The 57,671-nt window shown below is 67.5% G+C and carries 45 protein-coding genes and 1 pseudogene (1 of these 46 running past the window's edge); 21 read left to right on the plus strand and 25 right to left on the minus strand.

The genetic code is table 11. The features are described from left to right. Together AC1DIP_RS14305 and AC1DIP_RS14310 are read right to left on the minus strand one after the other, a co-directional pair. Positions 1–1,303, minus strand: a pseudogene (locus AC1DIP_RS14305) (HNH endonuclease signature motif containing protein); the annotation flags it as partial. Between the two features lie 87 nt (positions 1,304–1,390). Beyond that, positions 1,391–1,945 carry a helix-turn-helix domain-containing protein gene (locus tag AC1DIP_RS14310; RefSeq protein WP_477734126.1) on the minus strand — a complete coding sequence of 185 codons (555 nt, stop codon included), beginning with the start codon at positions 1,943–1,945 and terminating at the stop codon, positions 1,391–1,393. A gap of 32 nt (positions 1,946–1,977) precedes the next feature. Between AC1DIP_RS14310 and AC1DIP_RS14315 the strand changes: the two genes are divergently transcribed. Beyond that, positions 1,978–2,922 carry a DMT family transporter gene (locus AC1DIP_RS14315; RefSeq protein ID WP_477734127.1) on the plus strand — a complete coding sequence of 315 codons (945 nt, stop codon included), beginning with the start codon at positions 1,978–1,980 and terminating at the stop codon, positions 2,920–2,922. 87 nt (positions 2,923–3,009) lie between these two features. Here AC1DIP_RS14315 and AC1DIP_RS14320 read toward each other — a convergent pair whose 3' ends face one another. The 4 genes from AC1DIP_RS14320 to AC1DIP_RS14335 are packed head-to-tail and all read right to left on the minus strand — an operon-like array spanning position 3,010 to position 8,438. Beyond that, entirely contained in the window at positions 3,010–3,750 is a 741-nt protein-coding gene (locus AC1DIP_RS14320) for a thymidine kinase (protein WP_477734128.1), read from the minus strand. Further along, positions 3,743–4,969 carry an alkaline phosphatase family protein gene (locus AC1DIP_RS14325; protein WP_477734129.1) on the minus strand — a complete coding sequence of 409 codons (1,227 nt, stop codon included), beginning with the start codon at positions 4,967–4,969 and terminating at the stop codon, positions 3,743–3,745. The genes AC1DIP_RS14320 and AC1DIP_RS14325 overlap by 8 nt, the downstream gene beginning before the upstream one ends. Further along, the gene (locus tag AC1DIP_RS14330; protein ID WP_476210603.1) at positions 4,969–5,712 is read right to left on the minus strand and encodes a DUF5998 family protein; all 744 of its coding nucleotides are present in this window, start codon (positions 5,710–5,712) and stop codon (positions 4,969–4,971) included. Before AC1DIP_RS14330 ends, AC1DIP_RS14325 begins: the two co-directional genes overlap by 1 nt. Before the next feature lie 41 nt (positions 5,713–5,753). Continuing rightward, on the minus strand, positions 5,754–8,438 hold the full coding sequence (locus AC1DIP_RS14335) for a bifunctional acetate--CoA ligase family protein/GNAT family N-acetyltransferase (protein ID WP_477734130.1): 2,685 nt from the start codon (positions 8,436–8,438) through the stop codon (positions 5,754–5,756). 76 nt (positions 8,439–8,514) lie between these two features. Between AC1DIP_RS14335 and AC1DIP_RS14340 the strand changes: the two genes are divergently transcribed. Next, entirely contained in the window at positions 8,515–11,037 is a 2,523-nt protein-coding gene (locus tag AC1DIP_RS14340) for a DNA gyrase/topoisomerase IV subunit A (protein ID WP_477734131.1), read from the plus strand. Between the two features lie 19 nt (positions 11,038–11,056). On the opposite strand, the gene AC1DIP_RS14345 is transcribed toward AC1DIP_RS14340, so the two are convergent. Continuing rightward, positions 11,057–11,857: an ABC transporter permease subunit gene (locus AC1DIP_RS14345; protein ID WP_477734132.1), complete on the minus strand. Its 801-nt coding sequence runs from the start codon at positions 11,855–11,857 to the stop codon at positions 11,057–11,059. Next, a complete protein-coding gene (locus AC1DIP_RS14350; RefSeq protein WP_476210595.1) occupies positions 11,847–12,830 on the minus strand; it encodes an ATP-binding cassette domain-containing protein in 984 nt (327 codons plus the stop codon). The genes AC1DIP_RS14345 and AC1DIP_RS14350 overlap by 11 nt, the downstream gene beginning before the upstream one ends. Before the next feature lie 69 nt (positions 12,831–12,899). On the opposite strand from AC1DIP_RS14350, the gene AC1DIP_RS14355 reads away from it, so the two are divergent. Then, positions 12,900–13,418, plus strand: coding sequence for a DinB family protein (locus tag AC1DIP_RS14355; protein WP_476210593.1), 519 nt, complete (start codon positions 12,900–12,902; stop codon positions 13,416–13,418). A gap of 51 nt (positions 13,419–13,469) precedes the next feature. Here AC1DIP_RS14355 and cydD read toward each other — a convergent pair whose 3' ends face one another. Genes cydD through AC1DIP_RS14370 form a run of 3 tightly spaced genes read right to left on the minus strand, consistent with a single transcriptional unit; the run spans position 13,470 to position 19,572 of the window. Continuing rightward, positions 13,470–16,907 (minus strand): thiol reductant ABC exporter subunit CydD, encoded by a 3,438-nt coding sequence (gene cydD, locus AC1DIP_RS14360; RefSeq protein WP_477734133.1) that lies wholly within the window; start codon positions 16,905–16,907, stop codon positions 13,470–13,472. Position 16,908: 1 nt separating this feature from the next. Beyond that, positions 16,909–17,958, minus strand: coding sequence for a cytochrome d ubiquinol oxidase subunit II (gene cydB / locus AC1DIP_RS14365; RefSeq protein WP_477734134.1), 1,050 nt, complete (start codon positions 17,956–17,958; stop codon positions 16,909–16,911). Positions 17,959–17,973: 15 nt separating this feature from the next. Further along, positions 17,974–19,572 carry a cytochrome ubiquinol oxidase subunit I gene (locus AC1DIP_RS14370; RefSeq protein ID WP_476210588.1) on the minus strand — a complete coding sequence of 533 codons (1,599 nt, stop codon included), beginning with the start codon at positions 19,570–19,572 and terminating at the stop codon, positions 17,974–17,976. Between the two features lie 261 nt (positions 19,573–19,833). Here AC1DIP_RS14370 and AC1DIP_RS14375 point away from each other — a divergent pair, with 261 nt between their 5' ends. After that, positions 19,834–20,217 carry a BlaI/MecI/CopY family transcriptional regulator gene (locus tag AC1DIP_RS14375; protein WP_018769682.1) on the plus strand — a complete coding sequence of 128 codons (384 nt, stop codon included), beginning with the start codon at positions 19,834–19,836 and terminating at the stop codon, positions 20,215–20,217. 6 nt (positions 20,218–20,223) lie between these two features. Continuing rightward, positions 20,224–21,216 carry a M56 family metallopeptidase gene (locus tag AC1DIP_RS14380; protein WP_477734135.1) on the plus strand — a complete coding sequence of 331 codons (993 nt, stop codon included), beginning with the start codon at positions 20,224–20,226 and terminating at the stop codon, positions 21,214–21,216. 71 nt (positions 21,217–21,287) lie between these two features. Here the strand turns inward: AC1DIP_RS14380 and AC1DIP_RS14385 are convergent, their stop codons facing one another. Next, positions 21,288–23,396 (minus strand): DNA gyrase subunit B, encoded by a 2,109-nt coding sequence (locus AC1DIP_RS14385; RefSeq protein WP_476210584.1) that lies wholly within the window; start codon positions 23,394–23,396, stop codon positions 21,288–21,290. A 255-nt stretch (positions 23,397–23,651) separates the two neighbouring features. Here AC1DIP_RS14385 and AC1DIP_RS14390 point away from each other — a divergent pair, with 255 nt between their 5' ends. Next, positions 23,652–23,873, plus strand: coding sequence for a DUF7455 domain-containing protein (locus tag AC1DIP_RS14390; protein ID WP_013600696.1), 222 nt, complete (start codon positions 23,652–23,654; stop codon positions 23,871–23,873). A gap of 208 nt (positions 23,874–24,081) precedes the next feature. Here AC1DIP_RS14390 and AC1DIP_RS14395 read toward each other — a convergent pair whose 3' ends face one another. The 4 genes from AC1DIP_RS14395 to AC1DIP_RS14410 all read right to left on the minus strand — a co-directional run bounded on the left by AC1DIP_RS14395 (position 24,082) and on the right by AC1DIP_RS14410 (position 29,524). After that, positions 24,082–25,389 (minus strand): RNA polymerase sigma factor, encoded by a 1,308-nt coding sequence (locus AC1DIP_RS14395; protein ID WP_477734136.1) that lies wholly within the window; start codon positions 25,387–25,389, stop codon positions 24,082–24,084. Between the two features lie 360 nt (positions 25,390–25,749). Next, a complete protein-coding gene (locus AC1DIP_RS14400) occupies positions 25,750–27,063 on the minus strand; it encodes a DUF4192 domain-containing protein (RefSeq protein WP_477734137.1) in 1,314 nt (437 codons plus the stop codon). 123 nt (positions 27,064–27,186) lie between these two features. Then, complete coding sequence (locus AC1DIP_RS14405) at positions 27,187–28,533, minus strand: MFS transporter (RefSeq protein ID WP_476210576.1); 1,347 nt, start codon at positions 28,531–28,533, stop codon at positions 27,187–27,189. Positions 28,534–28,585: 52 nt separating this feature from the next. Next, the gene (locus AC1DIP_RS14410) at positions 28,586–29,524 is read right to left on the minus strand and encodes a proteasome assembly chaperone family protein (protein ID WP_477734138.1); all 939 of its coding nucleotides are present in this window, start codon (positions 29,522–29,524) and stop codon (positions 28,586–28,588) included. A 255-nt stretch (positions 29,525–29,779) separates the two neighbouring features. Here AC1DIP_RS14410 and AC1DIP_RS14415 point away from each other — a divergent pair, with 255 nt between their 5' ends. The 5 genes from AC1DIP_RS14415 (at position 29,780) to AC1DIP_RS14435 (ending at position 35,880) form a co-directional block, all read left to right on the plus strand. Further along, positions 29,780–31,303 (plus strand): leucyl aminopeptidase, encoded by a 1,524-nt coding sequence (locus AC1DIP_RS14415; protein ID WP_477734139.1) that lies wholly within the window; start codon positions 29,780–29,782, stop codon positions 31,301–31,303. Positions 31,304–31,557: 254 nt separating this feature from the next. Further along, positions 31,558–32,940 (plus strand): dihydrolipoyl dehydrogenase, encoded by a 1,383-nt coding sequence (gene lpdA / locus AC1DIP_RS14420; RefSeq protein ID WP_477734140.1) that lies wholly within the window; start codon positions 31,558–31,560, stop codon positions 32,938–32,940. 113 nt (positions 32,941–33,053) lie between these two features. Next, positions 33,054–34,817 (plus strand): 2-oxoglutarate dehydrogenase, E2 component, dihydrolipoamide succinyltransferase, encoded by a 1,764-nt coding sequence (gene sucB, locus AC1DIP_RS14425; RefSeq protein ID WP_477734141.1) that lies wholly within the window; start codon positions 33,054–33,056, stop codon positions 34,815–34,817. 147 nt (positions 34,818–34,964) lie between these two features. Then, entirely contained in the window at positions 34,965–35,318 is a 354-nt protein-coding gene (locus tag AC1DIP_RS14430) for a hypothetical protein (protein WP_141160817.1), read from the plus strand. A 133-nt stretch (positions 35,319–35,451) separates the two neighbouring features. Beyond that, a complete protein-coding gene (locus AC1DIP_RS14435; RefSeq protein WP_018761077.1) occupies positions 35,452–35,880 on the plus strand; it encodes an OsmC family protein in 429 nt (142 codons plus the stop codon). 81 nt (positions 35,881–35,961) lie between these two features. Here AC1DIP_RS14435 and AC1DIP_RS14440 read toward each other — a convergent pair whose 3' ends face one another. Beyond that, on the minus strand, positions 35,962–39,456 hold the full coding sequence (locus tag AC1DIP_RS14440; protein WP_477734142.1) for a S41 family peptidase: 3,495 nt from the start codon (positions 39,454–39,456) through the stop codon (positions 35,962–35,964). 73 nt (positions 39,457–39,529) lie between these two features. On the opposite strand from AC1DIP_RS14440, the gene AC1DIP_RS14445 reads away from it, so the two are divergent. Continuing rightward, positions 39,530–40,441, plus strand: a complete 912-nt coding sequence (locus AC1DIP_RS14445) for a TIGR01777 family oxidoreductase (RefSeq protein WP_477734143.1) — start codon at positions 39,530–39,532, stop codon at positions 40,439–40,441. Positions 40,442–40,502: 61 nt separating this feature from the next. Here the strand turns inward: AC1DIP_RS14445 and AC1DIP_RS14450 are convergent, their stop codons facing one another. Next, positions 40,503–42,113, minus strand: coding sequence for a protein kinase domain-containing protein (locus AC1DIP_RS14450; protein WP_476210566.1), 1,611 nt, complete (start codon positions 42,111–42,113; stop codon positions 40,503–40,505). A gap of 128 nt (positions 42,114–42,241) precedes the next feature. Here AC1DIP_RS14450 and lipB point away from each other — a divergent pair, with 128 nt between their 5' ends. The 5 genes from lipB (at position 42,242) to AC1DIP_RS14475 (ending at position 46,253) form a co-directional block, all read left to right on the plus strand. Beyond that, complete coding sequence (gene lipB, locus AC1DIP_RS14455) at positions 42,242–42,919, plus strand: lipoyl(octanoyl) transferase LipB (protein WP_263422201.1); 678 nt, start codon at positions 42,242–42,244, stop codon at positions 42,917–42,919. Continuing rightward, entirely contained in the window at positions 42,916–43,935 is a 1,020-nt protein-coding gene (gene lipA / locus AC1DIP_RS14460; RefSeq protein WP_476210565.1) for a lipoyl synthase, read from the plus strand. Before lipB ends, lipA begins: the two co-directional genes overlap by 4 nt. An 88-nt stretch (positions 43,936–44,023) precedes the next feature. Continuing rightward, positions 44,024–44,776 carry a DUF4191 domain-containing protein gene (locus AC1DIP_RS14465; RefSeq protein WP_141181254.1) on the plus strand — a complete coding sequence of 251 codons (753 nt, stop codon included), beginning with the start codon at positions 44,024–44,026 and terminating at the stop codon, positions 44,774–44,776. A gap of 123 nt (positions 44,777–44,899) precedes the next feature. After that, positions 44,900–45,250 (plus strand): DUF3817 domain-containing protein, encoded by a 351-nt coding sequence (locus tag AC1DIP_RS14470; RefSeq protein ID WP_476210564.1) that lies wholly within the window; start codon positions 44,900–44,902, stop codon positions 45,248–45,250. A gap of 19 nt (positions 45,251–45,269) precedes the next feature. Continuing rightward, positions 45,270–46,253, plus strand: coding sequence for a DMT family transporter (locus AC1DIP_RS14475; protein WP_477734144.1), 984 nt, complete (start codon positions 45,270–45,272; stop codon positions 46,251–46,253). Between the two features lie 28 nt (positions 46,254–46,281). Here AC1DIP_RS14475 and AC1DIP_RS14480 read toward each other — a convergent pair whose 3' ends face one another. Next, entirely contained in the window at positions 46,282–46,719 is a 438-nt protein-coding gene (locus AC1DIP_RS14480; RefSeq protein WP_476210561.1) for an RDD family protein, read from the minus strand. 284 nt (positions 46,720–47,003) lie between these two features. On the opposite strand from AC1DIP_RS14480, the gene glnA (AC1DIP_RS14485) reads away from it, so the two are divergent. Continuing rightward, complete coding sequence (gene glnA / locus AC1DIP_RS14485; RefSeq protein WP_476210560.1) at positions 47,004–48,428, plus strand: type I glutamate--ammonia ligase; 1,425 nt, start codon at positions 47,004–47,006, stop codon at positions 48,426–48,428. A gap of 273 nt (positions 48,429–48,701) precedes the next feature. Here glnA (AC1DIP_RS14485) and AC1DIP_RS14490 read toward each other — a convergent pair whose 3' ends face one another. The 3 genes from AC1DIP_RS14490 to glnA (AC1DIP_RS14500) are packed head-to-tail and all read right to left on the minus strand — an operon-like array spanning position 48,702 to position 53,589. Next, positions 48,702–49,238 (minus strand): GNAT family N-acetyltransferase, encoded by a 537-nt coding sequence (locus tag AC1DIP_RS14490; RefSeq protein WP_476210559.1) that lies wholly within the window; start codon positions 49,236–49,238, stop codon positions 48,702–48,704. Next, positions 49,228–52,239, minus strand: a complete 3,012-nt coding sequence (locus tag AC1DIP_RS14495; protein WP_477734145.1) for a bifunctional [glutamine synthetase] adenylyltransferase/[glutamine synthetase]-adenylyl-L-tyrosine phosphorylase — start codon at positions 52,237–52,239, stop codon at positions 49,228–49,230. Before AC1DIP_RS14495 ends, AC1DIP_RS14490 begins: the two co-directional genes overlap by 11 nt. A 9-nt stretch (positions 52,240–52,248) precedes the next feature. Then, on the minus strand, positions 52,249–53,589 hold the full coding sequence (gene glnA / locus AC1DIP_RS14500; protein WP_141160830.1) for a type I glutamate--ammonia ligase: 1,341 nt from the start codon (positions 53,587–53,589) through the stop codon (positions 52,249–52,251). 277 nt (positions 53,590–53,866) lie between these two features. On the opposite strand from glnA (AC1DIP_RS14500), the gene panB reads away from it, so the two are divergent. Beyond that, the gene (panB, locus tag AC1DIP_RS14505; RefSeq protein ID WP_476210555.1) at positions 53,867–54,754 is read left to right on the plus strand and encodes a 3-methyl-2-oxobutanoate hydroxymethyltransferase; all 888 of its coding nucleotides are present in this window, start codon (positions 53,867–53,869) and stop codon (positions 54,752–54,754) included. 15 nt (positions 54,755–54,769) lie between these two features. Here panB and AC1DIP_RS14510 read toward each other — a convergent pair whose 3' ends face one another. After that, the gene (locus AC1DIP_RS14510) at positions 54,770–54,934 is read right to left on the minus strand and encodes an SPOR domain-containing protein (protein WP_476210553.1); all 165 of its coding nucleotides are present in this window, start codon (positions 54,932–54,934) and stop codon (positions 54,770–54,772) included. Between the two features lie 119 nt (positions 54,935–55,053). Here AC1DIP_RS14510 and map point away from each other — a divergent pair, with 119 nt between their 5' ends. Together map and ppgK are read left to right on the plus strand one after the other, a co-directional pair. Beyond that, positions 55,054–55,932: a type I methionyl aminopeptidase gene (gene map / locus AC1DIP_RS14515; protein WP_476210552.1), complete on the plus strand. Its 879-nt coding sequence runs from the start codon at positions 55,054–55,056 to the stop codon at positions 55,930–55,932. A 111-nt stretch (positions 55,933–56,043) separates the two neighbouring features. Next, entirely contained in the window at positions 56,044–56,847 is an 804-nt protein-coding gene (gene ppgK / locus AC1DIP_RS14520; protein ID WP_387566295.1) for a polyphosphate--glucose phosphotransferase, read from the plus strand. 52 nt (positions 56,848–56,899) lie between these two features. Here the strand turns inward: ppgK and nrdR are convergent, their stop codons facing one another. Next, positions 56,900–57,403: a transcriptional regulator NrdR gene (nrdR, locus tag AC1DIP_RS14525; protein ID WP_141160835.1), complete on the minus strand. Its 504-nt coding sequence runs from the start codon at positions 57,401–57,403 to the stop codon at positions 56,900–56,902. Between the two features lie 135 nt (positions 57,404–57,538). Then, a protein-coding gene (gene hisD, locus AC1DIP_RS14530; protein WP_477734146.1) for a histidinol dehydrogenase crosses the window boundary here: on the minus strand, positions 57,539–57,671 show its final stretch. The gene runs 1,241 nt beyond the window's last position; only the last 133 of its 1,374 coding nucleotides appear in the window; its start codon lies beyond the right edge, outside the window; the stop codon is at positions 57,539–57,541.

A 57,671-nucleotide genomic window follows, 5' to 3' on the forward strand; every position in this document is an offset into this window, starting at 1 on the left:
GTGGCGGGGGTGGGTTTCCAGCCGGTGGTGTGGCGGAGTTTGTGGTGTTTGGGGCAGGGCTGTCCCAGGTTGCTGATCCCGGTGGTGCCGCCCTTGGCCCAGGCGAGGAGGTGGTCGGCGTCGTTGTCCAGGGAGTTGTTGCTGCACCCAGGGAAAGGGCACTTCCCGTCCGCATCCTCAACCAGGACCGCATCGCCCCCGTCACCCGGTAACTCGTCCGGCCGATCTCCAACGGCGCCCCGTCCCGCGGATCCACCAGCACCCGGTAGAACGCCCCGGCCCCATTTGCGACCAGCTCCCTGGCCATCGACGGCGGGATGGGACCGTACCCGTCCAGCACCGCCGGTTCATCGGTCTTACCCATCAGGGAGAACACCGGAACCGTGACCAGCACCTGCGCCCGGATCGACGGTGGCAAACCCCTGTGGCCCATACCGTCGCCACCGGCAGCCTCGGCAGCACTGCCCGAGACCGCGGTGTCACCGCCAGCCATACCGCTGCCAAGGACCGCACCGGCAAAGGTGTCGGCCCGGAGCTGGGTCAGGGTCCGCGATTCCTCCGCACCCTGCCTGCCCCTGGCGGTCGCGGTGAGCCGGTTCCACCCGGCCAGGGCCTGGTCCGCGGGCAGGTACGCGGACAGCCACGCCATCCCGTCCTGGTCCGGCCGGAACTCCACCCGCCGATCAGCCACCCCCTTGGCATGGCGTTTCTCGATGCTCTCTGCCTGGTGGCGTTCCCGCCACGTCCTGGCCTTGACCCTGAACCGGTGCGCCGGCAACTGCCCCACCGAGCACCCCCGCGCCGGGTCCGGTGCGTCCGGGTCCAGGAAATGGGCTTCCAACGCCGCCGCCCCCGCGGCATCCAGACACGCTGTCTCATCGGCCATCACCACAGCGTGCTGCCAAGGGACGGTCCCGGCCTGCAAAGCCTCCAACGTCCGCGGCAACGTCGACATCACGGCGTGAGAGGTGGCCAGGAACGAACCCGCCGCCCGCGGACCAAGGGCCAGCACACACCCGATCTCCGCCGCGACCGCCATCTCCTGCGCCTGCACCGGAACATCCAGGCCCACAACGGCATAGGCGGTGTCCGCGTACGTCACAGCCGCTTTGGCCTTCACCGCAGCGATCCCGGCCTCGGCCTCACGGGCGCCGGCCAGAATCTCCAGGCACGCATCCGCCAACCCAGCCAACGGATCAGCCGCAGAAAAAGCCTCCGCACCGGCCCCGTCCACTTCCGCATTCAGCACAGCAAGGGCAGCACGGATCTCCCCGAACGCCCTCGCCACCACCGCCTTCCCCATAAACCCATCATGACAAAGGGGTCTGACAATGGGGCTGACTCGGACGCTGGCTGGCACACCTGGTGCCGCGGATTTGGCACGGACAGCTCAGCTGACGACCACACGTACGAAGCTGGCCCGGGTGTCACCAATATTCACGTAGGAGTATTGCTGCGACGTCGGGAAGGCAAGATGTTCACCCGCATGGAGTTCGGCATCACCGCTTTCCTGCTCGACGCGGATCGACCCCTCGGAGAGAAGGAGCATTTCAGACCATCCCGCAGGATCCGGCTCCGCATCGTACCGCTCGCCAGGTTCAAGGGCCCAGGACCACAACTGCGCTTCCTTGGCGGCGGGCACGGATGCCAGCAAAACCGCGATGCTGCCTTCCCGCTCTCCCCGCCACGCAACCTCACTGATGGCTCCAGGGTGCGCAGCCGGGGCAGCCACGAGATCGACGAACTTGACGCCCAAAGCGCCGGCGAGGTGGTCGAGTCCGGTCAGGCTGATGTTGGCCTCCCCCGCTTCGAGCTTGACCACGGTACGGCGGCTCACGCCGGCGCGATCGGCCAGGGCGACCTGGCTGAGTTGTGCCGCAATCCGAAACCGGCGCACGTTCTCGCTGACATGCTTCAGGACTACGGGCGTTTCCTCAGGTTGCATGTGCACTATTGTGCACCATATGGTGGGGCATTATGTTGCACATTGGTCCCCGGAGCCTGCTCTCCCGGCAGGAACTCGCCCTCGTCCTGATAACGGCAGTATGGGGTGGCACGTTCCTCGCCGTCCACATCGCCGTGCAGTACAGCGGACCATGGTTCTTCGTAGGCATGCGGTTCCTGACAGCCGGCATTATCAGCGCGGTCGTCTTTGCGCGTGGCCTGCGCGGCATCAGGCCGCGGGAGATCGTGGCCGGCACTGCCATCGGCCTGATGATCTTCCTCGGCTACGGACTTCAGACTGTCGGCCTTCAAACGATCGGCAGCAGCACCTCGGCATTCATTACAGCCCTCTATGTTCCGCTTGTTCCTGTCCTGCAGTGGATGGTGTTCAAAAGGTCACCGCGGTTTCCCACCTGGCTCGGCGCCGGCCTGGCTTTCGCCGGTCTCGTGCTGCTCGCCGGCCCGGGCAGCGCCGGCTTCACCTTCGGTTCCGGGGAGGTCGCGACAGTCCTCAGCACCCTTCCCATCGCAGCAGAGATCATCCTTATCGGCTGGTTCGCGGGCAAAGTGGACCTCGGCCGGGTCACCGTCCTTCAGTTGCTCGTCGCGGGGGCACTGGGCTTCATGGCGATGCCCATTGCGGGAGAAGGATTCCCCGCATTCTCATGGATCGGGGTGGGAGCGGCCGTCCCCTTGGGGGCTGCGAGCTGCGTCATCCAGTTGACAATGAATTGGGCCCAACGATCGGTGTCGCCAACGAAAGCAACCATCATCTACGCCGGCGAGCCCGTTTGGGCTGCGGTCATCGGGCGGCTGGCGGGTGAACGGCTTCCCCCCATCGCAGTCCTCGGCGCCGGTTTCATTGTGGTCGGTGCCCTCGTGAGCGAACTCAGGCTCCGCAAACGCGGGGACGCTGACAGCGCGCCCGAACCGCCGCACGTCGTCGGCGTGCCAGCCCCGCTGCAGCGCACGGACTAGCCGGTCCCCTGCAGCACCAGTGCCACGCCCTGGTTCACCAGTGCCACGCCCTGGTTCACCAGCCGGCAGGCCCGGGAGCTCCAGGCTTCAGGCCCTGCCGGCCTGTCCGCGGCCCTCGCCAGGTCCGCCGGAGCCGTGCCAGAGGCAGGCATCGACCTCGAACGGCAGCAACTGGTCCTGCTGGGCCATCAAGGACGCTCCGTGCGCCGTCACGCGCCGCATGAAATGCCGGCGGCACAATGTCTCGTAACCCACCACGGGTATGTGCCCGGCCTCCGGGGCAGCAGCGTCCACTACCATGTCCACGTCGCCCACCACCACCTGCGCACCTTCGGTGACCATCACGCCGTCGACCGTCCTGGCATTGTGGGTAGCGCGCCGGCCGCACCAGCACAGCGCCTCCACCTGGAGCACCTGCACCCGGTCGGCGAGCTCGATCAGGCGCTGGGAACCGGGGAACAGCCGGGTGCGGAAATCAGCGGTGATGCCGAACGCGAAGACATCGACGTCGATCTCATCCACCACCTTGGCCAGCTGCTCCACCTGTTCGGGCGTATAGAACTGGGCTTCGTCGCAGATCAGGTAGTCAACCCGCTGGCCGCGGGTGCGGCGCAGCATGACTTCCTCCCAAAAGTCGGTGCTGTCCAGGACCTCCACGGCATCAGTCTCCAAACCGAGGCGGCTCGAGATCCGGGACTCACCGGCGCGGTCGTTCCGGCTGAACCGGACGCCGCCACGGCCGCGGGCCCGGTGGTTGTAGTCCATCTGCAGGGCCAGGGTGGACTTTCCGCAGTCCATGGTGCCGGAGAAAAAGATGAGCTCAGCCACGCCGCCGCGTCCTTCCTTCAGCCGTGAAGCAGAGCAGCGGGACTTCCCGCTCGGCCTTGGTCAGCGAGCCGTGCTGGCCCACTACTTCCATGGCAGTCGGCCGCATGCGCCGTCCGTCGTAAAGCGCGACGGCGTCCCGCGCCGCGATCATGACGTCGCCAATCCTGCCTTGAACAGCGGGCCGGACATCGTTGCCGAAGAGTCCCCCGGCTACGGCTTCACCGCGGGTGAAGGCCCAGATCCGGTCGCCGAACCGCGCTTTCCAGGCCGCCAGCAACCGCTCCGCGCCGCCGTCCGACAGGTGACTTTCCTCGAGGTACAGGTGGACCATCCGTGGTTCCCCTGCCGTGTGGCGGACGCCCTCCACCAGGGCAGGGTCCGTGGAAAAGTCGATCCGCTGCGGTTCGGCCACGTCCAGCATGCCGTGGTCTGCCGTGAGCAGGATGGTGGTGCCGGCGGGAAGGGTGGAGTTGAGCCGCTTGACCGTGGCATCGAGCTCTTCCAGCTGGTGTTCCCACTGCTCGGAGCGGCAGCCGTAGCGGTGGCCGGCCTTGTCCAGGTCGTTGACGTAGAAATACATGAGGGCCGGGCCGGGGGCTGCCATGGCTTCGGCAGCGGCGGCGGTCCGGGCGTGGGCGGTTGTCCCCGGAATGAACCTGCCGCCCCGGAGTGCGGCCCGGGTCATGGGTGAGCCGTCGAACTGGGAGAGGCTGACGGTGCTGACGTCCACCTGGCCGGCGATCCGTTCGAACACGGTAGGGAACGGCTGCCAGGCCGACGGATCGACACCCGGATCCCAGTTCCCCAGCAGGTTGACCACCTTGTCCTGGTCAGGGTCCAGGACGTCGTAGCCCACCATGCCGTGCTGGCCAGCAGGAAGCCCGGTCCCAAAGCTGGACAGGGCAGCAGCGGTGGTGGAAGGGAACGCGGAGTCCAGCCACACCGGGACTTCGCCCTGCCCGGCCTGAAGCACAGAGCGCAGGAACGGGGTGTGCGCGGATTTCTGCTTGAGGAGGTTCCGGCCCAATCCGTCCGCGAGTACCACGCAGACCCGTGAGGCGGCAGGGAATCCGAGGGTATTGGCAAAACCTTCCACTCCAAGGCTTGCCGCTGCACTGGTCAGGACTTCAGCAATGGAACGGTGCCCGTAAGCGGGAGCAGGCGGAAGGTCGGGGGTGCGTCCGGGGGCTTGTACGGCGTGGGGGCGGTCTTCCGGCATCAGCGCTGCTGGTGCCCGCGGCTGAGCCGGTTGCCGAACACCCCGGCACGCGGCCGCGGTGGCATGGACTGGGCATGGGACATGGGGGCCGCGGAACCGGTGTTGACCGCCCGCAGGGCCCTGGCAAACAGTTTGGCGTCCTGCACGGCCTGCAGCCCGTCGGCTTCGGCGCTGATGCGCAGCACGATGTCCTCCTGCGCGATGGTTCCGGTGTAGCCGTGGTCCGCTTCGCACTGCGGATCGCCGCAGCTGGCCGGCCCCATGTCCAGCCGCTGGCCGCCGGACCATGCGATGGACAGGGTCAGTTCCCGTACCGGGTCGGAGGGCTTGTAGTTCTGCGGCTGCGCATACATGTAGCTGAGGACCACCGACCTGATCTGGGCCACGGGAACGGACTCCGTGGAGATCTGGGCGACGATCTGCTCCCCCGCCTCATCCAGCTGCTGGTCGTCCACATGGGTGATGACCAGCATGTCCGCGGTGAGGACCAGGACGGTGATGTGGCGGCGCACTTCTGCCCGGTCGAAGTGGGTTTCCAGGTGCACCAGGTGCGCCACGCAGTCCCGGCCATCCAGCGCGTCATCAACAACATCGGACACCAGGCGCGGGTAGAACCCGGCCTTCTGCAGCGCGTCCTCCAGGCTCTGGCCCTGGACTCCGTGGTTGTGTGAGCTGTGCTGGCGGACTGCCTGGTTTTCATTGCCGGGCGTTTCGGGCGCCGAAGCGGAAGGCTGGAAGCTCATGCCCCCATTTTCACAGATCGTCCGGTCACTTGCTAACCGCCTCAGCCCAGCATGGCCCGGCGCGCGCTGTCCGTGCGCTGCGCAGCGTTGCCGATCCGCACGTCGGCGGCAAGGATCGTGGCACCCGCCGGGCCGCACAGGACAGGGTTGAATTCCACCAGCGCGATCTCCGGATGGTTGTCCTTCATCCACGCCAGCCGGCCGGCGAGGTCCTCGAGGGCCTGAACGTCGACGGCGGGCAGGCCCTGGTAACCGAAGAGTTTCCGGGACGCCCTGGGCGCGCGGATGAAGTCGTGGACGTCCGCCGCAGTGAGCGGTGGCACGCGGTGGGCCCAGTCGTCCAGGAGGTTGACGGCGTCACCGGCAAGGCCAAAGGAGATGACAGGCCCCAGCAACGGGTCCTCGATGGCCCGGAAAGTGCACGCCTGACCCACCGGAGCCATGGCTTGGACTTCGAGGGCCGGATCTCCGTAGGCGGCGAGCGCACGCCGCATCTGCAGGACGTTCAGGCGCAGCGACTCCGCGTCCTCGATTCCAAGCCGCACACCGCCCAAATCCAGCCTGTGCCGGAGGGCGGGCTCGGTGGTCTTGAGCACCACCGGCCAGCCCAGCGAGTCGGCGGCCGCAACGGCCTCGTCGGGGGTGGTGAACGGTGCCGAGGGCAGGACCGAAATGCCGTAGTGGCCCAACAGTGAGGCTGTCGCCGCCGGGTCCAGCTGCTTGAGCTGGTCGCCTGTGACGTCCCGCAGCAGTTCATCGATCTCAGCAGCCGCCTGCCGCGGGTCGCAGCCGGCGGGCTCCACGAAGTGCCCCTGGTCGCGGGCGGCCCATTCCGCGTAGCGGACCACTGCGGCGAGGGCGGCCACCGCGGCGCCGGGGTTGGAGAAGCAGGGGACGGTGCAGCCCTCTGTTCCCACCAGGCCCTCCACGGTGATGGAGGGGTCCAGGATTCCGGTGAAAGCCGCCACCACCGGTTTCCCGGCTGCTGCCGAGCATTCCGCGAGGACTTGGGCCACAGCGTCGACGGTCAGGCCGCGTGCGGGCAGCAGGGCGGCGACAGCGGCGTGCACGGCGTCGGAGGCCAGGGCGTCAAGCAGGGCTTTCCGGAGCAGGGGCAGGGCCACGGACTGGCCGGCGTCAAGGTCGAGTCCGGAAACCACCTGCGCCACTCCCAGTCCATGGGCGGCCGCGCTGTCCGCCACCACGTTGCCCAAGGCCTGGGAGTTGCTGAAGATGGCGACGTCGGGCCCGGCAGGGAGGGACTGGGCTGATACCACCTGGGCCACGTCCACCAGCTGTTCAACGGTTTCGACGCGGATCACCCCGGACTGGCGCAGCATGGCGTCCAGTGCTCCCGCCGGCGCCTGCGTGGTACGGACGGCATGGCCCGGTGGCAGGCGGAGCCCCATGGTGTCGGATTTGGCCACGATGACCGGCTTGGTCCTGGCCAGCCGCCGTGCGATGCGGGAGAACTTGCGCGGGTTGCCGATCGACTCCAGGTAAAGGCCCACGGCGGAGGTGTCAGCGTCGTCCTCCCAGTACTGCATCATGTCGTTGCCGGAGACGTCAGCCCGGTTGCCTGCCGAGAGGAGGCTGGACAGTCCCAGCCTCCGCCGGCTCGAGGCGGCATACAGCGAGACGCCGATGGCCGCCGACTGGCTGAACAGGCCCAGGCTCCCGCGCAGCGGCATCGTGGGGGCCATGGAGGCGTTCAGGGACACATCCGGGTGGGTATTGGCGATGCCCAGCGATGCGGGCCCGATCACCCGCATCCCGTTGGCCCTGGCCTGCCGCACCAGGGCGCGCTGGCGCAGCAGGCCGCGCTCGCCGTCGTCCGTAAAGCCTGCGGAGGCGATCACCACACCCTTGACGCCGGCCGCCGCACACTCCGCCACCACGCCGGCAACCTCCTCGTAGGGCACCGCGATGATGGCCAGCTGGACCGGCTGGGGAACCTCGGAGAGCTTGCCGTAGGACAGCATGCCCGCCAGTTCCAGCGCCTCCGGGTTGATGGCGTACACCGGGCCGTGGAAACCGCCCTCGATGATGTGCTCCAGCAGCTGGTACCCCACGGTCCCCCACCTGCGGCTGGCCCCGATCACGGCAACGGACGACGGCGCCAGCAACTCCCGGACGCTCCTCGCCTCAGCGCGGTGCTCGCGGGATTCCATCACGGCACGGGATTTTTCGGTGGGGTCGACGTTGAACTCAAGGCTGACGACGCCGTCGTCGAAGTGGCGCTTGACGTCGTAGCCGGCGTCGGAGAACACCATCAGCATTTTGCGGTTCTCCGGCAGGACCTCGGCGGTGAACTTCCGGATGCCGTTTTCGTGCGCTGCCGCGGCAAGGTGCTCCAGCAGGATGGAGCCGATACCCCTCCCCTGGTGGGCGTCCGCGATGTTGAACGCGACCTCTGCCTCGGTGGGATCGCTTAGCCGGTCATAGCGGCCGATGCCGATGATTTCGCCGCCGATGGTGATGACGAACGCCACCCGGTCCTTGTAGTCCACTTCGGTGAACCGCTTGAGCTCCTTGGCCGACAACCTGGCCTTGAACGCGAAGAAGCGCATGTAGATTGAATTCTGCGACTGCCCGGTATGGAAGGCTTGGACGGCGTCCGCGTCCGACGGGTGGATGGGCCGCAGATGCGCTGTCCCGCCGTCCCGCAGGACGACATCGGCTTCCCAATGTTCCGGATATTCGCCGTCCCCGGGCTGATCCACCATAGGCTTAGCCTAGCCAAAAACTATCGCAGCACACCCCAAGGCTGCGCAGTAACCGCAGAAGGATTCACCAAACCCCATGGCCCGCCGGCAAAGTTCAAAACCCATCGTGGACGACGACTACACGGAAAACATCGTCGATATCGACGTGACATCCGAAATGCAGGGCTCCTTCCTGGAGTACGCGTACTCGGTGATCTACTCCCGGGCCCTGCCGGATGCGCGGGACGGGCTCAAGCCGGTGCAGCGCCGCATCCTGTACATGATGAGCGACATGGGTTTGCGCCCTGACCGCGGCCACGTCAAGAGCGCCCGCGTGGTGGGCGAGGTCATGGGCAAGCTGCACCCGCACGGCGACGCCGCCATCTACGACGCCATGGTGCGCATGGCACAGGACTTCTCGCTGCGGTTGCCGCTTATTGACGGGCACGGCAACTTCGGCTCGCTCGACGACGGCCCGGCAGCACCGCGGTACACCGAGGCCAGGCTGGCGGCGGCCGCCCTCACGCTCACCAACCACCTGGACGAAGACGTGGTGGACTTCGTCCCCAACTACGACAACCAGCTGACCCAGCCGGACGTCCTGCCCGCCGCGTTCCCCAACCTGCTGGTCAACGGCGCCACTGGCATCGCCGTCGGCATGGCCACCAACATGGCCCCGCACAACCTGGTGGAGGTCATCTCCGCCGCCCGCCACCTGATCGCCAACCCCGACGCCACCCTGGATGACCTCATGCGGTTCGTCCCGGGCCCGGACCTGCCCAGCGGCGGCCGGATCGTGGGCCTGGACGGCATCCGCGACGCGTACGCCACCGGCCGCGGATCCTTCAAGACCCGCGCCAAGGTGGAGATCGAACAGCTCTCCGCACGCCGCACCGGCCTGGTGGTCACTGAACTGCCGTACATGGTGGGCCCGGAAAAGGTCATCGAAAAAATCAAGGACGCCGTCAACGCCAAGAAGCTGACCGGCATCAGCGACATCGTGGACCTGACGGACCGGAAGCACGGGCTGCGGCTGGTCATCGAGTTGAAGAACGGGTTCAACCCGAACGCAGTCCTGCAGCAGCTCTACCGCTACACGCCGATGGAGGACTCCTTCGGCATCAACAACGTGACGCTGGTGGACGGCCAGCCGCAGACGCTGGGCCTGGTGGACCTGCTGTCCGTCTACGTCAACCACCGGATCAATGTGGTCCGCCGCCGGACCGTCTACCGCCTGGGCAAGAAGAAGGACCGCCTGCACCTGGTGGAGGGCCTCCTGATCGCCATCGTGGACATCGACGAGGTCATCCAGATCATCCGGTCCTCGGACGAGGCAGCGGCGGCCCGCGAGCGGCTGATGTCCATCTACGACCTCACCGAGGTCCAGGCCAACTACATCCTGGAACTGCGCCTGCGCCAGCTCACCAAGTACTCCCGGATCGAGCTGGAAAAGGAGCAGGACGAACTCCGCCGGGAGATTGCCGAACTGCAGGCCATCCTGGACTCCGAGGAACTGCTCCGCACCGTGGTCTCCGACGAACTCGGCGCGATTGCCGAGGAACACGGCACCCCGCGACGGACCGTCCTCCTGGAGTCCGAGGCCGTGTCCCCCACGGTCGCAGCTGCCGAGCTTGCCGGAGCCAAAAAGGGCAAGGCCGCGCCGCTGTCCCTGGAAATCGCTGACGACCCCTGCTGGGCAATCCTCACCGCCTCCGGGCAGGTGGCGCGCACCAGCACCCAGGAACCGCTCGCCGAGGCTGGCCCCCGGAGCAGGCACGACGTGTACACCTCGGTGGTCAAGACGTCGGCCCGCGGCGAAATCGCGGCGGTCACCTCGCAGGGCCGGATGCTCAGGCTGCAGGTCATGGACATGCCGGTCCTGCCGCCCGTGGCCGGCCTGCCGAACCTGGCCGGCGGCGTGCCGGCCAAGGAGTTCCTCACCCTGGTGAAGAGTGAGTCCCTGGTGGCGTTCGTGCGGCTGGATGAAGTCCTGGCCATCGGCACCGCCCAGGGCGTGGTGAAGCGCGTCCAGCCGGACTACCCGCTGAACCGGGAAGACTGGGAAGTCATCACCCTGAAGGACAAGGACGTGGTGGTGGGAGTCGCTCCGGCCGGGGCCGATGACACCGAACTGGTGTTCCTCACCCGGGAAGCACAGCTGCTGAAGTTCCCCGCAGCCGTGGTCCGTCCCCAGGGCCGCACCGCCGGCGGCATGGCCGGGATCAAGCTCGCCGCGGGCGACCAGGTGATCTTCTTTGGTGCCGTACAGCCCCAGGATGAGGCCGCCGTCGTGGTCACCATCGCCGGGACCAACGGGGCCCTCCCAGGCACCGCCCCGGGCACGGCCAAGGTCACCGCGTTCTCCGAATACCCGGCCAAGGGGCGCGCTACTGCCGGCGTCCGGTCGCACCGGTTCCTCAAGGGCGAGGACATGCTGCTCCTCGCGTGGGCGGGCCACGGCCCGGCCAAGGCGTCCTCCGCGGCAGGTGTGGCGCGGTCACTGCCGCAGGAACACGGCCGCCGTGACGGCTCGGGCGTCCCGCTCTCCCAGGCCGTGGAGGCAGTGGGCCCGGCCATGGCGTGGATGGATGGCGGCGCAGCCAGGGACACCGCGGAGTAGCGGCGTCGACGTGGCCGGCTCAGCCGGCCACGTCCCGGCGCCGGAATCCGGCGACGGCGAGCGCCACCAGCACCGCGATGGTGACTGCCGATACCGCCACACTGTCCCAGGCGGGGCCGTTGCGGAGGGGGTCGTGGGCGATGTACTGGAAGAACGGCGAGACCTTCTGGATCCGGTCAAAAACGTCCACCATGGGTGCCAGGGCGTTGACGATGTAGGCCAGGACCGCCAGCACGGCAGGGACGCCGCGGCTGAGCGCGGTCCGTCCGGTCGCCGCCGACAACGCCAGCGCCAGCGAGCCGAACACGACGCCCAGGAGCGCCAGGTGCAGCATGGCCCCTGCCACCTTGTCCGCCGGCAGGACCAGGTCCACCAGGTTGCCTTCGAGCACCAGGGACAAACCCATGACGGCCGCCAGGAGGAAGGTGCCCGCCACCAAGGCGAGGAACTTCTCCACCACCACCCGTCCCCGGCCTACGGGGTTGGAGAGCAGCAGGTCCATGGTGTGCCGGTCCTCCTCCCCGCCGATGGCTCCCGCACCGGAGTTGACGGCGTAGATCAGGACTGCGATGGGCCCCATGAAGGACAGCAGTTCCACCTGGATGTATCCGATGGGGGTGGACAGGTCCGCGCTGGAAGTGGCAAAGAGGGAACGGAAGGCCTCCGGCATCTGCGCGATGAAGCCGCTGATGGAGGGCTGGGACTTCACCGAGGGCCAGACGGCCGCGTACATGGCCACGACAAGGGCCAGGGAGACGGCCCAGGCGACCAGCAGCCTGCCCTGGTCCCGGAGTGTTTTCAGCAGGACGCTAGCCAGCATGGTGCGCCACCGTTCCGGCCGCGCGTTCCGTTGGGCCGGCCGCGGCGCCGCCGTCCGCCCGGTCCATCCCGTAATAGCTCAGGAACGTCTCCTCCAGCGGGGCCTCGGAACATTCGAAGTCCTCCACGTCCCGGGCGCTGACCCGTTTCAGCAGGGCGTCCAGGGCCGATTGCGGGGCGTTGCAGCTTAGGGCCCGGCCCTCCACCAGCACATCCCGCACCCCGGGGACGCCGGTGAATTCCGCCGCGGACACGTCCTCGGCGAAGCGGGCGCGTACCCGGTGCAGGGAGCGGGCGGCCAGGTCCTGCAGCCGCTCCACCGCCACCAGCTTGCCGCCGCGCACCACCCCGATCCGGTCCGCGACGCGCTCCACCTCGCCCAGGACGTGGGAGGAGAACAGGGCCGAGCCGCCGTCCGCGGTGTGTTCACGCAGGAGGGAGTGGAAGACCTGCTGGACCAGGGGGTCGATCCCGCTGGTTGGTTCGTCCAGCACCAGCAGCCGCGGCCTGGACATGACCGCCAGGACGACGGCGAGCTTCTGCCGGTTCCCGCGCGACAGCGTGCGGGCCGGTTTGCCCAGGTCCAGTTCCAGCCGGTCCGCCACCTCGGCGGCACGCCCGCCGTCGTCCCGGTGCCGCAGATGGCAGCAGTAGGCCACGTGCTGGTGGCCGGTCAGGCGGTCGTAGAGGGCCGGTTCGCCCGGCACGTAGCCCACCACGCGGTGGACGTCCCGGGATTCGCGCCAGGCATCCAGCCCCAGGACGGACGCCGTGCCGGACGTGGGCCGCAGCATTCCCATCAGCAGCCGGATGGTGGTCGTCTTGCCTGCCCCGTTCGGGCCCAGGTATCCGAAGACCTCGCCCGGTTCAATGGTGAGGGTCACGTCATCGAGCGCTGTGTTGCGGCCGAACCGCTTCGTCAGGCCGGCCAGCTGCACCATGCTTTCCGCGTCCTTGCGCGCTTCCGGACTCATGCGGCCACGCTAGCCGGGACGCTGCCGGCGGCCCAGAGTCTTTTGGCCCGCACAGCTTAGACTGCTCCCATGCCTATCGTGCCTGATGAAAAGGACTGGACCTGGGTCCTGTCACGGCCCTGCCCGGAATGCAATTTCCATGCCTCCACGGCCACGCCCGCCACCGTCCCCGGAAGCATCGAAAGCATGATCCCCCGGTGGCTGGCCGTCCTCCGCCGGCCGGACGCGGCGGAGCGCCCCGACGGGCAGACGTGGTCCGCGGTCGAGTATGCGTGCCACGTGCGGGACGTCTTCACCCTGTTCAACCAGCGGCTGGACCTGATGCTCGCCGAGGACGACGCCCGCTTCGCCGACTGGGACCAGGACCGGACGGCCATCGAGAAGGACTACGCCAACGCCGACCCCGCCGAGGTGGGTCCGGAGCTGGCGGCGGAGGGACACGAGGCCGCCGAGGCCTTCGCCGCCGTTCCCGAAGAGGACTGGGGACGCCGGGGCCTGCGCAGCAACGGCTCCGAGTTCACCATCCTGACGCTCTCGCAGTACTTCCTGCACGACGTGGTCCACCACCTGCACGACGTCGACGGCTGACGGAAGCCCCGCCGGCCCCAAGCTGAGGCGGCGAAGCGCGTCCGGCCCCGCTTAGCGGGAGGGTGCCAGGGACCGCCGGGACTGTCCGGACGGGGCCGAAAGTTCCAGCCGGGCATCACCTTCGTGGATGTCGGCGGGGTTGTGCGTCACCAGCACCACGGTGCGGTCCCGCAGTCCGGTGCGCAGGTCCGCCAGCATAAGGGCCGCAGACTCCGCGTCCAGGTGCGCGGTGGGCTCATCGAGCAGGATCACTTCCGCGCCCGTGAGGAGGGTCCGCGCCACCGCCAGGCGTTGCCGCTCGCCGCCGCTGAGGAAGGCACCGCCGGGACCGATGCGGGTGTCCAGCCCTGCCGGCAGCCGGCCCACCAGCGTGGAAAGTCCGACGGCGGCCAGGACCGCCTCCAGCTCGCGGTCCGCCGCCGGCGCCGCGCCGTCCTGGGATGGCCTTCCCAGCAGCAGGTTTCCCCTGATGGTGGAATCAAACAGGTGGGCCTCCTGGGGGCACCACGCTGCCCGGCCGGTGACCAGGACCTGTCCTGCTGCCGGCGGCAGGAAGCCCAGCAGCACCGACAAAAGGGTGGATTTGCCGGCGCCGGACGGCCCGGTGACCGCCAGCCAGCGCCCGGGTACTGCCACAGCATTGATGCCGGAGAAGACCGGGGGGCCGCCCGGCCATTCCGCGGCCAGGTCCACGAGCTCAACGCCCGGCACCTCCCGGGCCCGGCGGGAAACGGGCTGCAGTCCCTCGCTCGGTACGCTGCCGCCCGCCAGGGCACCCGACTCCCCCACCCGGTGCATGACGGACCGCAGCGCGGGGTACTGGCGCACCGCCGTCGTCATCGCAGCGTAAGGTTCCACTAGGGAAAGCAGCAGGAGGACCACCACGGCCGCAGTCGCCGGTGCCACCTGGCCCGCGAGGACTGCGGGGCCCGCCAGCCACGCAGCGGCCAGCGCTGCCGTCCCGCAGGCCACCGTGCCAACGGCGTGGCCCATCCCGTCCGCCCAGGCGGAGCGCCGCGAAGCTCGGGTGGCGTCCCGGTCCTCCGCCAGCAGCGCCTCAAGCACGCGTGGTGCCACGCCGTTGGCGTGCAGTTCGGCGCGGGCATCGAGGGCAGCGGTGACGCGGCGCAGCACACCCGAGCGCAGGGACTGTTCGGTGGCGGCGGACTTGCGGTCGCCCCATAAGGCCGCGGCGGGCGCCAGCAGCAGGCCGCTGACGGCCGCACCGCCCACGGCGGGAAGGGCGTCGGGCACCAGGACGCCGGTGGCGGCCACGGCCAGGACAGACACCGCCACCGCCGTGACGGGCGGCAGGACCACCCGGGGCAGGAGGTCCCGGACGGTATCGACGTCGTCAATCACCGTCCCCAGCACGTTGCCGCCCTGCAGCAGCCGGCGCAGCGACAGGGCCCGACGGCTCAGCGACTCCCACAGCCGGCCGCGGAGCCGGGTGAGTGCGGCAAACACGGCATCGTGCAGCAGCAGCCGCTCCCAATAGCGGAACACGGCCCGGCCGATGCCGAAGAACCGGACGCCGACGATGGCGGTCAGCAGGTACAGGATGGGCGGTTGTTCACTGGCGCGGATGATGAGCCAGCCGGACAGGCCGGAAAGCGCAACGGCGAAGAGGGCCGCCAGGGTGCCGACGAAGGCCGCGGCCGCAAACTTCCCCCGCACCGGCGCCAGGAGTGCTGCAAGCACTCGGCCGGTGCCGGGGGCCGCCTTTTCCGGGGCACCGGCGGCCGGGTCCGGTGTGACGGGGTTGTACGTGGAAGCGCGGTCCGTGGCCCCCTCGCCTGCCGCGCGGGCTTCTGCGGGGCCGGCGGCGGGGGCGTCCGGCAGCAACGCGGCATCGGCGCCGTCCTGCCGGGCCGCTGCGTGGGTCCGGCCCGCAGGCGCCACCGGTACCAGCAGGTCCGCCAGCTGCCGCGTGCGCTGGTTGTGGGCCACCAGGATCACCGTGACCTGGCCGCGGAGCCGGCGGATGGCGTCCTCCACGATCACGGCCGACGCGTCATCGAGGTGCGCGGTGGGTTCGTCGAGCAGCAGCAGGGTGGCACCGGCCTCGATCCTGGCCAGGCCGCGGGCCAGTGCGACCCGGCGCAGCTCGCCCGGGCTCAGTTCCGCCTGGTGCTTGGAGGCCAGGTGCCCGGCACCGGCACGTGCCAGGCAGCGGCGGGCAGTTACCTCGGCGGCGAAACGGTCCGGGCCGTGGCTGGAGTCAGGCGACAGGTACAGCAGGACCTCGTCCAGGACGGTTCCGGCCACCATGACGGGGTGCTGCGGCACCCAGGCCACCGCGCGGCGGTCAAGCCCGTTGATGGAGCCGCTGACGCTGGTCCCGCCGCCGTGGCCGATGATGCCGGCAAGGACGCCCAGGACGGTGCTCTTGCCGGCGCCGCTGGGGCCGTCCAGTGCCGTGATCCTGTCCTGCGGTGCGGTGAACGTCAGGGGTCCGACGGCGGTTGCGGACCGCCCGGCGTACGTCACGGTGAGTCCGGTGACCTCGAGCGGGGCACCGGGCCTGCCGGCCTTGGCGGCCGGGAGCGGTTCCGGCTCGGGGGCACCGGTCACGGCGGCCGTTTCCGCGAGCGCCACCCGGCCGTCGTCGCTGGCGTGGTGGGCGGTGCCGAGTTCCCGCAGCGGAAGGTAGCAGTCCGGGGCCAGGAGGAGTGCCAGCAGGCCGGCCTCGAGCGCCATGTCGCCATGGACCAGCCGGACGCCGATGAAGACGGCCACCACTGCCACCGAGATGGTCGCGATAAGCTCCAGCGCCAGGGCGGACAGGAAGGCGGTGCGCAGGGTGCCCATGGTGCGGGAGCGGTATTCCTCCGAGATCTCTTCAAGGGCCTTGCGCTGGGCGGTGGCACGTCCCAGCCCCACCAGGACCGGCAGGCCCTTGGCGAGTTCCAGCATGTGGGCCGACAGCCGCGCCAGGGTGGCCTGGGCTTCCGGCACGCTGTCCTCGGTGTAGCGGCCGATCAGCACCATGAACACAGGGATCAGCGGCACCGTCAGCACGATGACGAGGGCGCTGACCCAGTCCGCGAAAAGGATCCGGGCCCCCAGCAGCAGAGGAACGGCGGCGCAGTTGACCAGCGCGGGCAGGAACTGGGTGTAGTAGCTGTCCAGGGCATCCAGGCCGCGGGTGGCGAGGACCGCCAGGCCGCCGTCGCCGGGACCGGATCCGCGCACGCCCGTGCGCAGGGCCCGCTCCAGCAGTTCCGCGCGCAGTTCCTCCTTCACGCCCAGTGCCGCACGGCGGGCCGCGACGGCCTGGCCCCACACGGTCAGGGACCGGAGGACGACGCCGGCGAGTCCGGCGGTCAGTTGGCTCCCCCAGGCCGGGTTCCCGGCGACGAGTCCGGCCAGGACTGAGGCCACCGCCTGGCCGATCAGCACCAGGGACAGGGCCTTGAGCGCCGCCAGGAGTCCCAGCCAGTAGATCGCCGAGCGGGTGGACGGACCGGCGGGAAATGTTGGCCGCACGTCAGCCCTTGGTGGTGAAGGCCCTGGCAGCGACCGCCGGGAGGAAGCTGTGGGCTTCCGGGATGTGCGCTGCGCTCACCCGGCGGCGGAACACCCAGTAGGTCCATGCCTGGTACGCAATGACCAGGGGAAGGCCGAATGCCGCCACGACGCTCATCAGTCCCAGGGTGTAGTCCGAGGAGGATGCGTTGGAGACGGTGAGGTCGAAGGCGCTGTCCAGCGTGGAGGGCAGCACCACGGGGAAGACCGCACCAAAGATGGATGCCGTGCCCAGCACCAGGAAGCCGCCGAGGGCCAGGAACGCCCTGCCTTCAGCACCCTTCCGGGCCAGCAGCCAGGCCGTAACGGCGGCGGCAACGGCCAGGATGACGGCGGCCCAGGTCCAGGGCTTCCCGTCCATGAACTGGATGGCCAGCGCCCACGCGGCGATGGGCAGCAGCAGGACCGGCAGGAGCCGCACAAACCACTGGCGGGCACGGTGCCGGACGTCCCCGTCGGTTTTCAGGGCCAGGAAGGCCAGCGCGTGCAGGAGCGAGAAGCCCACCACTGCCGCGCCGCCAAGGAGGGCGTATCCGCTGAACCAGGCCATGGGGCCGCCTTCGCGGTCACCGTTGGCGTTCAGCGGCAGGCCGGTGGTGGTGAGGGCCAAGGCGGCGCCGACGCCGGATGCGGCGAGGAAGGAACCCAGCGCGATGGCCCAGTCCCAGCGGTTCCGCCAGCTGTCGGTGTCCACTTTGCCGCGGTATTCGAACGCCACCGCGCGGAAGATCAGGGCCAGCAGGACCACCAGGAGCGGGAGGTAGAGCGCGGAGAACAAGGACGCGTACCACAGCGGGAAGGCCGCGAAGGTGGCACCGCCTGCAGTCAGCAGCCACACCTCGTTGCCGTCCCAGACGGGCCCGATGGTGTTCAGGAGCACGCGGCGTTCGGTGTTGTTGCGGGCGAAGAGCTTCATCAGCATCCCGACGCCCAGGTCGAAGCCTTCGAGGAAGAGGTAGCCGGTCCACAGCACCGCAATGGCGATGAACCAGATGGTGGGCAGCAGTTCCATTGTGTGTTTCCTCTGCTAGTAGGCGAAGGCCAGGACGTCGTCGGCGGGTTTGGGGCCGCCGTCGGGGCCCGGGGTTTCATCCTCGTTTTCGTCCGCGGGTGCATGGGCGAGTTCCGGCATCGCGGAGACCACGCCGCCGCGGATGTACTTGACCAGCAGTTTCACTTCCACCACCAGCAGGACGGCGTAGACGGCGGTCAGGGCCACCAGCGAGGCGATCAGTTCACCGGCGGAGACGCCGGGTGATACGGCGGCGGCGGTGAACATGAATACCTGGTCGATGCCGCTCGGATCAGGGTTGGGTGCCACGACGAACGGCTGGCGGCCCATCTCGGTGAAGATCCAGCCGGCGGCGTTGGCACCGAAGGGTGCAAGGATGCCAAACACTGCCAGGCGCATTAGCCACCGGGATTCCGGCACCGTCCCCTTGCGGGTTATCCAGAGTGCCACCAGCGCAGCCAGCGCGGCGAGGCCGCCAAAGCCGATCATCATCCGGAAGCCCCAGTAGGTGACTTCCATGACGGGCACGTACTGGATCTCCTGGCCGGCGCGGTCACCGTAGATCGGGTTGTCCGGGAGGGTGGTTCCGTATTTTTCCTTGTACTCGGGCAGCAGGCTGTTGACGCCCTTCACCTCGGTGGTGAAGTCACCCTTGGCCAGGAAGGAGAGGATGCCGGGGACCTCGATCACTGCCACGACGTCGTCGCAGTTCTTCGAGCCCACGTTGCCGACACTGAGGACGGAGAAGCCGGTGCCGTCGTGGCACGCGGCCTCGGCCGCGGCCATCTTCATGGGCTGCTGCTGGAACATGAGCTTGCCCTGCAGGTCACCGGTGACGGCAGTGCCGGCAAAGGAGATCATGGCCACCACGGCGCCGATGCGCAGGGAGCGGATCCACACCTTGTAGTCGGCCCGGTCGCGGCCGGAGATCCTGGCGTCTTCGCCGGGGATGACCCGGCCGTCGGCACCCACGGTGTCGACGCCGTCGTGCCGTCTCCGCCACAGGTGGTACCAGGCGATGCCCAGGAGGAAGCCGCCGGCCACGGCGAGGGCGCCGAACAGGGTGTGCGGCACGGCAACCAGGGCGGTGTTGTTGGTGAAGACAGCCCAGGCGTCGGTCATGACGGGCCGGCCGTTGATCATTTCCACGCCCACCGGGTGCTGCATCCAGCTGTTGGCGACGATGATGAAGTATGCGGACAGCGCCGATCCGATGACGGCCACCCAGAGGCAGGCAAGGTGGATGGCGGGCTTGAGCTGCTTCCAGCCGAAGATCCACAGGCCCAGGAAGGTGGACTCGACGAAGAAGGCCAGGAGGGCCTCAAGGGCCAGCGGGGCGCCGAAGACGTCCCCGACGAAGCGGCTGTACTCGCTCCAGGCCATGCCAAACTGGAACTCCTGGACGATGCCGGTGGCAACGCCCATGATGAAGTTGATGAGGAAAAGCTTTCCCCAAAATTTGGTCATGCGCAGGTACTCCGGCTTGCCGGTGCGGTGCCAGGCCGTTTGGATCACGGCGACCACCAGGCCCAGCCCGATGGTCAGCGGCACCATCATGAAGTGGTAGACCGTGGTGATGCCGAATTGCCAGCGTGCGATTTCCAAGGCGTCCATGGCAGTCCCTACTGTTAGCCAATGCAGTTTTCTACGCTTCGTAGAACTGTAACTTCTACACAGTGTAGAACATGGTCGATGGCGGACGAAAACCAATCGCCCTCCCCTAGGATCGCCCACCGGGGCGCGGCGCGCCAGATGTTCTACCCGATGTAGAAGGTTCCGCGTTTTCGGGGTAAATTTAGTTGTGTAGTTGAACAACCGCGTGACGTCACCGGGCGCACTACAGCGCACGGTGCGGGGAAATAAAGGAAAAGTGACATGGCTAGTCTTGGTGAACTGGAACGGGCAGTGATGGACCTGCTCTGGGCGGGCCAGGAAGCGGCTACGGCCAATACCCTGAGGGATCAGTTGGCGCGCACGTCGGCGGCACAGGGCGGCCCCGGCCATGAAGGCAAGGAACTGGCTGTCACCACGGTGCTTACCGTACTTTCCCGCCTGGAGAAGAAGGGCTTGGTTGAGCGCGAACGCGGAACCCGCCCGCACCGCTACCAGGCAGTGTCCAGCCGTGCAGACCACACCGCCGAACTCATGCACGAGGTCCTCGGGTCTGCACCGGACCGCGAGGCCGTGCTGGCCCGCTTCATCGGGTCTGTCTCCGAAGGTGAAGCCGAAACGCTGCGCAAACTGCTGGGCCACCTGTAACACACCATGTTCTGGGCCTCATACCTGCTGGCGGTCCTTGCGATAATCCTGGCGTGGCCGGTGCCGATCCTCCTGTCACGGGCCCAGTGGCCGGCCAGGTCGCCCTTCACGGCCATGCTGTTGTGGCAGGCGATCGCACTCGCAGGTGGCCTCTCCATGATCGGCGCCATGCTGGTCTATGGCCTGGAACCTGTCGGAGACAACCTCATCGCGGGGCTGCGCGCCCTTGCCGGCATGGTGCTCTTTAATGCCCCCACCACGGCGCTGGGGTTCTGGCATATCTTCGCCCTGTCCGCGGCAACCTTGCTCACGGCCCACCTGGTCTTCACCCTGCTGCTGACGTACTACAAAATCCAGCGGCAGCGGCGCCGGCACCGCGAACTGCTCGCCATCCTTGCCTCACCGTCCGGCCAGGACGCCGGAACGCTGGTCATCAGCCATGATTCCCCTGTTGCCTATTGCCTTCCGGGGGGCGCCCGCTCGGTCACCGTCCTGTCGGATGGGCTGATGGCTGCCCTTGAACCGGCTGAGCTCCGTGCCGTCCTGATCCATGAGAACGCCCACCTGAGCCAGCGGCACCACCTGCTCCTCTGGGCCTTCGCGGCCTGGCGGCAGGCCCTCCCCTGGCTGCCCACCACCCGGCTTGCGCAGGAGTCGGTGAATTCGCTGATCGAGATGCTGGCCGACGACGTCGCCCTTCGGACAGAAAGCAAAGCGACGCTCATCAAGGCCATCGCCATTGTGGCCAGCGGCTCGGCGGGCAACGCCGGCAGCGGCGACATCCGGCCGTCGTCCCCTACGCTTGCCCTTTCGGGCCTGGAGGCGGCGTCGGGCGGACCTGGCTCGGAGGCTGTCCGGACGGCAGCTTCCCGGGTCAGCCGGCTCCTGACGCCGCAGCGCCAGCTTCCTGCCGCTGTCCGCAGCGCCGTGCTGGCCGGCTGCATCCTGCTGCTGGCGCTGCCCACCGCCCTGCTGGTGGTTCCCGGACTGCTCGGCTGACGCGCCGCCGGCGCGCACTGCCTCCCGGGGGTTGTGCACCCGGTGGTTGAGCCTGTCGCACCAGGTGGTTGTCAGGCGTCGATGCGCTCCCGGTCCAGGCTGGAGGCGCCGGCAATGATGAAGTCCTTGCGCGGTGACACATCCGAGCCCATCAGCAGGTCGAAAATCTCCTCGGCCTGCTGCGCATTCTCGATCCCCACTTTGCGGAGGGTGCGGTGCCGCGGGTCCATGGTGGTCTCGGCCAACTGCTCGGCGTCCATCTCCCCCAGGCCCTTGTACCGCTGGATCGGCTCCTTGTACCGCTTGCCCTCCTTCGCCAGGCGGGCCAGCAGCACGTGGAGCTCGGCCTCGGAGTAGGTATAGATCATCTCGTTGGCCTTCTGGCCGGCGTTGATGACCTCCACCCGGTGCAGCGGCGGCACTGCAGCGAACACCCTGCCTTCAAGGATCATGGGCCGCATATAGCGGAAGAACAAGGTCAGGAGCAGGGTCCGGATGTGGGCACCGTCGACGTCGGCGTCGGTCATCAAGATCACCTTGCCGTAGCGGGCGGCGCTGATATCGAAGCTGCGGCCGGAACCTGCCCCGACCACCTGGATCAGGGCCGCGCACTCGGCGTTGGAGAGCATATCCCCCACCGAGGCCTTCTGGACGTTCAGGATCTTGCCGCGGATGGGCAGCAGGGCCTGGAAGTCGGAGGAACGGGCCAGCTTGGCCGTACCCAGCGCGGAGTCACCTTCCACGATGAACAGTTCGGAACGCCCGACGTCGTCCGTCCGGCAGTCGGCAAGCTTGGTGGGCATGGAGGAGGTTTCCAGGGCGTTCTTGCGCCGTTGGGTCTCCTTATGCACGCGGGCCGAGATGCGGGACTTCATCTCGTTGACGATCTTCTCCAGCAGCAGTGCCGACTGGGCTTTGTCGTTCCGGTTGCTGGAAGACAGCTTGGCCGAGATTTCGCGCTCCACCACCTTGGCCACGATGGCGCGGACGGCGCTGGTGCCCAGGATTTCCTTGGTCTGGCCTTCGAACTGCGGTTCGGCGAGCCGGACGGTCAGCACGGCCGTCAGGCCGGCGAAGATGTCGTCTTTTTCGATCTTGTCGTTGCCCGCCTTGAGCTTCCGGGCATTGGCCTCCACGGCTTTCCGGAAGGTCTTGATCAGGGCCTGCTCAAACCCCGACTGGTGGGTGCCGCCCTTCGGGGTGGCGATGATATTCACGAAGCTCCGCACGGCACTGTCGTAGCCGATCCCCCACCGGAGGGCCACATCCACCTCGCAGTCGCGCTCCACCTCGGCCAGCTGGCTGTGGCCGCGCTCATCAAGGACCGGGACCGTCTCCTTGAACTTGCCGGAGCCGTGAAGCCGCCAGACGTCCGTGACGGCCGGATCGGCAGCAAGGAACTCGACGAACTCGGAGATGCCGCCATCGTGGTGGAAAACCTCTTCGAAGGGCCCGGACTCCCCCGGGGTGCCGGGGACCCTGCGCTCGTCCCGGACGGTCAGCTTGAGGCCGGGCACCAGGAATGAGGTCTGGCGTGCGCGGGCCACGAGGTCCTCGTAGGAGAACTTGGCGTCGGGGGTGAAGATCTGGCGGTCCGCCCAGTAGCGGATCCGGGTCCCGGTGACGCCGCGCTTGGCCTTGCCCACCACGTCCAGCACGGAGTCATTGACGAACGGCGTGAAGGTAGCTGCCGGGTCCAGGCGGGACCCGGTGTCCTTGAAGCGGCCGGGCTCACCACGGCGGAAGGACATCCTGTACGTCTTGCCGCCCCGGTCCACCTCGACGTCCAGCCGCGAGGACAGGGCGTTGACCACCGACGCGCCCACACCGTGCAGGCCGCCGGAGGCGGTGTAGGAACCGCCGCCGAACTTGCCGCCGGCGTGCAGCTTGGTGAACACCACTTCGACGCCGGTGAGTCCCGTCTTGGGCTCCTTGTCGATGGGGATGCCGCGGCCGTCGTCGTGGATTTCCACGGAGTTGTCCGCGTGCAGGATGATGCGGATGTCGTGGCCGAACCCGGCCAGGGCCTCGTCCACGGAATTGTCGATGATTTCCCAGAGGCAGTGCATGAGGCCGCGCGAGTCGGTGGAGCCGATGTACATGCCCGGGCGTTTGCGGACGGCTTCGAGGCCCTCCAGGACGGAAAGGTGCCGGGCGGTGTACTCAGAGCTGGGTGCCACTGGTGATGAACTCCTTCAGGGACGTCGAAGCGGCGCTGGGACCGCACCTTCTAGGGTAGACCGCCGCAGCGCACAGACCCGCCTGCCACACCGCCGCGCGGTGTGCGGCGCGCCACGGACCGTGGTGACGGGCGGAACTGGGCAGTTCTTGACCGAACCTTGCGGATACGCGCACAGCGAACTTGCCCCATCCTTGCGATGGATTGGATACGAATGCTGGTTATATAGATGTACTGATCTACTAAGGAGGCCGATATGACAACAGCAGTGGCAGACCGCACGCTCAACGCACTGGACCGGTGCGATCGTTGCGGAGCCCAGGCATATGTCCGGGTTGTACTCGAGTCCTCCGGCGGTGAGCTGTTGTTCTGCGGCCACCACGCCCGTGCAGTCGAAGCGACGCTCAAGCCGTTGAGCTCCGACTGGCACGATGAGACGGGAAAGCTTCACGAGAAAGCTGCCGTGGAAATCGACTAGATGAGGCATCGGTAACAACGAACCCTGCGGGACTCTTCCATTCGGAAGGGTCCCGCAGGCGTTTAAGGACGCTAGGCCGGACTGGCCCGGCCGGCACAGAACAGGGCGCCTGCGAACCCGGAGGCAACAGAGCGCAAACAACAGAGGCCGTCCGGGGACCCACTTTTCAGTGGATCCCGGACGGCCTTTGCCTGTCCAGTGCGGGGTCTTAGTCCAGGTAGTCCCGCAGCACCTGCGACCTGGAGGGGTGCCGGAGCTTCGACATGGTCTTCGATTCGATCTGGCGGATCCGCTCGCGGGTCACGCCGTAGACCTTTCCGATTTCGTCTAAAGTCTTCGGCTGCCCGTCGGTCAGGCCGAAGCGCATGGCAACCACGCCGGCCTCGCGCTCGGAGAGGGTGTCCAGTACCGAGTGCAGCTGCTCCTGCAGGAGGGTGAAGCTCACGGCATCAGCGGGAACAACGGCCTCGGAGTCCTCGATGAGGTCGCCGAACTCGGAGTCGCCGTCCTCGCCCAGCGGGGTGTGCAGCGAAATCGGTTCACGGCCATACTTCTGGACTTCGACAACCTTTTCAGGGGTCATGTCCAGTTCCAGTGCCAGTTCTTCGGGCGTGGGTTCGCGGCCCAGGTCCTGCAGCATCTGGCGCTGGACGCGCGCCAGCTTGTTGATGACTTCAACCATGTGCACCGGAATACGGATGGTGCGGGCCTGGTCCGCCATGGCACGGGTGATGGCCTGGCGGATCCACCAGGTGGCGTAGGTGGAGAACTTGAAGCCCTTGGTGTAGTCGAACTTCTCAACAGCGCGGATAAGGCCAAGGTTGCCTTCCTGGATCAGGTCCAGGAAGAGCATGCCGCGGCCGGTGTAGCGCTTGGCGAGCGAGACCACGAGGCGCAGGTTGGCCTCGAGCAGGTGGTTCTTGGCGCGCTTGCCGTCGTGGATGATGAATTCGAGTTCGCGCTTGTACTTCGGATCCATGGATCCGTCGTCCGCGGCGATCTTCTCCTCGGCGAACAGCCCGGCTTCGATCCGCAGCGCAAGGTCCACTTCCTGCTCCGCGTTGAGCAGTGCCACCTTGCCGATCTGCTTCAGGTAGTCCTTGACGGGGTCCGCGGTGGCACCGGCGGACATGACCTGCTGCACCGGGGCGTCGTCGTCGTCCGCGTCGGAGTAGACAAAGCCCTTGCCGCTGCCGGCTGCACCCTTGACGGGATCGGCATCGGTATCGGCATCCTCTACTGCGTCCGGGCCTTCGAGGACGTCGAGGTCTTCCTCAGCGTCCTCAACCTCGTCCGCGTCTTCGGCGGACTTTCCTGCGGCCGCTGCCGCAGCCTTGGCGCCGGGCTTGGGCCCACGCTTCTTGGGCTCGCGCTTGCCGTCCGCTGCAGCCTCGCCTGCCGAAGCCTTGTTGGCAGCGCGTGTGGCTGCCCGCTTGGCATTGGTCGCGGCCTGCTTCTCCTCAGGGGACAAGACATCCTGGGCGGCGGAATCCTTCTTCGTGGAAGACGGGGTCACAGAAAACCTTTCTAGCGGTGGTCTGTGGAATCACCATACGGGCAACACCACTATGACCCTGTCAAGTCCGTGATGAAAACCAAGCGCCACCACGGCCGGCAGAGTCACTTAAGACAACTCCCGGAGCGGCTGTAATGTTCCCTTGCGGGGACGCTTACAAGCACTCGATACACGGACCCAACCGGGTCTCGGCATCCATTGTCTCATGATTTGCCCGGATCCGGCCTCTCCTGCCGCTATCCGTTGCTGCTGCCCCTCCACGGTGCCGCTGACAGTGACCATTACAGTGTCGCCGCGCCGCGCGGCAGCGCACCCCTTCCCTGGGCGGATACCTCCGCGCCGGCCGGTCCCCGGCTCCGATCACTCCCCGGCCGGGACCTCCGGGAACTTCTGCCAGGCCGCATCTTTCCGCGCAGCCCAGCCGCAAAGGGTTCCCCTGCCCACAAGGTCCAGCAGAAGTTCCGCCAGCCGGTACCCCGGCTCAAGCTCAAGGGCCTGCCCCAGGTAGGCAGCCGAGTACGATCCGCGGCCCCGGCACCACGAGACCCAGCCCCGGAGCGTCAGGGCTGCCGCGGCCGCAGTGCCGCCCAAAGCAGCCAGCTGGGCAAGAACCCGGTCCAATGTTTCCAGGGCCTCCCAATCGGGAACCTCGGGTGCCATGCCCATGAGGACCTCCCCGTAGCCTGCGGGAACGGATCCGGCGCCCGTTCCGGTCACCCGCACGGGACGCGGCACCCGTGGACGGACCGCCCCGGGCACCGCGGGGGCGGCCCCTGCCCGGCCCCGCCCCGGTGATCGGCGCGCAGCTGACGCCGGCGGCAACAGCGGCAGCGGCACCACGCAAGCGTCGTTGCCGTCGCCGGCCGGGTCCTTGAAGACAGCAAACTGGTCGGCTCCGGCCGCCGCAGCATTCCTGCCGGCGGCCGCCATCACCAGCACGGCATCGCGCCAGGTGGGGCAGAGCAGGGTGGCCCTGAGGAAGGCGTCCCGCTCGACGTCCGGGATCCACGGCCCGGACCCGGACCGCTCGAGCAGCATCTCCCAGAAGTCGAGCACGGCATTGAACTGCTGCCTGCTCCCGGAGCGCCTGCCAAGCTGTTCTTCCCAGCCGGCCTGAGCCTCGTTGACAGCTGCCAGGTGGATGGCGGGGACGGAAGCTGCCGGGCCGCCGCCTACTGCCGGAGCCGGGCCGACGCTGCTGCCCCTGTATACCATTTCGGTGTTCAGCGTGCTGTCCCGGATCTGCTGCACCGGGCGCCCCGGAAGCGGGCAGCACGAAGGATCGGTGCACAGTGCGTCGCGCCAGTAGTTCTCCCCCACGAACCAGGCATCCCGGACGGGCATCCCGGCCCTAGCCAGGACTGACTGCACCACCAGGACAAGGCGGTGGTAGGCGGACGGCGGAGCCATCATCGCGTCGCTGGTGAAGACGGCAAGCAACGAGCCGTCAGCTTCCTGGTCGGACGCCAGGTAACTCCGGACGGCGCCGGCAAAACCGGCGGGGTCTGCCTGGACGTCCGGCCCCGGGAGGTCGAGCCGCAGCGTGGCGCCGAGCCTGGTGCCGTGCAGCGTGATGGCCACCAGACTGGAGGCAGGCCGGTACCCCAGGGAATGTGGAATGAAACCGAGAATATCTTCGGGTCCGCGGACTGTGAGTCGTTCTGAAGCTGTCATGGCTCCAGCTTTTGCCCGGACGCGGCGCCCGGTAAGGGAGTTCCCGCTGTAAGTGGACAAGTGCGGCCGCCCGGGGACCCGGGGTGGTCAAGACCGCATCAAACGCGGCCTGTGCAGGAGCAGTCAGTCGTCGCGGGGCGTTGTCTGGCGGCGGCGCGCCAGGCTTTCACGGCGTTGCCGGGCCAGCGCGCTGCGCAGCGGCGGCACCACGATCCCCTGCGCCGCCATCTGCCGGCGCACCTTCCGCCGTGAGGCGATGATGGCGGCGGCGCCGAAGGCCAGGACCAGGAACTGGACGCTCAACGCCAGCCGGAAGGGGTCCAGTCCGTACAGCACCCCCTGGGAGAACCCGGAAGCGTAGAGGACGTCGAGCACCAGGCCGATCAGGAAGATCGACACCAGGGCCGCGATGAAGCCGCCGACGTTGACGATCCCGGTGGCAGTGCCGATCCGGTGCGCGGGATTAAAGGTCCGGGCGAAGTCGAAGCCGATCATGGAGCCCGGGCCGCCGATGGCGAGCACCACCACCAGGCCGGCCAGCAGCCACAGCGGGGCACGGCCGGGCAGCAGCAGCACGGCCGCCCACGCGGCGGCTGTTCCCCCCGCTATCAGCAGCACCATGGTGGAACGGCGCAACGGGTGCCGCGACACGAAGCGTCCAATGAAGGGGCCGACGGCCATGGCGGCAGCGACGTAGAGCGCCATCAGGGCGGCAACGGTTCCGGCATCCAGTCCCTGCCCGGAGATCAGGAACGGATAACCCCAGGTCATGGCAAAGACGGTGCCGGAAAACTGGATGGTGAAGTGGCTCCACATTCCCAGCCGGGTACCGGGCTGGCGCCAAGCGCGGGCAAGCGATGCACCGGTGGCCCTGAGCCCCTGCCGGGCGTGCGGCCGTTCGCTGCCGGGCGGCGCGTCCTGCAGCATCAGGACGACAAGTACGACGGCGAGAGCGGACATTCCGGCCAGCATCAGGAAGGCCGGGGTCCATCCGGACAGGTGCAGCACCAGCGCGAAAGGCAGGACGCTGAACAGCTGCCCCAGCTGCCCGGACATCCCTGTCAGCTGGGTGACCAAGGGCACACGGGCGGGAGCGAACCACAACGGAATGAGCCGGATCACGGAGATAAAGGTCATGGCGTCGCCGGCGCCCACGAGCACGCGGCCCAGGACTCCCCCGGGGATACTTTCGGCAAAGGCGAGCTGCAGCTGTCCCAGTCCCATCAGGACCGCACCGCCGGCGATCATGGCCCGCGATCCGAACCTGTCCACCAGCAGGCCCACGGGAATTTGGAGGCCCGCGTAGACCAGCAGCTGCAGGACGGTGAAGAACGAGATGGCAGAGGCGGTGGCGTGGAACCGCTCGGTCGCCTCCAGGCCCACCACACCAAACGAGGTCCGCTGCGCCACGGCCACCAGGTACCCGAAAATTCCAATGGTCCAGATAAGCCAGGCGCGGGGTGCAGTCACTCCTTTATTATGCCCGTCCCGCGGGCGCACCCCCGGATGCTGTGACGCCGCGCTACTGCCCGGGGTTCTCCCTGGCCAGGTAGGCCTCCACCGCGGCACCAAGGTCGTCGGCGTCGGGAAGCTCGTCGTTTTCATTGGCCAGCAGCGACCGCCGCACCATGCCGTCTGCCTTCTCGTCATAGCGGGTTTCGAGGCGGGAGACCACCTGCTGGACCTCTTCGGAGGCCTCGATCTGCTCGGCGATTTGGCGGCTGACCTCACGGCCCGATTCCCGGAGCCGGTCGGTGGGCAGCATGAGGGACGTGGCGGCGCCGAGGTATTCCAGGCCGGCGACGGCGGCGGTAGGGTATTCAGCTTCGGCAAGGTAGTGCGGGACGTGGATGACGTACCCGGCTACGTTGCGTCCGGCCTCGACGAGGCGCAGCTCCAGGATATGCCCGACGGCCGCGGGAACTTCCACGGTGGGCTTCCATACCGAGATGCCCTCGATCAGCTCGGGCCGGTTTCCGTGCACGGTCACGCCCACGGGGCGGGTGTGCGGCACGGGCATCGGAATGGAGTGGATCCAGGTGACCAGGTTGACGTCCAGCTTCTCCACGATGTTAACGACGGCGCGGGCAAACCGTTCCCACTGCAGGTCCGGTTCGAAGCCGGCCAGGAGGAGGAACGGCTTCCCCAGCCCGTCCACCAGGCGGTAGAGGGCCAGCCGGGGCTCCTGGTAGTCCTCAATGTGGTCCTCGACGAAGCTCAGGTGCGGCCGCCGGGAGCGGTAGTCAATCAGCTGGTCCGCGTCGAAGACCGCGACCGGCTGGGTATCAAGGGAATCCAGCAGTTCCGCGTTGATCTGCTTCACCACGTGGCCGGCGTCGGCAAACCCGGTGAAACCCATGACCAGGTTCAACCCCTGCAGTTCGGGGCTGTGGAACAGCTCGATGTTGCTGGCATAAAGCGCGTCGGGGTCCAGCAGGGAGCCGGAAATCCGTTCAAGCACGGCATGTTCCTTTCAGGGTGCGGGTGGACATCATTCATAACGCTGTACGGGCACCCGGCATTCCACGGGCCGGTGTGGCGCACCTCTCAGGAAATTCCCCTGCTGCGCCGGTGAAGGGCTACGATCGGAACTGGCCTGCCAGCCGGGCCTGAACCCACCCGGTGACCGTCCGGAACGGCCGGATCCGGGCCATCATGGCAGCGCGCCCAACATGCATCCCTGCCCGAACGTTTCGAGAATTGAGGACTCATCCCTGTGGTCAAGAATACTGAAGTCAACCTTAGTACCGTCTCGCGGGACCTGAAGAAGAGCCCCAGCGACGCAGTGGTCATCGGGGTGGGGCAGGGAACCGATGGCCCCGTCCTGCTGGAGAACCCGCTGACGGCAAAGTCCGCAGAAGCACTCGCGGACTCACTCAAGGCACTCGGGGTGAGCGGCGCTGCGGACCAGCTGGTCCGCCTGCCGGGCCTGCCCGAGACCGGTGCCGGCATCCTGGTCCTGGCCGGCGTCGGAAAGGTCCCCGCCGCGGGAGCAATCACAGGTGAGGCACTCCGCAGGGCAGCGGGGTCGGCCGTGCGGCAGCTGGCCGGCCTGGCCACGGTCACCCTGGCGTTCCCGACGGCGGCAGTGGCGGACGTGGCGGCGCTCGCCGAGGGTGCCGCGCTGGGCGCCTACTCCTTTACCGAGTTCCGGTCCTCAACGGACGGGCTCAAGGATCCGGTCCGCAACGTGATGATCTTCACCGAACTTGCCGGCACCGCAGAACTCGAAGCCGCCCTCAAGCGTGCCGGACTGGTTGCCAAGGCCGTGAACCACACCCGCTCCCTGGTCAACACGCCGCCCAGCCACCTGTACCCGGAATCATTCGCTGAGGCGGCCAAGGACCTGGCCAAGGGCCTCCCCGTCAAGGTCACCGTGTGGGATGAGAAGCGGCTGGAAAAGGAAGGCTTCGGCGGCATCATGGGCGTGGGCAAGGGCTCCACGCGCCAGCCCCGCCTGGTCAAGGTCGAGTACGCCCCCGCCAAGGCGACCGCCAAGATCGCGCTCGTCGGCAAGGGCATCACGTTCGACACCGGCGGGATCTCGCTCAAGCCGGCCCTGAACATGGGTGACATGAAGAGCGACATGGCCGGTGCCGCCGTCGTCCTCAACACCGTCCTGGCCCTCGCGGGACTGGGCCTGCCGGTGAAGGCCACCGCCTGGCTCTGCATTGCCGAGAACATGCCCGGCGGCGGTGCCTCACGCCCCGCCGACGTCCTGACCATGTACGGCGGCAAGACCGTGGAGGTCCTCAACACCGACGCCGAAGGCCGGCTGGTCATGGCCGACGGCATCGTTGCCGCCAGCCGCGAACTCCCCGACGCCATCATCGACGTGGCCACCCTGACCGGCGCACAGCTGATCGCACTGGGCAACCGCACCGCCGGCGTCATGGGCTCGGACAGTGTCACCGGTGCCCTTAAGTCGGCGGCGGACCGTGCGGGCGAGCTGGTGTGGCCCATGCCCCTGCCGGAGGAGCTGCGCCCCACGCTGGACTCCCAGGTAGCGGACCTGGCCAACATCGGCGAACGGCACGGCGGGATGATGACCGCAGCCGTGTTCCTGCGCGAGTTCGTGGGTAAGGACAAGGCAGGCGAACAGATCCCCTGGGCCCACATCGACATCGCGGGACCGTCCTTTAACAACGGAAGCCCGTACGGCTACACACACAAGCAGGGCACCGGATGCACCGTCCGGACCCTGGTGGCCTACGTGGAAGACATCCTGGCCGCCGCCTGAGAAACCGCTGCAACCCCCGTGCCACGCGGCCCTGCGGCCAGGTGATTCCTGTGCCACAGAGCCGCGTGACACTGGACACAAGCGCTCCACAAACGCAGTGCCAAGGTGGAGCATGGATAGGTGGTTCGCTAAGGTGAACCACGGTAGTCACAAATGCAAGAGAGTTGCCCTGCTGACATAATCACGGCAGTGCAAGTTCCAAGACCAGATGATGCGCGCTGAACGCGTCATCGTTCACGCGAGGGAGCGTTTTAGTGGCCGATCAGGCAACTGCGCAAGAATTCGACATCCTGGTACTCGGTGGCGGCAGCGGCGGATACGCTGCAGCGCTGCGTGCGGTACAGCTCGGCCTCACCGTCGGCCTCGTGGAGAAGGGCAAGCTGGGCGGCACCTGCCTCCACAACGGCTGCATCCCCACCAAGGCCCTGCTGCACTCCGCAGAGCTGGCCGACCACGCCCGTGATTCCGCCAAGTACGGCGTGAACGTCACCCTCGACGGCATCGACATCAACGCCGTCAACGCGTACAAGGACGGCATCATCGCCGGCAAGTACAAGGGCCTGCAGGGCCTCATCAAGTCCAAGGGCATCACCGTCATCGAGGGTGAAGGCAAGCTGCAGGGCACCGACACCGTCGTAGTGAACGGCACCGCCTACAAGGGCAAGAACATCGTCCTGGCCACCGGCTCCTACTCGCGCACCCTTCCGGGCCTCGAAATCGGCGGCAAGGTCATCACCTCCGACCAGGCGCTGACCATGGACTTCATCCCCAAGAGCGCCATCATCCTGGGCGGTGGCGTCATCGGCGTCGAATTCGCTTCGGTCTGGAAGTCGTTCGGCGTGGACGTCACCATCGTCGAAGGCCTGCCCTCCCTCGTTCCCAACGAGGACGCCACCATCGTCAAGAACTTCGAGCGTGCCTTCAAGAAGCGCGGCATCAAGTTCTCCACCGGCATCTTCTTCCAGGGCGTCGAGCAGAACGACGACGGCGTCAAGGTCACCCTGGTGGACGGCAAGACGTTCGAGGCAGACCTGCTGCTGGTGGCCGTGGGCCGTGGCCCCGTCACCGCCAACCTCGGATACGAGGAAGCGGGCATCACCATCGACCGCGGCTTCGTCATCACCAACGAGCGCCTCCACACCGGAGTCGGAAACGTCTACGCCGTCGGCGACATCGTCCCCGGCGTGCAGCTGGCCCACCGCGGCTACCAGCAGGGCATCTTCGTGGCCGAGGAAATCGCCGGCCTGAAGCCTGTAGTGGTCGAGGACATCAACATCCCCAAGGTCACCTACTCCGAGCCCGAGATCGCCACCGTTGGCTACACCGAGAAGGCTGCCAAGGAGAAGTTCGGCGAAGACCAGGTGCAGACCCAGGAATACAACCTGGCCGGCAACGGCAAGAGCTCCATCCTTGGCACCTCCGGCCTGGTCAAGCTGGTCCGCCAGAAGGACGGCCCCGTGGTGGGCGTCCACATGATCGGTGCCCGCATGGGCGAGCAGGTGGGCGAAGCCCAGCTGATCGTGAACTGGGAAGCCTACCCGGAGGACGTTGCGCAGCTGCTGCACGCCCACCCCACCCAGAACGAAGCCCTCGGCGAAGCCCACCTGGCGCTGGCCGGCAAGCCGCTGCACGGCTAGTTCCCCCAGCATTACCAGGCCCGGTGCACCCGGTCGCGCAGACCGGGTGCACTAGGCTTCCAACAAGGCAGCAATCATTCGCACTAAAGATCAATAAGGAGAACGGGGACGACATGTCTGAATCCGTTAACTTGCCCGCCCTCGGTGAGAGTGTCACCGAAGGAACCGTCACCCGCTGGCTCAAGCAGGTAGGTGACCGGGTAGAGGTGGACGAGCCGCTGCTCGAAGTCTCCACCGACAAAGTAGACACTGAAATCCCCTCTCCCGTAGCTGGCGTGATTGAAGAAATCCTGGTCGCTGAAGACGAGACCGCCGAGGTCGGCGCACCGCTGGTGCGCATCGGCGACGGCTCCGGCGGCGGATCCGCCCCGGCCGAAGAAGCTCCCGCTGCCGCTCCGGCGCAGGAGGCTCCGGCCCAGGAAGCACCTGCACAGGAAGCACCCGCTGAAGCAGCACTCGCTGAAGCAGCACCCGCCCAGGAAGCGCCCGCCCAGGAAGCTCCGGCTGCCGGCGGCGAAAGCCACGAAGTAACGCTCCCCGCCCTGGGTGAGAGCGTCACCGAAGGCACCGTCACCCGCTGGCTCAAGGCCGTGGGCGACTCCGTCGAGGTCGACGAGCCCCTGCTCGAGGTCTCCACTGACAAGGTGGACACCGAGATCCCCTCCCCGGTTGCCGGCACGCTGCAGGAAATCCGGGTCAACGAGGACGAGACCGCCGAGGTCGGTTCCGTGCTGGCCGTAATCGGCTCGGGCGCCCCCGCTGCCGCTGCTCCGCAGGCTGCACCCGCAGCTCCCCAGCAGGAAGCCCCGAAGCAGGAAGCCCCCAAGCAGGAAGCACCGAAGCAGGAAGCTCCCGCTCCGGCGGCAGCACCGGCACCTGCCGCAGCTCCGGCGCCCGCCCCACAGGCTGCCCCGGCGGCCCAGGAAGCCGCTCCGGCCGCAGGCTCGGAATCCGGCTACGTCACTCCCCTGGTCCGCAAGCTGGCCAACCAGCACGGCGTGGACATCTCCTCACTGTCCGGCACCGGTGTTGGCGGCCGCATCCGCAAGCAGGATGTCATGGCCGCCGCTGAAGCCAAGGCTGCCCCGGCAGCGGCTCCGGCCGCAGCCCCTGCTGCTTCCGCCCCCGCCGCGTCGGGTGCGGAAGCCTCGTCGCTGCGCGGAACCACCCAGAAGGCTCCCCGCATCCGCCAGGTCATTGCCCGCCGCATGCGCGAGTCCCTCGAGGTCTCCACCCAGCTCACCCAGGTGCACGAAGTGGACATGACCAAGGTCGCCAAGCTGCGCGCCCGCGCCAAGAACTCGTTCCAGGCCCAGAACGGCGTCAAGCTGACCTTCCTGCCGTTCATCGCCAAGGCAGTGGCCGAGGCCCTCAAGCAGCACCCCAAGCTCAACGCTGCGTACGACGAGGACAAGCAGGAAATCACCTACCACAACGCCGAGCACCTGGCGATCGCCGTCGACACCGACAAGGGCCTGCTGGTTCCGGTCATCGCCGACGCCGGCAACCTGAACCTCGCCGGACTGGCTGGCAAGATTGCCGACGTTGCCTCCCGCACCCGCGATGGCAAGATCGGTCCGGATGAACTGTCCGGCGGCACGTTCAGCATCACCAACATCGGTTCTGTCGGCGCACTGTTCGATACCCCGATCATCAACCAGCCGCAGGTTGGCATCCTGGGCACTGGCGCGATCGTCAAGCGTGCCGTTGTGATTGCCGACGAAAACGGTGACGACTCGATCGCCATCCGCTCCATGATGTACCTGTCCCTGACGTACGACCACCGCCTGGTGGACGGCGCGGACGCGGGCCGGTTCCTCCAGACCCTGAAGGCACGCCTCGAAGAAGGCGCCTTCGAAGCGGACCTGGGGCTGTAACAGCCAGCCACGAACGACGGCGGCGGGTGCCAACGGTGGGATAACCACCGGCGGCGCGCGCCGCCGTCGTTGTTTAACGGGCTCCGGGCACGGCTGGCCAGCGTGGCTTTGCTACAGGCGGTAGAAGTGACTGGCTAAGCTGGAGCCATGACTATCCTCTTTAACATCCTGGTTTTCCTGCACGTAGTGGGCGCGGCCATGATCGTGGGCTATTGGATCGCCACGATGCGGACCCCTACCGTGCACCCGCGCCAACGTGACGGTGCCTTCCTGCAGCTTCTTACCGGCATCGCCATGATGGGCATCCTTCCGTTCCTGCCGGACAAGGACCCCAACTACGCCAAGCTGGGCATCAAGTTCGTCATCGCCATCGTGGTTGCCGTCCTGGCCATTATCGGCACCCGCAAGGTCAAGAAGGGTGAACCGGTCTCCACCGGCCTCGCGCACGGTGTAGGCGGCCTGGCCCTGGTCAACATCGCCATCGCCACCATCTGGCAGTAAACCCAAGCCGGGAGCCGGTCATAATCCTCTGAGAGCGGACAATCCGTGCACGGCAGGGGCTGGATCCCTAGGATGGGAAACGGTGGGCCGGCCATGCCGCCGGACCCGGACCGAATCGACGTTGAGGAGAGACATGGCTACAACACGCAACGCCCACACCGTATGGACCGGAAGCCTGACCGAGGGCTCGGGCAACACCACCCTGGACAGCTCCGGCCTGGGCACCTTCGATGTCACCTGGAAGGCGCGCACGGAGGCTGCCGGCGGAAAGACCAGCCCGGAAGAGCTGATCGCAGCCGCCCACTCGGCCTGCTTCTCCATGGCGTTCAGCCACGAACTCAGCCAGGCGGGCTTCACGCCGGAAGAGGTCAACACCAAGTCGGAGGTTGGTTTCCAGCCCGGAACCGGCATCACCGGCAGCCACCTGACCCTCAACGCCCGCATCCCCGGCATCTCGGAAGAAGACTTCCAGCGCATTGCCGAGGCCGCCAAGAAGGGCTGCCCGGTGTCCCAGGCCCTGGCCGGCATCGAAATCACCCTCGACGCCACGCTGCAGGCCTAGGCCGCACGGCCCCGCACAACGCCAAAGGCCCTGCCCTTCCGGGATTCCGGAAGGGCAGGGCCTTTGTTGTTGCCGGTGAGGTCAGCCGTCGTGCCGGCGGGCCGGCAGCGGAGCAGGCAACAGTTTCCGGTAGCCCGAGCGGGCCGGAGGCCGGTCAGTGGGCAGTTCCTGGATCATTTCCTTCAGCGCACCGATGCCATACTCCAGCTGGGGATCCCGTCCGGCAGCGTAGGCGTGCGGCGGGTAGGTCACCTCGATGTCCGGATCAACGCCGTAGTTTTCCACGCTCCAGCCCACGCCGCCGCTGAACCAGTTGGCGTAGCGGGGCTGGGTGACGCCAGTGCCGTCCGCCAGCGTGAAGCGGTTGTCGATTCCAACAACACCGCCCCAGGTGCGCGTTCCGATCACCGGGCCGATGCCGCGCAATTTCGACACCTGGGTGATGATGTCGCCGTCGGACCCGGCAAATTCGTCCGCAAGGATGATCACGGGCCCCCTCGGCGCGTGGTGCGGGTAGGTGCGTGGCTTCTCCCCGCGCGGCATGCTCCATCCCGTCACCTTGCGGCCGATGAGTTCAGCGACAAGCTGCGAGGTGTGTCCCCCACGGTTGCGGCGCACGTCGACGATCAGTCCATCGAACGCAGTTTCCGTGTCCAGGTCCCGGTGCAGCTGGGCCCAGCCGTTGGCCATCATGTCCGGAATGTGCAGGTAGCCGAAGGTTCCGTTCGACGCCTCACGGACCGTCCGCCGGTTGCCCGCCACCCATTCCTGGTACCGCAGGCGTTCCTCATCCTTGACCGGCACGACGGCGACCCTCCGCTGGGTGCCCTCAGCGCCGCCGTGTCCGGGGCCGTTGAGGAGGGTGAGCTCCACGGCGCGGCCGGCGGCCCCCACCAGCTGCATGGCAGGGGTGGTGTTTTCGGACAACGGGACGCCGTCGACGGCCAGCAGGACGTCCCCCGCCTTGGCGCCGACCCCCGGCCTGGTCAGGGGCGACGTCGCGAGCGGGTCAGAGGACTCGCCCGCCAGGATGCGGGTGATCTCCCAGCCGCGGGCGGTGTGCACGAGGTCGGCGCCGAGCCTGCCCTGTCCGCGGCTGCCGCGTTCGGTGACGGCCGCGGGGCGCACATAGGCGTGGGAAGTTCCCAGTTCGCCGTGCAGTTCCCACAGGAGGTCCACGAGGTCATCATGGGAGCCGAGCCGTTCCACCAGGGGACGGTACCGGGCGTGGATGGAGTCCCAATCCTGCCCGGCCATGTCCTCGGCCCAGAAGAAGTCGCGCTGCAGGCGCCAGGCCTCGTCGAATGCCTGTCCCCAGACGCTCAGCGGGTCCAGCAGGACGCGGATCCGGCCCAGGTCCACCTTGACCAGCTTGCCGGATTCCTCGTCCGCCTTCGCGTCGGACGGAGCAACGGTCACCTGCTTGTCGGCGACGACCACCACTTTGCTGCGGTCTCCCGAGAGCCGGTAGCTGTCCACGGCATCCACCAGGGTGGCCTGCTTGCGCCGGGCGATGTCATACCGGACCAGGCTGGGACGGGCGTCCTTGTCCTCCTGGCTGGCCTTCCCGTCGCCGGTCACGCCCGCCAGGACGGAGTCGAGCCAGAGGAGCGCGCCGTCAACGGCCTTCAACGCGCTGTAGTTGCCCTGCGGCACGGGAACGCCGATCACGCGGTGGGCAAGGCCCTCGGGATCGACAGTGACGGCGGGCACTGCGCCGTCCCCGGCACCGTCAGCGGCTTCTGCCTCCGTTCCGGCGTCCGGCTCCCCGCCCGCGGGATCAACCGAAGGGCCAAAGGGCGACGGCGTCCCGGCCGCAAGCGCCACCAGGTACGGCTTGATGGGGCTGGGGAAGGACAGGTCGAACGAGTGCCCGTCGTACACGGGGTCGAAGCTGCGGTTTGACAGGAAGGCAAGGAATTTCCCGTCCGGGGTGAAGGCCGGGGAGGCGTCGCGGAAGCGGCCGTCGGTAACCTCCACTGGTTCCGCGTCGAGCCGGTCCACGGTAGCCAGGCGCAGCCGGCTGCGCGAGCCGAAGGAGGTGACGGGCTCGGACCAGACCAGCCAGCGGGAATCCGCCGACCACCCAAGCTCGGCGATGCTGCCCTCCCCGATGCTGGCTACCTGGGTGAGGTCTCCGGTGCGGGTGTCCACCACGAAGACATCACCAAAGGAGGTCCCGAGGGCAACCCAGCGGCCGTCGGGGCTCGGCTCCAGCGAACTGGCGCGGGACGGCGTGGGCACGGTGACACCCGCGTCCGCCGCGGGAACCTGGGATTCGGTGCCGGGGGCGTCGGCCTGGGGCGCCACGTCCGCCTGCTGCTCGTCATCGGTGGACACGTGGGCCGTTGTTGCCGCCGGCACTTTGGCTCCGGACGCCGGGACAGGCTGGGGCAGGCTGACCGCCTCAGTGTCCTCCCCGACCGGTGATGCCCCGGCCGGGGCATCAGGGGCCTGGCTGCCCGGCTTTCCGGCGGTGTGCGGAACGGGTGCGGCGATGTCCTTGATATGCAGCGCTTCCACGCCGCCGTGGTCGGCGATGTAGGCAATGCGTCCGTCTCCCAGCGGCCTGGGCAACCGGCCGCGGACGCCCGGGGTGGCCTCGATGATGCGCGACGGGCCGTCTTTGTGCCGCAGCCAGTGGATGGTGCCGTGGGATTCGACGGCGCTGGCGGCGCCCGCCACATCAGGCGCCACCGCACCGAGGTGCTTGACGGCGTCGAGCAGTGCGGGGCGCCTCGTCTGGCTGGCGGACCCGAGGCTGATGTCCAGCTTTACCGCATCCGAGCCAAGGTCGTGGAGGACCCAGAGTTCGCCGGCCGATTCAAAGATGACCCGCTTGCCGTCGGTGGCTGCGTGCCGGACATAGAAGTCCTGGTGGTCGGTGTGCCTGCGCAGGTCCTTTCCGCTGGGGAGGACCGAGTACAGGTTGCCGTAGCCCTCATGGTCGGACAGGAAGGCGATGCGGCCGTCCACCCAGAGGGGGTCGGTGAGGTTGCCGTCAAGGTCCGGCAGGAGGCGTTCGAATTCGCCGTTGCCGTCGCGGTCGATCCACAGCTTCCCGGCGGTTCCACCCCGGTACCGCTTCCACCATGCAGGTTCGCGGGAGAGCACACTGGCCAGGACCACGGGCCGTTCATCGCCAACTTCGGGGCCGAAGGCAACGGCCTCCACGGGTCCATAGGGGAGCTCCTGGGCCCAGCCGCCGTCAAGCGGGACGCTGTAGGCGTGGGTGTGCCGGCTTTCGGCCTGGCGGAACGCGCTGGTGACCACCACGGATCCGCCAGTGGTGAATCCCTTGACCTTGGTGGTGCTATGGCCGAAATAGGTGAGCTGCCGGTACCCGCCGCCGTCCACCTGTGCGGACACTACCTCCGGCGCCGTTCCCTGGACTACGGTCCACACCAGGCGCTTGCCGTCAGGGGTAAAACGCGGGTTGCGGGCAGGGAGCTGGAGCGAGGAGACACGCCAGGCGCGTCCGCCGTCCAGGGGCGCGATCCACACGTCGTCCTCGGCCACGAAAGTGACCAGATCACCGTGCAGATGCGGGAAACGGAAGTAGCTGGAAGAGGTCATCGTTCGATCATAGCCATCCCCTCCCCCGCCCCGCGGGAGATACACAACCCGTGCTGCCGTGGTGAGATGGACCATGCATATCGTCATGGCCGGCGCCTCCGGGCTCATCGGTACCTCCACGTCCGCGGCCTTCCGCAGTGCCGGCCACTCGGTGTTGACACTGGTCCGCAGGCCCCCTGCCAGTGCCAGCGAAGTCCGCTGGGATCCGGCGGCCGGGGTCCTGGATCCCGGGGTGCTGTCCGGCGCGGACGCTGTGGTCAATCTTTCCGGCGCCGGCATCGGTGACCGGCCGTGGACACGGCACCGCGTGGAGGAACTGTTCAGTTCCCGGCTGGGACCCACCAGGACCCTGGTGCAGGCTATGGCACGGGCCGACACTCCACCGGCAGCCTTCATCAGCCAGTCCGGTTCGGGCTACTACGGTGACGCGGGCAATACCGTCCTGCGGGAAGACGCGGCGGCCGGCGAGGGGACACTCTCGCAAATCTGCATTGAGTGGGAGCAGGCCGCGCTGATGGCCCCGGCGGGCGTGCGGGTGGTGACGCCGCGGACCGGCGTGGTGTTCAGCCAGTCCGGCGGGGCGCTGGGCAAGCTGCTCCCGCTGCTGCGCCTGGGGGTGGGCGGCCCATTTGGCAACGGCAGGCAGTTCTGGCCCTGGGTGACGCTTCCCGATGTATCGGCCGCGTTCCTGTTCCTGCTGGCCTCCCCGGTGTCCGGGCCGGTCAACGTGGCCGCCCCTGAACAGGCAGATGTGAATACCATCGTGGCGGCCCTGGCCAAGGCCCTGCACCGGCCCGCGTTGCTGCGGGTCCCCGCCCCCGTGCTGCGGACCGTGATGCCCGGCCTGGGTGAGGAACTCCTGCTGCACAGCCAGCGGATGGAACCGGCCGTCCTGGCAGCTGCCGGGTTCCAGTGGCAGTACGGGCATCTGGCAGATGCAGCCCGCTGGGTGGCGGAAAAGTCCGGTGCGGCCCCGCAGGACTAGGCAGTGAGCCAACCGGCAATGCTGTAAGCCAGGGGCTCCCGAGCTATTCACTGGTGGCTGTTCACCGGCCGGGCAGGATGTCGCTGACCCGCCACCGGCCCTCCACGGACTCCAGGACCAGCCGCAGCGGCTGCGGCGGGCTCGCGGGCCCGGTGGCCAGGACGGTGTCGTCCGGGTCCACCACCTGGTAAGCGGAGGTAGTGGAGACGGCCCGCACCACCGCGTGCTCGCCGGTTGCCCCGTCCTCGACAGCCAACCCTGACAGCGTGGTGCTGAATCCGGCGAGCCGCCGGCCGGCGGCAACCTGGCCGGAGATCCTCTGGTCAGCTGCGGCGGCAGCCGACCCGGGGGCGTTTACGTCCGCCAACAGTTCCATTCCCCCGCTGCTGAAGGCGTAGTCGCGAACCGCTGCCAGCCCTTGTGCGGCTATTACTGGATCCGCTGCCCCTGCCTGCTCCCGCGCCGCGTCCAGGGGCCCGGCCGCCCGGTCCCCGCCGCCTGTTGCGGCCGGGGAGGCAGCTTGCGGGACCGGAGCGTGCGCAGGGTTCCCGGGCCACATGCCGTGCCCGGCGGACGCTGACAGCCACCACAGCACGGCTGCAGCCGCGGCAACGAGCGGCAGCACGGACCGCCTCAGAAGCCGCAGCACTTGGCCACCGGCCGGTCCCTCCGCGTGCTTTCCCCTGGCCGTCGCGGTTGTAGTTGTTGCCGCTCCCGGCCGCGCGGACCACCGGGAGGCCACCGCCCGGCGGCGAAGCCCCTGGATTTTGTCCCGGAGTCCGCTGCCCCGAGACGCCGGGGGAACGTGGCGGCGGGTCAGCAGCTCCGGCAGGACGCTGGGGTGGACAGCGCCGGAGAGGTCCACGGGTTGCGGTTCGGCACTGCGGTAGACGGCCGTGGCCAGCCCCAGCGCGTCAGGTCGCAGCCTGCGCTCGTCGTTCAGTCCTGCTTCCAGGGCGGCCACCAGGTCTTTGGGAACGCCGGGGACCAGCAGGGACAGCGGAGGCCGGTCGGCGGTCCGTCCCGGCGCATCACCCGTCAGGCAATACCAGCCCAGGGCTGCCACCGAGTACACGTCGCGTTCCGGCTGGAGGCCGGCGCGGACGGCGTCCACCGGGGACGGATCCACGAATCCGTCGGTTCCTGTGGCCCCGGTACGGCCGGGATCGCCCAGCATCCGGGCGATCCCCAGGTCCGACAGCATCGGTTTTCCCTGCCCGGTGAACAGCACGTTTCCGGGCGAGACGTCAGAATGCGTGAAGCCTTTGCCGTGCAGGTACGCCAAGGCCTGGGCGATCGGCGTCAATACTGTGACCGTCTCCCCCACGCTGAGCCTGCCGCGGGCGGACACCAACTGGGCCAGGGAACCGCCGGCAGCATAATCCATGGTCAGAGCCGTACCATTGCCCGGCTCCCTCCCCTGCACCGCGTCGTGGGCCCGGATCAGGTGCTGGTGGTCCAGGACTGACAGGATGCGGATCTCCCGTCGCACCTCCTCCTCGGTGATGCCCGGGCTGCTGCGCGTCCCCCTCCCGGCCGCCCGGAAGCACTTCAGGGCGTATTCCTGTCCCGTCCGTTGTTCCCTGGCCAGCCACACGTCCGCGCTGCCGCCGCGGCCCAGCAGCCTGCCGACGTCGTAGCCGGGTACGTCGGGTGCCTGTACATCGTCCATGGTCCATGTCTAGCCGAGTTCCGTCCGCCCTGCAGAAGTTATCCACAGCCTTTGGCGTCCGCGGTCACAAAGAGTGCAGCCGGTGAGCTTGGACACTAAACCGGGTCGGTACGGCTGCGGGGTCTAAGCTGGATGCCATGACTCTTGAGTTTTCACAGCTGGGTCTTGCCCCCGACTTCGTTGATTACATGGAAGGCTGGGATGCCCAGCGCGAACTCCATGACAAAGTTGTCGCCGGAAGTGCGCCCAGCACAGTCCTTCTTTTGGAGCACGCCGCTGTCTATACGGCCGGCAAGCTTACCGAGGACCACGAGCGGCCCTTTGACGGTACGCCGGTGGTCGCGGTGGACCGCGGCGGGAAACTTACGTGGCACGGCCCCGGCCAGCTGGTTGCCTACCCCATCCTGAAGCTGAAGAACCGCTCCGGGATCAGGGACTATGTGGAGCGGCTGGAAGAGATCATGATCACCGTCATGGCGGACTACGGCATCAAGGCTGAACGCATCAAAGGCCGCGCGGGTGTATGGATCAAGGCCGATTCCAAGGGCCCCGACCGCAAGATTGCGGCTATCGGCATCCGCGTCCTGAACGGCGTCACCATGCACGGCGTCGCCATCAACTGCAGCAATGATCTGGCGCCCTACGGCCAGATCATCGCCTGCGGCATCACCGACGCCGGAGTGACCACCATGTCCCTTGAAACGGGCAGGGAGATCCATCCCGCGGACATCGCGGAGCGGTTCGTGGAGGAATTCCGCAAGCATGAAGAAGCATTGGTTTCGAGCCCTGAAGGAGCTCTACTGTGACATTGGCACCTGAAGGCCGGAAGATGCTGCGGATCGAGCAGCGCAACGCTGCGGTCCCGGTGGAGCGCAAGCCGGAATGGATCAAGGCCAAGGTCCAGATGGGCCCGGAGTTCGTCGGGCTGAAGAACCTGGTCAAAAAAGAAGGCCTGCACACCGTCTGCGAAGAAGCYGGCTGCCCCAACATCTTCGAATGCTGGGAAGACAAGGAAGCGACCTTCCTGATCGGCGGCTCCGAATGCACCCGCCGCTGCGACTTCTGCCAGATCGACACCGGCAAACCCTCCCCCGTGGACAGGTTCGAACCCACCAAGGTGGCCCGCTCCGTMCARTCCATGCAGCTGCGCTACGCCACCGTCACCGGCGTGGCCCGCGACGACCTCGAAGACGAAGGCGTCTGGCTCTACGCCGAAACCGTCCGCAAAATCCACGAACTGAACCCCGGCACCGGCGTCGAACTGCTCATCCCCGACTTCTCCGGCAACCCCGACCACATCAAGGCGATCTGCGACTCCGCCCCCGAAGTCTTCGCCCACAACGTCGAAACCGTCCCCCGGATCTTCAARMGGATCCGCCCCGCGTTCCGCTACGAACGCTCCCTGGACGTCATCACCCAGGGCCGGAACCTGGGCATGGTCACCAAATCCAACCTCATCCTGGGCATGGGCGAAACCCGCGAAGAAATCAGCGAAGCCCTCCGCGACCTCCACCAGGCCGGCTGCGACCTGATCACCATCACCCAGTACCTCCGCCCCTCCGAACGGCACCTGCCCGTGGACCGCTGGGTCAAACCCCAGGAATTCGTGGACCTCCAGCACGAAGCCGAAGACATCGGCTTCCTCGGCGTCATGTCCGGACCCCTGGTCCGCTCCTCCTACCGCGCCGGCCGCCTCTGGGCCACCGCCATGCGCAAAAAAGGCCGCGACATCCCCGCCGAACTCGCCCACATCGCAGAAGGCATCCAGGACTCCGGCACCACCCGCCAGGAAGCCAGCACCCTCCTCGCTGCGAACTCGTGACATCTCCTTTGTGAAGTGGCAGAGGGCCGGGCACTGGAAGAATCCAGCGTCCGGCCCTTTGGTTTAAGTCACGTAGAATTGAGGCACTATGGCGAAATCCCCTGACTCCAGCAACTCCACCCCGGCGGGCTCCAGCGCGGTGAAGCGCGGCCTGTTCACGCGCAAGCCCAAGGAAGCGAAGGCCAAGAAGCCCAGCAGGCTCAAGCAGATCGGCGAGGTCTTCACCATGACCCGCCGCCACGATCCCATGGTTCCGTGGCTGATGCTTTTGGTGTTCCTCGGCGTGGTGGCCGTGAGCTTCCTGGTGGGTTTCTGGCTGGACAACTGGATCACGGGCCTGATCATCGGTATCCCGCTCGGCCTGCTGGCCGCTACGTTCATCCTGTCCCGCCGGGCCGAGCGTGCTGCGTTCGCGCAGATCGAAAACCAGCCCGGCGCTTCGGGCGCTGCCCTGGGGACGCTCCGCCGCGGCTGGATTACGGAAGACCAGCCCGTTGCCGTTAACCCGCGCACGCAGGATGCCGTGTTCCGTGCCGTAGGCCGTCCCGGCGTCGTCCTTGTCAGCGAAGGCCCCACCCACCGGGTGAAGCCGCTGCTCGATGCCGAGCGCAAGCGCCTTGCCCGCATCCTCCCCAACGTTCCGGTCCACACCATCCAGACGGGCCGCGGCGAAGGCCAGGTGCCGCTGAGCCAGGTGGCCAAGCAGATGGGCAAGATGAAGAACGAACTGACCAAGCTCGAAGTGAGCACGGTCTCCAAGCGCATCGCGTCCATGGGCACCAGGCTCCCCATCCCCAAGGGCATCGACCCGTACAAGGCCCGTCCCAACCGCGGACGCTAGCTGGTAAGACGCCCCGGTACCGGCACTGCCGGTACCGGGGCGTTTTTCTTTGCGCCTTCCTCGCCGCGCGCAGGCGTCCGCCTCCTGCGGCACCGTTCATCGCACCCACGACAGGACAAGACCATGCCCCTCAGGACAACGACGATCCGAGCCTTCCGCATCCTCGCCGTGGCCGAGGCCTGCAGTTGGGCAGCACTCCTGGCCGGCATGTACTTCAAGTGGATTGCTGGTACCACGGAACTCGGCGTCCAGGTGGCGGGCCCAATCCACGGCGCCCTCTTCATCGGCTACGGGGTTGCCGCGCTCATGCTGTGGCGCGTGCAGCGCTGGCCGTTCCGGGTGGCCGCGCTGGCCGGGTTCTCGGCAATTTTCCCATTCGCCACCCTGTTGTTCGAACGCTGGGCCGGACGCCGCGGGTACCTTACGGCTGCCGGCGCAACGGACGCCCCTGCCCTCGAGTCCAGCCGCGCCTAGCGGACACAGGGACGCCGCTGTGGAATCCGCTGAGCAGAAACTGAAGGCACAGCCGTCTGGCCCAGCGGAGATGCAGGCCGCCGGTCCTCCGCGGCACAAGCGCACAGTGGCCGTCTTCTCCCTGCTGGGAGCAACGCTGTTCTGGGCCGGCAATTATGTTGTGGGTGCGGGCGCCGTCCACAGCATCGACCCCCTCAGCCTGGTCTTCCTGCGGTGGGCGATTGCGCTGGTGCCGCTGCTGCTGATTGCCCAGTTTGTTGAGCGGCCATCCTGGCGGGCGGTTCTGGCTGCGTGGCCGTGGCTGCTGGCGCTCAGCGTGTGCGGGCTGCTTGGCTACAACCTCCTCCTGTACTTCGCCCTGGACCATACCGATGCGTTCAATGCCTCACTGATCAACGCCTTCAACCCGGCTCTCATCACGCTGGCGGCAGCGGTGTTCCTGCGCGAACGGCTCACGCCCCTGGCGGTGGCCGGCGTCGTGGTGGCGCTGGCGGGCGTCCTCATTGTCATCAGTGGAGGGGACATCGGCAGGCTGGCAACTGCCGGTTTTGGCACCGGGGAAGTATTGATGGCGGGTGCAGTGGTGGTGTGGACGGCCTACACGGTCGTGGGCCGCCTGGCACCGAAGGTCCCGCCAATTACGGCTACGGCGGTCCAGGCAGCCGTGGCTGTGGCCCTGTTGGCGCCCGTCCACCTCGCCAGCGGCGGCCCGGCCCTCCCCGCAACGGGCAGTGCATTGGCGTCCTTGCTCTTCATCGCGATTTTTCCGTCGGTACTGTCCTACGTGCTGTGGAACCGCGCACTGACGGTCCTGCCGGCGGGAGGTGCAGGCGTGTTCCTCAACCTGATCACCGTTTTCACCGCCGTCCTGACCATGCTCGCCGGATACGTCCACACGGCTGCACAGTTTGTGGGTGGCGCCGTCGTGGTTTGCGGTGTGGTCCTCACGAACGCTCCGGCCTTCCGTCGCCAGAATCACGGGACGCAACTGCCCCGCGGCTAGAACGCCGATGCCTGCCGGCGGGTGGGGATCAGCGCCGGATGAGGAGCGTATTCATGGCCTTGTCGTGCAGGCCGCGCTGGTCCGGGTCGAAAATGACGGCCGGGATGACCAGGCAGAGGAGCACTGCCCTCACCAGGCCGGCCAGCGGGCCAGGGGTGCCCCCGCCCGGCCTGATCACGGCTATGCCCATGATGCGGTGGCCGATGCTGTATCCGAGGGTTCCCACCAGCAGGGTCTGTTCGATGGCGAAGACAGCCAGCGTGGCCCAGGAATCGCCGCCAAAGGCAAAGTTGCTGATGAGCAGGGCGATGCCCCAGTCGATCATGATCGCAACGATCCTCCGCCCGGCCCGGGCGATGGACCCCGGACCTGACTCCGGCAGGCCCAGGCGCTCCCCCGGATATTTGGAGATGCCGGAAGTGTCCGGTCCGGTGAGCCAGGAGCCTATGTCTTTGCGATCTACCACCGTCCAAGTTTACCGATCCCGGCACCGGCGGCGCGCCCACACTGTGGATAGGGCTCGACCACAGTGTGGACGGACGATACCGTGGTCATAGCAGGGCATTCTGTAACCTGCCCGAAACAATGCGGACACGGACGGGAAATCCCGGATCCATAGTCTGTTAGAAGTTTCAAGCAATCCCCCGGCAGGTACACGCGACAGGGACAACAGGCGTTCTCCCTGATTTTGGATTGCGCTGGATCACATGGCGTGCATGCCAGATATTTACATATGCGTTAGGAGCATAGATGTTCAAGACTGCGGACGAAGTCCTCAAGTTCATCAAGGACGAAGATGTAAAGTTCGTCGATATCCGCTTCACCGACCTTCCGGGTGTCCAGCAGCACTTCAACGTCCCCGCGAAGAGTGTCGACGCTGATTTCTTCGTCAACGGACAGCTCTTCGACGGTTCCTCGATCCGCGGATTCCAGGGCATCGCCGAATCTGACATGCAGCTGATCCCGGACGTCACCACCGCGTTCCTGGACACCTTCCGCATGGAGAAGACCCTCGCGCTGAACTTCTCGATCGTCAACCCGCGCACCGGCGACCCCTACCACCGCGACCCGCGCGGCGTAGCCGAGAAGGCTGAGGCCTACCTGGCCTCCACCGGCATCGCCGACACCGCGTTCTTCGCTCCCGAAGCCGAATTCTTCGTGTTCGACAACGTCCAGTACCAGTCCTCCCCCGAGGGCAGCTTCTACAAGATCGACTCCGAGGAAGCCCACTGGAACAGCGGCCGCGAGGAAGAGGGCGGCAACCTGGGCTACAAGACCCCCGTCAAGGGCGGCTACTTCCCGGTCTCCCCCACCGACAAGCAGGCTGACCTGCGCGACGCCATGTGCGTCGCCCTGGACGAAGCCGGCCTTGAGGTCGAGCGCAGCCACCACGAAGTTGGATCCGCCGGCCAGGCCGAGATCAACTACAAGTTCACCACCCTGACCCACGCTGCCGATGACCTGCAGAAGTTCAAGTACGTCATCAAGAACACCGCTGACGCCTGGGGCAAGTCGGTTACCTTCATGCCGAAGCCGGTCTTCGGTGACAACGGCTCCGGCATGCACTGCCACCAGTCGCTGTGGAACGGTGGCGAGCCGCTGTTCTACGACGAAAAGGGCTACGCCGGCCTGTCCGACACCGCCCGCTGGTACATCGGCGGCCTGCTCAAGCACTCCTCCGCCGTGCTGGCCTTCACCAACCCGACGGTGAACTCCTACCGCCGCCTGGTCAAGGGCTTCGAGGCCCCGGTCAACATGGTCTACTCGCAGGGCAACCGCTCCGCCGGTATCCGTATCCCCATCACGGGTTCCAACCCCAAGGCCAAGCGCATCGAATTCCGCGCACCGGACCCCTCCTCCAACCCGTACCTGGCCTTCGCTGCCCAGCTGATGGCCGGCATTGACGGCATCCGCAACCGCATCGAGCCCCCGGCTCCCATCGACAAGGACCTCTACGAGCTCCCGGCCGAGGAAGCCAAGGACATCCCGAAGGCTCCGGGCACCCTGGAGGAAGCCCTGGAGGCCCTGCGCGAGGACAACGAGTTCCTGCAGGCTGGCGGCGTCTTCACCCAGGACCTGATCGACACCTGGATCGAGTACAAGTACGAGAACGAGATCCGCCCGCTGTCCCTGCGCCCGAACCCCTACGAGTTCGAGCTCTACTACGGCGTCTAGTCCGCGGCTTGCCCCGCAGGAGCGCTGAAGCAACGAAAGGCGGCCACCGATTCAACCGGTGGCCGCCTTTCGCGTTGTCCGGGCCGTCAGGCCGCGGACGGAGACCGTAAAGGTGGGGGCCCGCCTCCAGACGTGCTGAGACCGGGAGCCGGACCCCCTGACGAATGCCCCCCGAGACGAAGACTGTCCAGCCTTCCCCCCAACAAGGTTGAAGAACACCGCCATCCACATAATCGGGCAAACGCTTGCTAAGCGCAATGCCGGCCCGGCGCGTTACGCCGGCGCGGTGGGTGCGAAGCTGCGGAACATGGTCCGCTGCGGCCCCGCGGAACCGCCCAGGTACGGCCCGGCGTCGACGAAACCGGCGCGGCGGTAAGCAGACAGGCCTCCACGGTTCTCCTCATTGACGGACAGTACGACGCCGGACTCGCGGCTTTGGTGCCGGGCGGTGAGCCTGTGTGCGGCCTCGACAGCGGCAGTGGCCGCCAGCGTTCCCAGCCCCCTGCCCTGGTGCCGGCTGTCGATGAGGAAGCCCCGCAGGAGCCACGCCGAGGCATCGTCAGGCCACCCGGCCAGGCCGGCCGCCCCCGCCTGGAGCGTCAGGAGGCCGACAGCATCGCCACCGGACTCCACGACACAGGGGTGCCGTGACTCTTCCGCGAGCCCTGCCAGCGCCATGCGCAGGGGGTCGCCCACGAACCGTTCCTGGCCGGGCAGCAGCGACATGTCCGCGACCGCACCGAGCTGGATGGCCCGGGCATCGGCGTCCAGGTCGCGGAGCGGGATGAGCCAGACCCAATCAGTGCCCATAGAAGACACGCTCAAAGACAGCCCTGGCCCGCCGGCTGACCCGGAGGTAGTCCTCCTCCAGCGCAGCGGCATGGCCCGGCTCGTAGCCGCACCAGCGTGCCACGGCCTCGAGGTCGCGGCGCGAGGACGGCAGGAGGTCGGAGGCCTTGCCGCTCCAGATGACATTGGCCGACCGGATGCGGCTGGCCAGCCGCCAGGCCTCGGCCAACAGGTCGGCGTCTGCAGCGTCCAGCAGGCCAAGGTCCGCGGCGGCTTCCAGGGCCTCCAGCGTGGACGTGGTCCGGAGTTCCGGGTGCTTCCCGGCCTGCTGGAGCTGCAACAGCTGCACCAGCCACTCGACGTCGCTGAGGCCGCCGCGGCCCAGTTTGAGGTGCCGGGCGGGGTCGGCGCCGCGCGGCAGCCGCTCCGATTCCACCCGGGCCTTGATGCGGCGGATCTCGCGCACGTCCTGTTCCGCCACGGTCTCCGGGTACCGGATGGGATCGATCAGCTTGAGGAAATCAGCGGCCAAGGCATCGTCGCCGGCCATCGGCCTCGCCCTGAGCAGGGCTTGTGCTTCCCAGATGAGGGACCAGCGGCGGTAGTACTCGGCGAAGGAGTCAAGGGAGCGCACCATGGCCCCGTTCTTGCCCTCGGGCCGGAGGTCGGCGTCCATCTGGAGGACGCGTTCCGCCATGATGGCCGGCTTGAGGGGCTGGGTGAGCAGGCTGGACACCTTTGCCACGATGCGGGCGGCCTGTTCCTGCGCCTCCGCTTCGGAGAAACCCGGCAGGGCACGGTGGACGTACATGACATCCGCGTCGGACCCGTAGCCGATCTCCCTGCCGCCCTGGCGGCCCATGGCCACCACCAGCACGGTGGTCTTGAGCGGTCCGCCGGCCGAGACGATTCCCTCCGCCACCCGCAGCGCGCCGAGGACGGCGGCGCGGTCGGTGTCTGCGAGGGCCCTGCCCACGTGGTCCTGGTCCAGGAGGCCGGCGGAATCGGCGATGGCGATGCGGAGGATTTCCCGGCGCCGGATCAGACGGATCAGGCGCATGGCGCTCTCGGGGTCCTCGTGCCGTGACATCTTGGCGGTGATTTCCTGCCACTGGGCTTCGAAAACCACCGGAACCAGGTCCTTGTCCTGCCCCAGCCACGCCACGGACTCCGGTGAGACTTCCAGCAGGTCGGCGATCAGCCGGGAATTGGACAGCATGTGGCACAGCCGTTCGGCGGCGGCGTTGGAGTCGCGGAGCAGGCCAAGGTACCAATGCGTGGTGCCCAGGGCCTCACTGACGCGGCGGAAGGCCAGCAGGCCTGCGTCGGGGTCCACGCCCTCGGCGAGCCAGTCGAGCAGGATGGGCAGGAGCTGGCGCTGCAGGGCTGCCCTGCGGCTCACACCGGCGGTCAGCGCCTCAATGTGGCGCATCGCGCCTGGCGGGTCCTGGTAGCCAAGCGCCGCGAGCCGTCCCTGCGCCGCCTCGGGCGTGAGCCTGGCGTCCTCGCTGCTGAGCTTGGCCGCGGTGTTGAGCAGCGGGCGGTAGAAGATGCGCTCGTGCAGTTCGCGGACCGAGCGCTTGGTGCGCTGCCACGCGGACAGCAGGGTGTCCGGGGCGGGGCGTTCGTTGGAAAACGGCCCCAGCACCGCCTTGGCCAGGGAGCGCAGCGCCGGCTCCGCCACCGGCATGAGGTGGGTGCGGCGCAGCTGGAACAGCTGGATCCTGTGTTCCAGGAGGCGCAGGTAACGGTAGGCGTTGTCAAAGGCGGCGGCGTCGGAGCGGCCGATGTAACCGCCCGCTGACAGCGCGGCGATCGCCGAGGTGGTGTCCCGCCGTCGTAATGTCTCATCTGCCTTGCCGTGCACCAGCTGGAGCAGCTGGACGGTGAACTCGACGTCGCGCAGTCCGCCGCGGCCCAGCTTGATCTGGCGCTGCTCCTCGGCGGCCGGAATGTTCTCGGTAACCCGGCGGCGCATCGCCTGCACGGATTCCACGAAGCCCTCCCGCCCGGCCGAACTCCAGATCAGCGGGGCCACAGCTTCCTCGTAGGCCCGGCCCAGTGCAACATCGCCGGCGATGGCACGGGCCTTGAGCAGCGCCTGGAATTCCCAGCTCTCGGCCCACCTGGCGTAATACGTCTCGTGTGAGGCGAGAGTGCGGACGAGGGGCCCTGATTTGCCCTCCGGCCTCAGGTTGGCGTCCACCTCCCACAGGCCCGGTTCCCGGGCCACCGAGGAGATGGCGCGGGAGATGCCGCTCGCCAGGGCCGTGCCGATGGTGTTGGCCTGCGCATCCTCGAGGCTTCCGGCGTCCACCACGTAGATGACGTCGACGTCGGAGATGTAGTTCAGCTCCCGGGCCCCGCACTTGCCCATGCCGATGACGGCCAGGCCGACGTCGGCGATGTCGGCAGCGCTGTGCTGCTCCGCGGCTTCGGCGCGGGAGACCGCCAGGGCGGCCTCAATGGCGGCCGCGGCCAGGTCCGCCAGTTCGCCGCCCACCGATGGCAGGAAGTCCAGCGGGTCCGCGGCGCAGAGGTCTTTCACGGCGAGGTCCACCAGCCCGCGCCGGTAGGCGGTGCGCAAGGCTGCGTAGGCGTCCGTGCCCGTGGCGGCAGCAACGGGCCGGGCAGCACGCGGGTCAGCGCCAACGGACTGCAGGAGGGTGGCACGCAGCCGTCCGGGGTCTGCGGGCAGCGGCTCGGGACTGGCCCGGACCTCGAAGGCGTCCAGGTGCTCCGGGTGCCTGATGAGGAACTCCCCCAGCGCCTCGGAGGCGCCCAGCACCCGGTACATCGGTTCGCTTTCCTCCAGGTCGGCAGCGGCCAGGTTCCGGAGTTGCGGGTGCTTTTCAATCAGCCGGACCAGGGACTGCAGGGCGGTGTCGGGGCTGGCGGCAAGCTGCAGCCCGGCAAAGAGCCTGTCCTGGTCCAGCCCCTCGAGTTCGCGCGCGGCAAGGAACCGCTCGCCCTTCTCCAAGTCACTGAATCCGGCCGCGATCAGGCGGCGTGCCAGGCTCACGCCGGGCACCTAGAGGATGCCGAGGTTGCGCTGCAGCTCGTAGGGCGTCACCTGAAGCCGGTAGTCCTGCCATTCGGCGCGCTTGTTGCGCAGGAAGTGCTCGTAGACCTGTTCGCCCAGGATCTGCGGCATCAGCTCCGAGTCCTCCATGGAACGGATGGCATCGTGCAGGCTGGCCGGGAGCGGATCATGGCCCATGGCGCGGCGTTCAGCCGAACTCAGCGACCAGACGTCGTCCTCGGCTGCGGCCGGGAGGTCGTAGCCTTCCTCGATGCCCTTCAGGCCCGCACCGAGCAGGACAGCGTAGGCAAGGTACGGGTTCGCGGCGGAGTCGATGCCGCGGTACTCGATCCTTGCGGACTGGCCCTTGCCGGGCTTGTACAGCGGCACGCGGACCAGGGCCGAGCGGTTGTTGTGGCCCCAGCTGAGGTAGCTGGGTGCCTCTCCGCCGCCCCACAGGCGCTTGTAGGAGTTGACGAACTGGTTGGTGACGGCGGTGAACTCCGGGGCGTGCTTGAGGATGCCAGCGATGAACTGGCGGGCCGTCTTGGACAGCTGGAACTCGGCTCCTGCCTCGAAGAACGCGTTGCTGTCACCCTCGAACAGGGAGAAGTGCGTGTGCATGCCGGACCCGGGGTGGTCGGTGAACGGCTTGGGCATGAAGGTGGCGTACGTGCCCTGCTGCAGCGCGACCTCCTTGATTACGGTGCGGAACGTCATGATGTTGTCCGCCGTCTGCAGGGCGTCCGCGTAGCGAAGGTCGATCTCGTTCTGGCCCGGGCCGGCCTCGTGGTGGCTGAATTCCACGGAAATGCCGACCGATTCCAGCATGGTCACCGCGGTGCGGCGGAAGTCCTGGGCCACGCCGCCCGGGACGTGGTCAAAGTAGCCGCCCTCGTCAACAGGTACCGGAGCGCCGTTCGGACCCGGCTCGTGCGACTTGAGCAGGTAGAACTCGATTTCGGGGTGGGTGTAGCAGGTGAAGCCCATGTCCGCGGCCTTGGCGAGGGTCCGCTTGAGCACGTTGCGCGGATCGGCCGCGGAGGGCTCGCCGTCCGGGGTAAGGATATCGCAGAACATCCTGGAGGTCTGCTCGGTCTCGCCGCGCCATGGCAGGATCTGGAAGGTGGCGGGGTCCGGCTGGGCCAGCATGTCGGACTCGAAGACACGGGCCAGGCCCTCAATGGAGGAGCCGTCGAATCCGAGGCCTTCCTCGAAGGCCCCCTCCACTTCCGCCGGTGCCAGCGCCACGGACTTCAGCGAACCCACGACGTCGGTGAACCACAGGCGCACGAAACGTACGTCGCGCTCTTCGATTGTGCGCAGGACAAACTCTTGCTGGCGGTCCATGATGGCCTCTTCTCCGGTCAACGTCCATGCTCCGGGTCCGCGCAAAGGGGAAAGCCGGCAGCAGTTCACCATCACTGTACTAATCATTCGGCGCCGATGCTTGAGCCTGCGCCGTGCGTAACACACCATTAACCTGGCGGTTCCCCAATCGGGCCCGCGTACCGGCCCCTGCTGCGGTTCCCGGCCTCCGTTCGGTGCCGGAGCTATGGCGCTTATCACCTTTTGGCGGGGATGCCCGCGGTAGCTAGGACGGCCGGTACCGCACTACGCTCATCCCATGGCCTCCAACAGCTCCGACTCCAGCGCGTCCGCAGAAGTATCCGCCCCGTACGGCAACGGACCCGGCGTGCCGGTTCCTGCCGAACGGAAGCCCACCAAGGTCCGCATCCACCACCTCCAGCAGGCCAAGCGTGACGGCACCAGATTTGCCATGCTCACGGCGTACGAACAGTACACGGCCGAAATTTTCGACGCCGCCGGCATTGAAGTGCTCCTGGTCGGCGACTCGGCGTCCAACAACGTCTATGGCAATGAAACGAGCCTCCCGGTGACCGTTGACGAACTGCTCCCCCTCTGCCGGGCCGTGGCCCGATCCGCTAAACGGGCCCTGGTGGTGGCAGACCTGCCGTTCGGCAGCTACGAGGTCAGTGCGGAACAGGCTGTCGGCGCGGGCGTCAGGTTCCTGAAGGAAGGGCTGGCCCACGCGGTGAAGATCGAGGGCGGAAAGTACTACGCCCCCACGGTCCGGGCCATGGTGCAGGCGGGCATCCCGGTGATGGCCCACATCGGCTTCACGCCGCAGAGCGAACACGCCCTCGGCGGCTACCGCGTCCAGGGACGCGGCGATGACGCCCAACGGCTGATCGAGGACGCCCGCGCACTCGAAGAGGCCGGAGCGTTTTGCGTGCTGATGGAAATGGTTCCCGCGGAGACGGCCGCGGCAGTCGACGCGGCGCTGACCGTCCCCACGGTGGGTATCGGCGCGGGGAAGGCCACCACGGGCCAGGTGCTTGTCTGGCAGGACATGGCAGGGCTTCGCGGCGGCCGGATGGCCAAATTCGTCAAGCAGTACGCGGACCTGCGCACCACCCTGCACGACGCCGCCACCGCCTACGGGGACGACGTCCGCTCCGGTACGTTCCCCGGCCCGGAACACTCCTTCTAGGCAGGTAACAGCCGCTCAGTCGTCGTCGCCCTTTTCCCAGGCGGCGTTGCGCGCCTTGACCTTCTCGATGGCATGCTCCGCTTCTTCGCGGGTCTTGTAGGGCCCAATGAGCTGGCTCCAGTCCGAGAGCCGGTCTTCTTCCACTTCGTGGGTGTTGACGTTGAACCAGTACTCAGTCATCGTTGCTCCTCGTTCCGGCGACAGGAAACCGGGGTGATCCACGTAACACAAACACTTACGCGCACCCTCCCCAGCTTGTCGGTTGTTAGGCGTTCTGTGGTGCCTTATATGATCAATCTATGCCTTCCCTTGCCTCCACTGCACCCATTGGCACCCTCACCCCGGGTACCTTGAGTCCGCAGCGTCCCGTCCCGGCGTCCATCCCCCGTCCGGAGTACGTCGGCAAGCCGGCTCCGGCCAAATTCACTGGTTCCGAGGTCAAGAGCGCGGAAACCATCGAGAAGATCCGGATTGCCGGGAAGATCGCGGCGCAGGCCATCGTGGAGGTGGGCAAGCACATCCAGCCCGGCGTCACCACGGACGAACTGGACAAGGTAGGCCACGAGTTCCTGCTGGACCACAACGCCTACCCTTCCACGCTCGGTTACCGCGGCTTCCCCAAGTCCCTGTGCTCCTCCCTGAACGAGGTCATCTGCCACGGCATTCCGGACAGCACCGTGGTCCAGGACGGCGACATCCTGAACATCGACATCACCGCCTACCTTAACGGCGTCCACGGAGACACCAACTACACGTTCCTCGTCGGGGACGTGGACGAAGAATCACGGCTGTTGGTGGAGCGCACGCAGGAGTCCCTGAACCGTGCCATCAAAGCCGTGGCGCCCGGGCGTGAAATCAACGTCATTGGCAGGACCATCCAGTCCTACGCCAAGCGCTTTGGCTATGGCGTGGTCCGCGACTTCACCGGCCACGGCGTCGGGGAAGCCTTCCACACCGGGCTGATCATCCCGCACTACGACGCCGCCCCCGCCTATAACACCGTGATCGAGCCGGGCATGGTGTTCACCATCGAGCCGATGCTCACCCTGGGCACGGTGGAATGGGACATGTGGAGCGATGACTGGACCGTGGTCACCCGGGACCACAAGCGCACCGCCCAGTTCGAGCACACCCTGCTGGTCACCGAGGCCGGCGCCGAAATCCTCACCCTGCCGTAGCCTGGCCCATGCCCCACAGCGGGCACGTACCAGGCGCTACCCGGCCACCTGTCACGGGCCGCACCCCAGCAGCCCCCTTTCCTGCCCGCCCCTGTCAAGAACGGAATCACATTGGCCAAGAAGGACGAGAAGTCGCACAAGAACGCACCCCTGATCGGTATCGACATCGGTGGTACGGGCATCAAGGGCGGCATTGTCGACCTGAAGAAGGGCAAGCTCCTGGGCGAACGCTTCCGCGTGCCCACCCCGCAGCCCGCCACGCCTGAAGCCGTCGCCGAGGCCGTGGCCCTGGTGGTGGCCGAACTTTCGGCCCGCCCGGAAGCTCCGGAGGCCGGTTCCCCCGTGGGGGTGACCTTCCCCGGCATCATCCAGCACGGCGTGGTCCACTCCGCCGCCAACGTGGACAAGAGCTGGCTGGACACTGACATCGATGCCCTCCTCACCAAGCGGCTGGGCCGTCCGGTGGAAGTCATCAACGACGCCGACGCCGCAGGCCTGGCAGAAGCCCGATACGGGGCCGGGGAAGGCGTCGCCGGCACTGTCCTGGTGATCACGCTCGGTACCGGCATCGGTTCAGCTTTCATCTTTGACGGAAAGCTGGTTCCCAACGCAGAGCTGGGTCACCTTGAAATTGACGGCCACGACGCCGAATCAAAGGCGTCCGCCGTCGCCCGCGAACGGGACGGCCTGTCATGGGACGAGTACAGCGTGCTCCTGCAGCGCTACTTCTCGCATGTGGAGTTCCTGTTCTCGCCGGAACTGTTCATCGTGGGTGGCGGCATTTCCAAGCGCGCCGACGAGTACCTTCCCAACCTCAAGCTCCGCACCCCGATTGTCCCGGCGGTCCTGCGGAACGAGGCAGGCATTGTGGGCGCAGCCCTGGAGATCGCCCTCCAGCACAAGCTGGCCAAGTAGGAGTGGTGCCGGTGGCGGCTGCGGCTTCCCCTCCGCTGCCGCCACCGGAGTTTTAGAGGGGGCTCTTCTCGGAGCTCTTTGCGGCACCGGCTGCGCCCTTGGCGCCTTCGCCGGCCTCGTGGCGGAGCAGCGCAATGGCAGTCTCGAAGTCCTCGAGGGAATCGAAGGCCTGGTACACGCTGGCGAAGCGGAGGTAGGCGACCTCATCGAGTTTCTGCAGCGGCCCCAGGATGACCAGTCCCACTTCGTGGGCTTCGATTTCAGCGGCCCCGGAAGCACGGATCTGCTCTTCGACTTCCTGGGCCAGCATGGCGAGGTCGTCCTCGCTCACGGGACGGCCCTGGCAGGCCTTGCGCACGCCGTTGATCACCTTGCTGCGGCTGAACGGTTCACCGACGCCCGAGCGCTTGATGACGGACAGGCTGGTGGTTTCCACCGTGGTGAACCGGCGGCCGCATTCAGGGCACTGCCGGCGCCGGCGGATGGCCGAGCCGTCGTCCGTCATCCGGCTGTCCACCACGCGGGAATCAGGGTTGCGGCAGAACGGGCAGTACATGGCGTTCCCCCTTTTCGCTTGTGGTGTGCAACGGTGTGGAAGCCAGCAGCACCGCCGGGGGGCGATGCCGTGGCGTATCCCAGTTTACGGGCAGATCTTGGGTAATAACAATCCTGTAATTACTACATGTAGTGGTCACTGGTTGCCCGGGAACCGAGCTGTGACGGCGTCCCCGTGGGCGGGAAGGTCCTCGGCCCGGGACAGGCTCACGATGTGCCCGCGCACCTCGGCGAGGGCGTCCCGGCTGTAGTTGATGACCTGGATGGCC

The sequence above is a fragment of the Pseudarthrobacter sp. 05T312 genome (assembly GCF_056396685.1).

Bases quoted from the DNA above. Each gene is read 5' to 3' on its own strand.
- AC1DIP_RS14375 (WP_018769682.1), top strand. From the start codon at position 19,834: ATGGCTAGTCTTGGTGAACTGGAACGGGCAGTGATGGACCTGCTCTGG.
- AC1DIP_RS14450 (WP_476210566.1), bottom strand. From the start codon at position 42,113: ATGGACGATGTACAGGCACCCGACGTACCCGGCTACGACGTCGGCAGG.
- AC1DIP_RS14445 (WP_477734143.1), top strand. From the start codon at position 39,530: ATGCATATCGTCATGGCCGGCGCCTCCGGGCTCATCGGTACCTCCACG.
- AC1DIP_RS14350 (WP_476210595.1), bottom strand. From the start codon at position 12,830: ATGAGTCCGGAAGCGCGCAAGGACGCGGAAAGCATGGTGCAGCTGGCC.
- AC1DIP_RS14390 (WP_013600696.1), top strand. From the start codon at position 23,652: ATGACAACAGCAGTGGCAGACCGCACGCTCAACGCACTGGACCGGTGC.
- AC1DIP_RS14490 (WP_476210559.1), bottom strand. From the start codon at position 49,238: ATGGGCACTGATTGGGTCTGGCTCATCCCGCTCCGCGACCTGGACGCC.
- AC1DIP_RS14465 (WP_141181254.1), top strand. From the start codon at position 44,024: ATGGCGAAATCCCCTGACTCCAGCAACTCCACCCCGGCGGGCTCCAGC.
- AC1DIP_RS14430 (WP_141160817.1), top strand. From the start codon at position 34,965: ATGACTATCCTCTTTAACATCCTGGTTTTCCTGCACGTAGTGGGCGCG.
- AC1DIP_RS14470 (WP_476210564.1), top strand. From the start codon at position 44,900: ATGCCCCTCAGGACAACGACGATCCGAGCCTTCCGCATCCTCGCCGTG.
- AC1DIP_RS14335 (WP_477734130.1), bottom strand. From the start codon at position 8,438: ATGGTGGATCAGCCCGGGGACGGCGAATATCCGGAACATTGGGAAGCC.
- panB (WP_476210555.1), top strand. From the start codon at position 53,867: ATGGCCTCCAACAGCTCCGACTCCAGCGCGTCCGCAGAAGTATCCGCC.
- AC1DIP_RS14440 (WP_477734142.1), bottom strand. From the start codon at position 39,456: ATGACCTCTTCCAGCTACTTCCGTTTCCCGCATCTGCACGGTGATCTG.
- AC1DIP_RS14370 (WP_476210588.1), bottom strand. From the start codon at position 19,572: ATGGACGCCTTGGAAATCGCACGCTGGCAATTCGGCATCACCACGGTC.
- glnA (WP_141160830.1), bottom strand. From the start codon at position 53,589: ATGGACCGCCAGCAAGAGTTTGTCCTGCGCACAATCGAAGAGCGCGAC.
- AC1DIP_RS14345 (WP_477734132.1), bottom strand. From the start codon at position 11,857: ATGCTGGCTAGCGTCCTGCTGAAAACACTCCGGGACCAGGGCAGGCTG.
- AC1DIP_RS14310 (WP_477734126.1), bottom strand. From the start codon at position 1,945: ATGCAACCTGAGGAAACGCCCGTAGTCCTGAAGCATGTCAGCGAGAAC.
- cydB (WP_477734134.1), bottom strand. From the start codon at position 17,958: ATGGAACTGCTGCCCACCATCTGGTTCATCGCCATTGCGGTGCTGTGG.
- glnA (WP_476210560.1), top strand. From the start codon at position 47,004: ATGTTCAAGACTGCGGACGAAGTCCTCAAGTTCATCAAGGACGAAGAT.
- AC1DIP_RS14355 (WP_476210593.1), top strand. From the start codon at position 12,900: ATGCCTATCGTGCCTGATGAAAAGGACTGGACCTGGGTCCTGTCACGG.
- AC1DIP_RS14330 (WP_476210603.1), bottom strand. From the start codon at position 5,712: ATGAGCTTCCAGCCTTCCGCTTCGGCGCCCGAAACGCCCGGCAATGAA.
- AC1DIP_RS14340 (WP_477734131.1), top strand. From the start codon at position 8,515: ATGGCCCGCCGGCAAAGTTCAAAACCCATCGTGGACGACGACTACACG.
- AC1DIP_RS14435 (WP_018761077.1), top strand. From the start codon at position 35,452: ATGGCTACAACACGCAACGCCCACACCGTATGGACCGGAAGCCTGACC.
- map (WP_476210552.1), top strand. From the start codon at position 55,054: ATGCCTTCCCTTGCCTCCACTGCACCCATTGGCACCCTCACCCCGGGT.
- AC1DIP_RS14400 (WP_477734137.1), bottom strand. From the start codon at position 27,063: ATGACAGCTTCAGAACGACTCACAGTCCGCGGACCCGAAGATATTCTC.
- sucB (WP_477734141.1), top strand. From the start codon at position 33,054: ATGTCTGAATCCGTTAACTTGCCCGCCCTCGGTGAGAGTGTCACCGAA.
- nrdR (WP_141160835.1), bottom strand. From the start codon at position 57,403: ATGTACTGCCCGTTCTGCCGCAACCCTGATTCCCGCGTGGTGGACAGC.
- AC1DIP_RS14325 (WP_477734129.1), bottom strand. From the start codon at position 4,969: ATGCCGGAAGACCGCCCCCACGCCGTACAAGCCCCCGGACGCACCCCC.
- AC1DIP_RS14315 (WP_477734127.1), top strand. From the start codon at position 1,978: ATGTTGCACATTGGTCCCCGGAGCCTGCTCTCCCGGCAGGAACTCGCC.
- AC1DIP_RS14510 (WP_476210553.1), bottom strand. From the start codon at position 54,934: ATGACTGAGTACTGGTTCAACGTCAACACCCACGAAGTGGAAGAAGAC.
- AC1DIP_RS14380 (WP_477734135.1), top strand. From the start codon at position 20,224: ATGTTCTGGGCCTCATACCTGCTGGCGGTCCTTGCGATAATCCTGGCG.